The sequence below is a fragment of the Pseudomonas rhizozeae genome (genome assembly GCF_031583775.1).
Lineage (GTDB): Bacteria > Pseudomonadota > Gammaproteobacteria > Pseudomonadales > Pseudomonadaceae > Aquipseudomonas.
The window spans coordinates 1-53,195 of the sequence record NZ_JAVLSB010000034.1 but is presented as its reverse complement, the minus strand read 5'-3'; the positions used below and the strand labels follow the sequence as shown (position 1 = coordinate 53,195).

At 61.4% G+C, this 53,195-nt stretch carries 44 protein-coding genes and 1 other RNA gene; 19 read left to right on the top strand and 26 right to left on the bottom strand.

Features of this window, described 5'->3' with window-relative positions; all coding sequences use genetic code 11:
* Positions 1-145 precede the first annotated feature (145 nt).
* The gene (rmf, locus tag RG836_RS10905; RefSeq protein ID WP_003223300.1) at positions 146-361 is read right to left on the bottom strand and encodes a ribosome modulation factor; all 216 of its coding nucleotides are present in this window, start codon (positions 359-361) and stop codon (positions 146-148) included.
* 532 nt (positions 362-893) lie between these two features.
* Here rmf and rlmKL point away from each other — a divergent pair.
* Entirely contained in the window at positions 894-3,164 is a 2,271-nt protein-coding gene (gene rlmKL / locus RG836_RS10900; RefSeq protein WP_310845350.1) for a bifunctional 23S rRNA (guanine(2069)-N(7))-methyltransferase RlmK/23S rRNA (guanine(2445)-N(2))-methyltransferase RlmL, read from the top strand.
* Between the two features lie 140 nt (positions 3,165-3,304).
* Positions 3,305-5,689, top strand: a complete 2,385-nt coding sequence (locus RG836_RS10895) for a sensor domain-containing diguanylate cyclase (RefSeq protein ID WP_310845349.1) — start codon at positions 3,305-3,307, stop codon at positions 5,687-5,689.
* Between the two features lie 140 nt (positions 5,690-5,829).
* Here the strand turns inward: RG836_RS10895 and dacB are convergent, their stop codons facing one another.
* Positions 5,830-7,290, bottom strand: coding sequence for a D-alanyl-D-alanine carboxypeptidase/D-alanyl-D-alanine endopeptidase (dacB, locus tag RG836_RS10890; protein WP_310845348.1), 1,461 nt, complete (start codon positions 7,288-7,290; stop codon positions 5,830-5,832).
* A 232-nt stretch (positions 7,291-7,522) separates the two neighbouring features.
* Between dacB and RG836_RS10885 the strand changes: the two genes are divergently transcribed.
* Positions 7,523-7,867: a YggL family protein gene (locus tag RG836_RS10885; protein ID WP_310845346.1), complete on the top strand. Its 345-nt coding sequence runs from the start codon at positions 7,523-7,525 to the stop codon at positions 7,865-7,867.
* Between the two features lie 81 nt (positions 7,868-7,948).
* Here RG836_RS10885 and RG836_RS10880 read toward each other — a convergent pair whose 3' ends face one another.
* Positions 7,949-9,145, bottom strand: a complete 1,197-nt coding sequence (locus RG836_RS10880) for a benzoate/H(+) symporter BenE family transporter (RefSeq protein ID WP_310845344.1) — start codon at positions 9,143-9,145, stop codon at positions 7,949-7,951.
* 357 nt (positions 9,146-9,502) lie between these two features.
* Here RG836_RS10880 and RG836_RS10875 point away from each other — a divergent pair, with 357 nt between their 5' ends.
* Positions 9,503-10,267, top strand: a complete 765-nt coding sequence (locus RG836_RS10875) for a GntR family transcriptional regulator (RefSeq protein WP_310845342.1) — start codon at positions 9,503-9,505, stop codon at positions 10,265-10,267.
* A 270-nt stretch (positions 10,268-10,537) separates the two neighbouring features.
* On the opposite strand, the gene guaD is transcribed toward RG836_RS10875, so the two are convergent.
* The 4 genes from guaD to xdhA form a co-directional block, all read right to left on the bottom strand.
* Positions 10,538-11,842 (bottom strand): guanine deaminase, encoded by a 1,305-nt coding sequence (gene guaD, locus RG836_RS10870; RefSeq protein ID WP_310845339.1) that lies wholly within the window; start codon positions 11,840-11,842, stop codon positions 10,538-10,540.
* Between the two features lie 13 nt (positions 11,843-11,855).
* Entirely contained in the window at positions 11,856-12,701 is an 846-nt protein-coding gene (gene xdhC, locus RG836_RS10865) for a xanthine dehydrogenase accessory protein XdhC (RefSeq protein ID WP_310845338.1), read from the bottom strand.
* 142 nt (positions 12,702-12,843) lie between these two features.
* Positions 12,844-15,243 carry a xanthine dehydrogenase molybdopterin binding subunit gene (gene xdhB, locus RG836_RS10860; RefSeq protein WP_310845336.1) on the bottom strand — a complete coding sequence of 800 codons (2,400 nt, stop codon included), beginning with the start codon at positions 15,241-15,243 and terminating at the stop codon, positions 12,844-12,846.
* The gene (xdhA, locus tag RG836_RS10855) at positions 15,236-16,690 is read right to left on the bottom strand and encodes a xanthine dehydrogenase small subunit (protein ID WP_310845335.1); all 1,455 of its coding nucleotides are present in this window, start codon (positions 16,688-16,690) and stop codon (positions 15,236-15,238) included. The genes xdhB and xdhA overlap by 8 nt, the downstream gene beginning before the upstream one ends.
* A gap of 264 nt (positions 16,691-16,954) precedes the next feature.
* Between xdhA and RG836_RS10850 the strand changes: the two genes are divergently transcribed.
* From RG836_RS10850 to RG836_RS10820, 7 genes are all read left to right on the top strand, one after another.
* On the top strand, positions 16,955-17,614 hold the full coding sequence (locus tag RG836_RS10850) for a GntR family transcriptional regulator (protein ID WP_310845334.1): 660 nt from the start codon (positions 16,955-16,957) through the stop codon (positions 17,612-17,614).
* A gap of 2 nt (positions 17,615-17,616) precedes the next feature.
* On the top strand, positions 17,617-21,105 hold the full coding sequence (gene smc / locus RG836_RS10845; protein ID WP_310845333.1) for a chromosome segregation protein SMC: 3,489 nt from the start codon (positions 17,617-17,619) through the stop codon (positions 21,103-21,105).
* Between the two features lie 258 nt (positions 21,106-21,363).
* Positions 21,364-22,272 (top strand): cell division protein ZipA, encoded by a 909-nt coding sequence (gene zipA, locus RG836_RS10840; protein ID WP_310845331.1) that lies wholly within the window; start codon positions 21,364-21,366, stop codon positions 22,270-22,272.
* 47 nt (positions 22,273-22,319) lie between these two features.
* Complete coding sequence (gene ligA / locus RG836_RS10835) at positions 22,320-24,677, top strand: NAD-dependent DNA ligase LigA (protein WP_310845330.1); 2,358 nt, start codon at positions 22,320-22,322, stop codon at positions 24,675-24,677.
* A gap of 323 nt (positions 24,678-25,000) precedes the next feature.
* Complete coding sequence (locus RG836_RS10830; RefSeq protein WP_310845329.1) at positions 25,001-26,167, top strand: zinc-binding metallopeptidase family protein; 1,167 nt, start codon at positions 25,001-25,003, stop codon at positions 26,165-26,167.
* Positions 26,168-26,278: 111 nt separating this feature from the next.
* Positions 26,279-26,375: signal recognition particle sRNA small type (gene ffs / locus RG836_RS10825), an RNA gene on the top strand.
* A gap of 130 nt (positions 26,376-26,505) precedes the next feature.
* The gene (locus RG836_RS10820) at positions 26,506-27,072 is read left to right on the top strand and encodes a hypothetical protein (protein ID WP_310845328.1); all 567 of its coding nucleotides are present in this window, start codon (positions 26,506-26,508) and stop codon (positions 27,070-27,072) included.
* 17 nt (positions 27,073-27,089) lie between these two features.
* Here the strand turns inward: RG836_RS10820 and RG836_RS10815 are convergent, their stop codons facing one another.
* Positions 27,090-27,860, bottom strand: coding sequence for a substrate-binding periplasmic protein (locus tag RG836_RS10815; RefSeq protein ID WP_310845327.1), 771 nt, complete (start codon positions 27,858-27,860; stop codon positions 27,090-27,092).
* Positions 27,861-28,003: 143 nt separating this feature from the next.
* Here RG836_RS10815 and dnaX point away from each other — a divergent pair, with 143 nt between their 5' ends.
* The 5 genes from dnaX to RG836_RS10790 all read left to right on the top strand — a co-directional run bounded on the left by dnaX (position 28,004) and on the right by RG836_RS10790 (position 33,798).
* Positions 28,004-30,097, top strand: coding sequence for a DNA polymerase III subunit gamma/tau (dnaX, locus tag RG836_RS10810; protein ID WP_310845325.1), 2,094 nt, complete (start codon positions 28,004-28,006; stop codon positions 30,095-30,097).
* Between the two features lie 65 nt (positions 30,098-30,162).
* On the top strand, positions 30,163-30,501 hold the full coding sequence (locus RG836_RS10805) for a YbaB/EbfC family nucleoid-associated protein (protein WP_008028561.1): 339 nt from the start codon (positions 30,163-30,165) through the stop codon (positions 30,499-30,501).
* 235 nt (positions 30,502-30,736) lie between these two features.
* Positions 30,737-31,771: an NADP-dependent oxidoreductase gene (locus RG836_RS10800; protein WP_310845321.1), complete on the top strand. Its 1,035-nt coding sequence runs from the start codon at positions 30,737-30,739 to the stop codon at positions 31,769-31,771.
* Positions 31,772-31,836: 65 nt separating this feature from the next.
* On the top strand, positions 31,837-32,439 hold the full coding sequence (recR, locus tag RG836_RS10795; RefSeq protein WP_310845319.1) for a recombination mediator RecR: 603 nt from the start codon (positions 31,837-31,839) through the stop codon (positions 32,437-32,439).
* A gap of 210 nt (positions 32,440-32,649) precedes the next feature.
* On the top strand, positions 32,650-33,798 hold the full coding sequence (locus RG836_RS10790; protein WP_310845317.1) for an acyl-CoA dehydrogenase family protein: 1,149 nt from the start codon (positions 32,650-32,652) through the stop codon (positions 33,796-33,798).
* A 68-nt stretch (positions 33,799-33,866) separates the two neighbouring features.
* On the opposite strand, the gene RG836_RS10785 is transcribed toward RG836_RS10790, so the two are convergent.
* A complete protein-coding gene (locus RG836_RS10785; protein WP_310845315.1) occupies positions 33,867-34,415 on the bottom strand; it encodes an adenine phosphoribosyltransferase in 549 nt (182 codons plus the stop codon).
* A gap of 75 nt (positions 34,416-34,490) precedes the next feature.
* A complete protein-coding gene (gene fnr, locus RG836_RS10780) occupies positions 34,491-35,225 on the bottom strand; it encodes a fumarate/nitrate reduction transcriptional regulator Fnr (RefSeq protein ID WP_310845313.1) in 735 nt (244 codons plus the stop codon).
* Between the two features lie 155 nt (positions 35,226-35,380).
* Between fnr and RG836_RS10775 the strand changes: the two genes are divergently transcribed.
* A complete protein-coding gene (locus RG836_RS10775) occupies positions 35,381-35,857 on the top strand; it encodes a hypothetical protein (RefSeq protein WP_310845312.1) in 477 nt (158 codons plus the stop codon).
* Here the strand turns inward: RG836_RS10775 and hemN are convergent.
* The 6 genes from hemN to ccoG all read right to left on the bottom strand — a co-directional run bounded on the left by hemN (position 35,854) and on the right by ccoG (position 42,972).
* The gene (gene hemN, locus RG836_RS10770) at positions 35,854-37,236 is read right to left on the bottom strand and encodes an oxygen-independent coproporphyrinogen III oxidase (RefSeq protein WP_310845310.1); all 1,383 of its coding nucleotides are present in this window, start codon (positions 37,234-37,236) and stop codon (positions 35,854-35,856) included. The two genes, RG836_RS10775 and hemN, sit on opposite strands and share 4 nt — an antisense overlap.
* A 219-nt stretch (positions 37,237-37,455) precedes the next feature.
* Positions 37,456-38,139, bottom strand: a complete 684-nt coding sequence (locus RG836_RS10765; protein WP_310845308.1) for a sulfite exporter TauE/SafE family protein — start codon at positions 38,137-38,139, stop codon at positions 37,456-37,458.
* Positions 38,132-38,341 carry a cbb3-type cytochrome oxidase assembly protein CcoS gene (gene ccoS / locus RG836_RS10760; RefSeq protein ID WP_310845306.1) on the bottom strand — a complete coding sequence of 70 codons (210 nt, stop codon included), beginning with the start codon at positions 38,339-38,341 and terminating at the stop codon, positions 38,132-38,134. The genes RG836_RS10765 and ccoS overlap by 8 nt, the downstream gene beginning before the upstream one ends.
* A 23-nt stretch (positions 38,342-38,364) precedes the next feature.
* The gene (locus RG836_RS10755) at positions 38,365-40,815 is read right to left on the bottom strand and encodes a heavy metal translocating P-type ATPase (RefSeq protein WP_310845304.1); all 2,451 of its coding nucleotides are present in this window, start codon (positions 40,813-40,815) and stop codon (positions 38,365-38,367) included.
* Positions 40,816-41,005: 190 nt separating this feature from the next.
* Positions 41,006-41,545, bottom strand: coding sequence for a FixH family protein (locus RG836_RS10750; RefSeq protein ID WP_310845302.1), 540 nt, complete (start codon positions 41,543-41,545; stop codon positions 41,006-41,008).
* A gap of 11 nt (positions 41,546-41,556) precedes the next feature.
* On the bottom strand, positions 41,557-42,972 hold the full coding sequence (gene ccoG / locus RG836_RS10745) for a cytochrome c oxidase accessory protein CcoG (RefSeq protein WP_310845300.1): 1,416 nt from the start codon (positions 42,970-42,972) through the stop codon (positions 41,557-41,559).
* 475 nt (positions 42,973-43,447) lie between these two features.
* Here ccoG and RG836_RS10740 point away from each other — a divergent pair, with 475 nt between their 5' ends.
* Entirely contained in the window at positions 43,448-44,455 is a 1,008-nt protein-coding gene (locus RG836_RS10740) for a metallophosphoesterase family protein (protein ID WP_310845298.1), read from the top strand.
* A gap of 75 nt (positions 44,456-44,530) precedes the next feature.
* Here RG836_RS10740 and RG836_RS10735 read toward each other — a convergent pair whose 3' ends face one another.
* The 10 genes from RG836_RS10735 to ccoN (RG836_RS10690) all read right to left on the bottom strand — a co-directional run bounded on the left by RG836_RS10735 (position 44,531) and on the right by ccoN (RG836_RS10690) (position 52,264).
* Positions 44,531-44,941: a type II toxin-antitoxin system VapC family toxin gene (locus tag RG836_RS10735; RefSeq protein WP_310845296.1), complete on the bottom strand. Its 411-nt coding sequence runs from the start codon at positions 44,939-44,941 to the stop codon at positions 44,531-44,533.
* Positions 44,941-45,195 carry a type II toxin-antitoxin system Phd/YefM family antitoxin gene (locus RG836_RS10730; protein WP_310845352.1) on the bottom strand — a complete coding sequence of 85 codons (255 nt, stop codon included), beginning with the start codon at positions 45,193-45,195 and terminating at the stop codon, positions 44,941-44,943. The genes RG836_RS10735 and RG836_RS10730 overlap by 1 nt, the downstream gene beginning before the upstream one ends.
* Positions 45,196-45,366: 171 nt before the next feature.
* Entirely contained in the window at positions 45,367-46,350 is a 984-nt protein-coding gene (gene ccoP, locus RG836_RS10725; protein ID WP_310845294.1) for a cytochrome-c oxidase, cbb3-type subunit III, read from the bottom strand.
* Positions 46,347-46,532 carry a CcoQ/FixQ family Cbb3-type cytochrome c oxidase assembly chaperone gene (locus RG836_RS10720; protein WP_003175465.1) on the bottom strand — a complete coding sequence of 62 codons (186 nt, stop codon included), beginning with the start codon at positions 46,530-46,532 and terminating at the stop codon, positions 46,347-46,349. Before RG836_RS10720 ends, ccoP (RG836_RS10725) begins: the two co-directional genes overlap by 4 nt.
* A gap of 4 nt (positions 46,533-46,536) precedes the next feature.
* Complete coding sequence (gene ccoO / locus RG836_RS10715) at positions 46,537-47,145, bottom strand: cytochrome-c oxidase, cbb3-type subunit II (protein WP_010456412.1); 609 nt, start codon at positions 47,143-47,145, stop codon at positions 46,537-46,539.
* On the bottom strand, positions 47,145-48,587 hold the full coding sequence (ccoN, locus tag RG836_RS10710; protein WP_310845293.1) for a cytochrome-c oxidase, cbb3-type subunit I: 1,443 nt from the start codon (positions 48,585-48,587) through the stop codon (positions 47,145-47,147). Before ccoN (RG836_RS10710) ends, ccoO (RG836_RS10715) begins: the two co-directional genes overlap by 1 nt.
* Before the next feature lie 482 nt (positions 48,588-49,069).
* On the bottom strand, positions 49,070-50,023 hold the full coding sequence (gene ccoP, locus RG836_RS10705) for a cytochrome-c oxidase, cbb3-type subunit III (protein ID WP_310845291.1): 954 nt from the start codon (positions 50,021-50,023) through the stop codon (positions 49,070-49,072).
* Positions 50,020-50,220 carry a cbb3-type cytochrome oxidase subunit 3 gene (locus RG836_RS10700; RefSeq protein WP_310845351.1) on the bottom strand — a complete coding sequence of 67 codons (201 nt, stop codon included), beginning with the start codon at positions 50,218-50,220 and terminating at the stop codon, positions 50,020-50,022. The genes ccoP (RG836_RS10705) and RG836_RS10700 overlap by 4 nt, the downstream gene beginning before the upstream one ends.
* Entirely contained in the window at positions 50,221-50,829 is a 609-nt protein-coding gene (gene ccoO / locus RG836_RS10695) for a cytochrome-c oxidase, cbb3-type subunit II (protein WP_310845290.1), read from the bottom strand.
* A 10-nt stretch (positions 50,830-50,839) separates the two neighbouring features.
* The gene (gene ccoN, locus RG836_RS10690) at positions 50,840-52,264 is read right to left on the bottom strand and encodes a cytochrome-c oxidase, cbb3-type subunit I (RefSeq protein WP_310845289.1); all 1,425 of its coding nucleotides are present in this window, start codon (positions 52,262-52,264) and stop codon (positions 50,840-50,842) included.
* Positions 52,265-52,348: 84 nt separating this feature from the next.
* On the opposite strand from ccoN (RG836_RS10690), the gene RG836_RS10685 reads away from it, so the two are divergent.
* Positions 52,349-53,035: an alpha/beta family hydrolase gene (locus RG836_RS10685; RefSeq protein WP_310845287.1), complete on the top strand. Its 687-nt coding sequence runs from the start codon at positions 52,349-52,351 to the stop codon at positions 53,033-53,035.
* Positions 53,036-53,195: the final 160 nt, after the last annotated feature.

Below are 53,195 nucleotides of genomic sequence, written 5' to 3'. Positions count from 1 at the left end.
TAGCTCTGCATTTGCCTGATAGTTGAGCGCCCATAAAAAAGGGCCCCTCAAAGGAGCCCCTGGGCCGTAGCCCGCCGCCCGGATGGGGCGTGCGTGGTTAATTCGGTGCGTAATCAGATTGTGTGTCGGAGTGTTGTGCCCTGTGTTAGCCGACGGCGTGAAGTTCGTTGAGTCTGTGGATTCCCGCAGTGCCGGTCATACCGTCCCAGTTGTCGCCGCGTCCTTCTCGCCAGCCGTTAATCCAGGCTTGGCGTACTGACGGTAGAGTAAAGGGGCAAAGCTCACGGGATTTTCCACCAACGCCGTATTGGTATCCGCGTAAAAATGCTCTTTCCAACGGATCACGCTTAAGTCTTCTCATAGGGTGTTTCCCTCACTTGTTGACTGTCTTGTAGATTCCTTCGACCTCAATCGAGGTCGGGCAGAAGATTCTGCCGTTGGCGGCTCGCTGCCGGCGTGGCGAGCCAAAGTTGTCGACGTCGTGGCGGCGTCGACCTGTGTTGAGTTCTAACCAATGCGTCACATCGAGGGAATGACCGTTTTGTCATAAGGACGTAACGATAAAGATGCTAAGGCCATAAGTAACTGGATGTTCGGCGCAGGATTATCGGTCAAAGCCCTGTATGATCGGCGTCCCGTCAAACGATGGGATTAATACGCCAGCACTCGCCGTGACTTTTTAAGGTCGATAATTAACCGACGAAGGGTCGGCTTATGACATTTTGTTGCATCAACTTTTTTACCTGTCCTTGCATCTAAGCTCTTTTAACCCGAGCAGCAGGGGTGGAATGGCACACTCCGTGCCACGCGGGCGCTCTTTGAGAAAAGCGCCTGATTGAAAACCGGACCGACAATGCGTTGTCGCGTCACTTCGCCAAAGGCTCTGAAATTCCATGTCCGATCGTTTCGAACTCTTCCTCACTTGCCCCAAAGGCCTCGAAGGCCTGCTGATCGAGGAAGCCGTCGGGCTTGGCCTTGAGGAAGCACGGGAACACACCTCCGCCGTGCGCGGCATGGCCACCATGGAAACCGCGTATCGCCTGTGCCTGTGGTCGCGCCTGGCGAACCGGGTGCTGCTGGTGCTCAAGCGGTTCCCGATGAAAGACGCCGAAGACCTGTACCACGGGGTGCTCGACATCGAGTGGCAAGACCACATGCTCAACGACGGTACCCTGGCCGTCGAATTCAGCGGCCATGGTTCGGGTATCGACAACACCCACTTCGGCGCGCTGAAAGTCAAAGACGCTATCGTCGATAAGTTGCGCACCCCGCAGGGCGATCGTCCGTCCATCGACAAACTCAACCCGGACCTGCGCATCCACCTGCGTCTGGACCGTGGCGAAGCGATCCTGTCCCTCGACCTGTCCGGCCACAGCCTGCACCAGCGCGGTTATCGCTTGCAGCAAGGCGCGGCGCCGCTGAAGGAAAACCTCGCGGCGGCGATCCTGATCCGTTCCGGCTGGCCACGGATTGCCGCCGAGGGCGGCGCACTGGCTGACCCGATGTGCGGCGTGGGGACCTTCCTCGTTGAAGCCGCGATGATCGCTGCCGACATGGCGCCGAACCTGCGCCGCGAGCAATGGGGCTTTACTGCCTGGCTCGGCCACGTGCCGGCGCTGTGGAAAAAACTCCACGAAGAAGCCGTCGAGCGCGCTGCGGCTGGCCTGGCCAAGCCACCGCTGTGGATTCGCGGTTATGAAGCCGACCCACGGCTGATCCAGCCGGGCCGCAACAACGTCGAGCGCGCCGGTCTCAGCGAGTGGATCAAGATCTACCAGGGTGAAGTCGCCACCTTCGAACCGCGCCCGGACCAGAACCAGAAAGGCCTGGTCATCTGCAACCCGCCGTACGGCGAGCGTCTGGGTGACGAAGCGAGCCTGCTCTACCTCTACCAGAACCTCGGCGAACGCCTGCGTCAGGCCTGCCTGAACTGGGAAGCCGCGGTGTTCACCGGCGCCCCGGATCTGGGTAAGCGCATGGGCATCCGCAGCCACAAACAATATTCGTTCTGGAACGGCGCGTTGCCGTGCAAGTTACTGCTGATCAAGGTCTTGCCGGATCAGTTCGTCACCGGCGAGCGCCGCACTCCGGAGCAGCGCCAGGCCGAGCGTGAGCAGGCGGAGTACGACCAGGCCCCGAGCGAGCCGCAAGAGCGCCAGTACAACAAGAACGGCAACCCGATCAAACCGACGCCGGTGCCCGCGCCGGTGGTTGAACAGCCGCGCTTGAGCGAAGGCGGGCAGATGTTCGCCAATCGCCTGCAAAAGAATCTCAAGGCCCTGGGCAAGTGGGTCAAGCGCGAAGGCATCGATTGCTACCGCGTCTACGATGCCGACATGCCGGAATATTCCATGGCCATCGACCTGTACCACGATTGGGTGCACGTTCAGGAATACGCCGCGCCCAAGTCCATCGACCCGGAAAAAGCCTCGGCACGGATGTTCGATGCCTTGGCGGCGATCCCGCAGGCGCTGAACATCGACAAGAGCCGCGTGGTGGTCAAACGCCGCGAGCGCCAGAGTGGCACCAAGCAGTACGAGCGCCAGAGCGCCCAAGGCAAGTTCCAGGAAGTCAGCGAAGGTGGCGTCAAGTTGCTGGTCAACCTCACCGACTACCTCGACACCGGGCTGTTCCTCGATCACCGCGCCATGCGTCTGCGCATTCAGAAAGAGGCCGAGGGCAAGCGCTTCCTCAATCTCTACTGCTATACCGCAACTGCCAGCGTGCACGCAGCCAAGGGCGGCGCGCGCAGCACCACCAGTGTCGACCTGTCGAAAACCTACCTGGACTGGGCGCGGCGCAACCTGTCGCTGAACGGTTTCTCCGACAAGAACCGCTTGGAGCAGGGCGATGTGATGGCCTGGCTGGACACTTGCCGCGATGAGTTCGACCTGATCTTCATTGATCCGCCGACCTTCTCCAACTCCAAGCGCATGGAAGGCATCTTCGATGTGCAGCGCGATCAGGTGCAGCTCATCGACCTGGCCATGGCGCGCCTGGCGCCCGGCGGCGTACTGTACTTCTCGAACAACTTCCGCAAATTCCAGCTCGAAGAAAACCTCACCACGCGCTACTCGGTGGAAGAGATTTCCGCGCAGACCATCGACCCGGATTTTGCGCGCAACGCCAAGATTCACCGCGCCTGGAAAATCACGGCTCGTTGACACTCGCCGGCATTGGATCCACAGAGCCTTGATTTTTAAAGGCTCTTGGATTTTCGCCGGTGCTAGCCAAATTAGTGGCTAATAGCTATAACTCTAGTGACTATTGGGCTTTTCCGGCCTGTGGCTTCTGAGTTATCGCTATGTCGTTGCATGCCGTGCGCCCGAAGATCCTGGGGTTTATCAGCGAAGACGTCTCGGGCTGGCTGGTCGCGGCGTTGGTCCTGTGTGCCGGCTGGATGCTCACCGGATTGCTGGCGTGGGCGGCGACCGAGCGCTTCGAGCAGCAGTTGCGCCAGCGTTTCCAGTTGCTCGCCAGCGAACGCTACAGCCGCATCGAAGAGCGCTTCCAGGATCAGGAACAACGGCTCGACGGCCTTCGGCGGTTTTTCGCCAACTCCCGATCTGTCTCTCGCGAAGAATTCGACGGCTACGCCCGGCCGCTGCTGCGGCGCACCCAGGCCTATTCCTGGGCGCCCCGGGTCAGCGGCAGCGAGCGCCTGGCGTTTGAGGCGGCGGCCCGTGATCAAGGGCTGGACAGTTACAGCATTCGCGAACTCAACCCCGACGGACAGCTGCAACTCGCCGCCGAGCGCGACCATTACGTGCCGGTGCTGTACAGCCAGACTCAAAGCCGCCTCGGCGCACCGCTGGGCTACGACTTGCTGGCCCAGCCATTGCGCCGTTCGACCCTGGAGCGGGCGGACCGCAATGGCACCCTGGCGGTGTCGCAACCCATGCACTTGCTGAGCATCGAACCGGCGTATGCCCGTGGCGTACTGCTGGTGGCGCCGGTCGCCCGTGCCGACAGCAGCGAACCATTTGGCTACGTGATGGCGGTGATCAGCATGCGTCAGTTGCTTGCCGACGGCCTGCCGGACCCGCTGCACGACTACCTGTCGGTGCGCATTCTTGACCTGTCGATCGATGATCAGCATGAAGTGCTGTTCGAGTCCTTTTCCGAAGCGGCGAGCACCGATCTGGCGTCCACCCAACTGCTGCGTCTGGCGGATCACGACTACCAGATAGAGATTCGCCCGAGCGCGGCGTTCTTGTTGGCGAACCATTCCTCGGCGACCAGCGCGGTGGTGCTCGGCGGCTTGCTCAGCCTGTTGCTCAGCGCCTTGCTCTACGTGCTGGTGAGTCAGCGTCAGCGCGCATTGAAACTGGTCGAGCAACGCACCGAAGAACTGCGCGCCCGCGAGCAAGAATTGCGTGGCACTCACGGTCAGTTGCGTGGGGTGCTGAACGCGGCGACCCAAGTGGCAATCATCGCCACCGATTTGCGCGGCGTGATCAGCACCTTCAATGCCGGGGCCGAGGCGATGCTTGGCTATCGCAGTGTCGACACCGTCGGCCACATGACCCTGGAAAACCTGCACCTGCCCCGTGAATTGATGGCCCGTTCACAGGCGTTGAGCGCGCGCTACGGTAAACCGATCCCGACCTGCCAGGCGATGCTGGTAGAGGGCGGCGAAAGCGGCGGCCAGGAGGCTCGTGAATGGACCCTGGTGCGCCAGGACGGCAGCCATTTGCTGGTCAACATGCTGGCGACCCCGGTACTGGATGAACACGGTTTATGGGTCGGGCACCTGGCGATCTGCATCGACATCACCGAACGCAAACGGGTCCACGAAGCGCTGGCGGCGCGCGACCTGCTGCTGAAGAAACTCAGCGCCCACGTGCCCGGTGGCATCTATCAGTTCAAAATGTCGTTCGATGGGCGCTTCAGCGTGATCTACGCCAGTGACGGCATCCGCGAAATCTACGAGCTGGAGCCAGACGTGCTGCTGCTCAATGCCGAAGCCATATTCACCCGCATTCACCCCCAGGACACCAGCCGTGTCCGCGCGTCGATCCGTGCCTCCGCCGACACGCTCAGCCCGTGGCGCGAGGAATACCGCGTGCAACTGCCGCAGCGCGGCCTGCGCTGGGTACGCGGCGAGGCCACGCCGGAAGAACAACCGGGTGGCGGCGTGTTATGGCATGGCTATGTCTCGGACATCACGGATCTGAAGCGGGTCGAGGAAGAACTGCGGGCGCTGTCGGTGACCGATGCCCTGACCGGCATCCACAACCGGCGTTATTTCCAGGAGCGCCTGACCACGGAAATGGCCAGGGTCGAGCGGGGTAGTGGCGAGTTATCAGTGATCATGCTCGACGTCGACCATTTCAAACGGATCAACGACCAGCATGGTCACGCGGTCGGCGACCGGGTGCTGCAGGCGGTGTGCGAGCGCATCGGCCATCGGCTGCGGCGCACCGACGTGTTCTGCCGGCTCGGCGGTGAAGAATTCATGGTGCTGTGCCCGGACATCAGCGGCGAGCACGCGTATGTCTTGGCGCAGGAGTTGTGGAAAGGGTTGCGCAGCGCGCCGATTGAGCCGGTCGGCACTGTCACTGCCAGTTTCGGCATCGCCAGTTGGCGCGAGGGCGAGGGCGCCGACGCCCTGCTGCTGCGCGCGGATTCCGGGGTGTATGCGGCGAAACAGGCCGGGCGGGATCGAGTGCAGGGTGAGTTGAACTAGCCTCTCAGATTGCGCCACCACCCCATGTGGGAGCGAGCCTGCTCGCGAAGGCGGATTACCCGTCGACATGTTCGTCGACTGACAGGAACTCTTCGCGAGCAGGCTCGCTCCCACAGGGGTTCAGTGAGGGCTGAGCCTGATTACAAATCCAGCCCCGCCGTGGCGATCTTCGGCTGGCGATACAGGTCCAGCAGCACCTGGTCGAGCACCGACGAGGCGCCGAACGGGGCTTTGTCGTTGAGGATCGCCACCACCGCCCAGGTGTTGCCGTTGTTATCACGGCTGAACCCGGCGATCGCCCGCACGGTGTTCAAGGTCCCAGTCTTGACGTGGGCCTCACCGCGCATCGCCGTGGTTTTCAGGCGTTTGCGCATGGTGCCGTCGGTGCCGGCAATCGGCATCGAGCTGATGAACTCCGCCGAGTAAGGGCTGCGCCACGCGGCTTGCAGCATCGACGCCATCTCCCGGGCGCTGACCCGTTCGGCGCGGGACAGCCCGGAACCGTTTTCCATCACGAGGTGCGGCGCGGTGATGCCTTTTTTCGCCAGCCACTGGCGCACCACGCGCTGCGCAGCCTTGGCATCGTCGCCATCGGCGTCGTTGCGGAACCGCGCGCCCAGGCTCAGGAACAACTGCTGGGCCATGGTGTTGTTACTGTATTTGTTGATGTCACGGATGATTTCCGCCAAGTCCGGCGAGAAGGCCCGGGCCAGCACCTTGGCATCCTTTGGCACGGCGCCCTGCACGTCGCGGCCCTGGATGCTGCCGCCCAGTTCCTTCCAGATCGCGCGCACGGCGCCGGCGGTGTAGGTGGCGTGGTCGAGCAGCGACAGGTAAGTCTGCGAGCTGCAACCGTCGCTCAATTGACCGCTGACCGTTACCACCACGCTGCCGTCGGCCTGGGCCACCGGGTTGTAGCGCACGTCGCCGCCGCACTGCTTGGTGTTGACCGCTTTGACCAGGTTCTCGACGCGGATGCTGGCGATCGGCGGCTCTACCGATATCAGCACTCGGCCGGCGTCGTTGCGCGCGACAAAACGCAGGGCCTTGAGGTTGACCAGCAAGGCATCGGGCTTGACCAGGAACGGTTTGTTCTCGTCGTTGCCATCGTCATTGAATTCCGGCAACTGCGGCTGCACGAAGAACCCGCGGTCGAGCACCAGGTTGCCGGTGACCTGAGTCACGCCATTGGCCCGCAGGTCGCGCATCAGCAGCCAGAGTTTTTCCATGTTCAGCTTCGGATCGCCGCCACCCTTGAGGTACAGGTTACCGTTGAGGATGCCGCCGCTGAGGGTGCCGTCGGTGTAGAACTCGGTTTTCCACTGGTGATTCGGCCCGAGCATTTCCAGGGCAGCGTAGGTGGTGACCAGTTTCATGGTCGAGGCCGGATTGACCGACACATCGGCGTTGTACACGGTCGGCGTGCCAGGGCCGGTCAACGGGATCATCACCAGCGACAGCGCACTGTCCGGCAGCTTGCTGGCCTTCAGGGCTTTTTCGACATTCGGCGAGAGACTGGTGTTGAGCGGCGCGGCGGAAACGGGGAGGGCCAGGGGCAAAAGAAGACTGGCCAGCAACAGGGGACGCAAAGATTTGATCATGTGCAATAAAACCCTACAGCCGAGGGGGGAAAGACGAGGGCATGAAGATAAATTCCCTCAATGGTCACAAAAGTGTCCGCATTATGCCCCAAGCCAGGGCGGCGTGTGCCTTGCGCGGCCGGTCTAATCGGCTATTTTTTACCGACGGTAGCCGCAGCCCCCCAGAGAGTCGGGCAGACGACGCCTTAAACTGCTAAAGTGCCGCCCGTTATTACTTATGAGGATTGTTCCAATGGCGACTAACCGTTCCCAGCGTCTGCGCAAAAAACTGTGCGTCGATGAATTTCAAGAGCTGGGTTTCGAACTGAACCTGGATTTCAAAGAAGATTTGGCTGATGAAGCCATTGATGCTTTCCTCGACGCGTTCATCAAAGAGGCCATGGAAGCCAATGGCCTCGGCTACGTCGGCGGCGACGACTACGGCCTGGTGTGCCTGCAGAAGCGTGGCTCGGTCTCCGAAGAGCAGCGTGCTGCCGTTGAAGCCTGGCTCAAGGGCCGCAGCGAACTGACCGAAGTGACCGTCAGCCCGCTGATGGACGTCTGGTACCCGGAAAAGCCGATCAATCCGGTAGCCTGACGGGCGCTGCACGTTTCAAGCTTCAAGCGCCGGTTGAATGCGCTTGGAGCTTGAATCTCACGGCTTGCAGCTCGAAACTCGTCACTGCGCCTTCTTCTTCCAGCCCAACACCACCAGCGTTAACACCCCCGCGACAATTCCCCAGAACGCCGAACCGATGGAAAACAGTGTCAGCCCCGACGCCGTGACCATAAAGGTAATCAACGCCGCTTCCCGTTCCTTGACCTCGTTCATCGCCACGCTCAAGCCGTTGATGATCGAACCGAACAGCGCCAGTGCGGCAATCGATAGCACCAGCTCTTTGGGCAACGCCGCGAATAACGCCGCCAGCGTCGCGCCGAACACCCCGGCAAAACCGTAGAAAATCCCGCACCACACCGCCGCGGTGTAGCGCTTGTTGCGATCTTCATGGGCATGCGGCCCGGTGCAGATCGCCGCGCTGATGGCGGCCAGGTTGATGCCGTGGGAGCCAAATGGCGCCAGCAGCAACGAGGCGATGCCGGTGCTGGTGATCAGCGGCGAGGCGGGCACCGTGTAGCCGTCGGCGCGCAAAACGGCGATGCCGGGCATGTTCTGCGAGGTCATGGCCACCACGAACAACGGGATGCCGATGCTGATGGTAGCGCCCAGGGAGAACTGCGGTGTGGTCCAGACTGGCGTTGCCAGCTCCAGGTGAAAATCGCTGAAATTCAGCAAACCCATGGTCGCCGAGAGTGCGGTGCCGACCACCAGCGCCGCAAGCACCGCATAGCGCGGCGACACGCGTTTGATCAGCAGATAGGTGAAGAACATACCCAGGACCAGGCCGGTGCGGTGTTGCGCGGCGACGAAAATCTCGCTGCCGATCTTGAACAGAATCCCTGCCAGCAAAGCCGCCGCCAGCGAGGCCGGGATCTTTTTCACCAGCCGCTCGAAGCTGCCGGTCAGCCCGCAGATCGTCACCAGTACTGCGCAGGTAATAAAGGCGCCGATGGCCTCGCCGTAGCTGACCCCCCCCAGGCTGGTGATCAGCAGCGCCGCGCCGGGGGTCGACCAGGCAATGGTGATCGGCGTGCGGTAACGCAGCGACAAACCGATGGTGCACACCGCCATGCCGATGGAAATCGCCCAGATCCACGAGGAAATCTGCCCACTGCTCAACCCCGCTGCCTGCCCGGCCTGGAACATCAGCACCAGGGAACTGGTGTAGCCGGTCATCATCGCGATAAATCCGGCGACGATGGCAGAAGGCGAAGTGTCCGCCAGGGGGCAGAGGCGGGTGCGGGTGGCGTCGGTCATGACGGTGGTGATCCTTGCTCTGATGAAAATCTCGAAACAGAGTGAAATCCCTGTGGGAGCGGGCTTGCCCGCGAAAGCGTCAGCACATGCACCATTAGTGTTGACTGACACACCGCCTTCGCGGGCAAGCCACGCTCCCACAGGTATTGCGTGAGGGCGGCAGCCCTGGCCATTAAGCCTAAACGCTTTGTGACTGATTCATTGCAATACAGCCGGGCCCGCAAACGACCGTACAGTCGTGTTGCCACTACGTGTTGTGTACAATCGGCGTGTTTTTTACACGATACTTGCCAGCGACCCACTGTGCCGTATTACAGTCACGGTCAATTCGCCGCCGTTCTTCCGACTCGAGTGCCCATGAACGAACAGTTGCAGCCCCTCAAGAAACAACCGCGAGCAGGCAAAGCCGGCCGCAGCGGGACCCAGGACGATATGGTCTACGCGCATATCTTCGAGGCCATCCTCGAACAGCGCCTGGCGCCCGGCACCAAGTTGAGCGAAGAAGCGCTGGGGGAAATTTTCGGGGTCAGCCGCACCATCATTCGCCGCGCCTTGTCGCGGCTGGCGCACGAAGGTGTGGTATTGCTGCGGCCGAACCGTGGCGCCGTGGTGGCCAGCCCGAGTGTCGAGGAAGCCCGCCAAGTGTTCCTGGCGCGGCGTCTGGTTGAACGCGCAATCACTGAACTGGCGGTGCAGCACGCCACCGCCGATCAGCTCGCCGAGTTGCGGCAAATGGTCAGCGACGAACGCGACAGTTTCTCCCGGGGCGATCGCGGTGCGGGCATCCGTCTGTCGGGGGAATTCCACCTCAAACTGGCCGAGGCGGCAAAAAACGCGCCGTTGATCAGCTTTCAGCGCAGCCTGGTGTCGCAAACGTCGCTGATCATCGCCCAGTACGAAAGCGGCAACCGTTCGCACTGTTCCTATGACGAGCACACCCAGCTGATTGACGCCATCGAAGCCCGCGACGCGGTGCTGGCGGTGGACTTGATGATGCATCACATGGATCACATCGACAGCAAACTCAACCTCAACGAGGAAAGCGCGTCGGATGATCTGCATGCGGTGTTCTCGCATTTGTTGTCGACCAAGAAGGCTGGGCGGTCGACTGCCAAGCACTAAGTCAGATTGAGTTGACCCCAATCGCTGGCAAGCCAGCTCCCACAGTGATCCAGGGTGTTCGACAGGTCTGCGGCATACCGAAAACCTGTGGCAGATTGAGTTGACCCCAATCGCTGGCAAGCCATCTCCCACAGTGATCCAGGGTGTTCGACAGGTCTGCGGCATACCCGAAAACCTGTGGCAGCGAGCCTGCTCGCGAAAGCAATCTGAAGGACAAAAAAAATCCCCCAGGCCAAACAGGACTGGGGGATTTTTTTTGCCTGCGAACACTTAGCGCTGATGCACTAAAGCCCCCGCCGCATAGGTCTGGGCCACGGTGCGGTCATCGCCCAGGGTCATCAACACGAACAAGGTTTCGGCGATGTTTTTGGCCTGTTTCAAGCGATAGCTGAGCAGCGGTGTGGCGTTGTAGTCGAGCACCAGGAAATCGGCGTCGCTGCCCGGTTGCAGGCTGCCGATCTTGTCTTCCAGGCGCAGGGCGCGGGCGCCGCCGAGGGTGGCCAGGTACAGCGATTTGAACGGGCTCAGCCGTGCGCCTTGCAACTGCATGACTTTGTAGGCTTCGTTCAGGGTTTGCAGCAGCGAGAAACTGGTGCCGCCGCCAACGTCAGTGCCGAGGCCGACGTTGAGGTTGTGCTTCTCGGCCATCGGCAGGTTGAACAGGCCGCTGCCGAGGAAAAAGTTCGAAGTCGGGCAGAAGGCGATCGCCGAGCCGGTCTCCGCCAGGCGCGCGCATTCGTCGTCGCACAGGTGCACGCCGTGGGCGAACACCGAGCGCTCGCCGAGCAATTGGTAGTGATCGTAAACGTCGAGGTAGCCTTTGCGCTCCGGGAACAGCTCCTTGACCCACTCGACTTCCTGCAGGTTTTCACTGATGTGGGTCTGCATGTACAGGTCCGGGAATTCGCTCAGCAACTGGCCAGCGAGCGCCAGTTGTTCCGGAGTACTGGTGGGGGCGAAACGCGGGGTCACGGCGTAATGCAAACGGCCCTTGCCGTGCCAGCGTTCGATCAGCGCTTTGCTCTCGGCGTAGCTCGATTCCGCGGTATCGGTCAGGTAATCCGGCGCGTTGCGGTCCATCATCACCTTGCCGGCGATCATCCGCAGGTCAAGCTTCTCGGCGGCCTCGAAAAACGAATTCACCGACTGCGGATGCACGCTGCCGAACACCAGCGCGGTGGTGGTGCCGTTGCGCAGCAGTTCCTTGATGAAAATGTCCGCGACTTCCTCGGCGTGAGCCTTGTCGGCGAACTGGCTTTCGCACGGAAAGGTGTAGGTGTTGAGCCAGTCCAGCAATTGCTCGCCATAGGCGCCGACCATGCCGGTTTGCGGCAGGTGGATATGAGTGTCGATGAAGCCGGGGGTGATCAGCGCATCCTGGTAATGGTTGATCTCGATGTCCGCCGGCAGAGTCGGCAGCAATTCACTGGCGTGGCCGAGGGCACTGATCTTGCCGTTATCGACCACCAGCAGGCCGTCCTCGAAATATTCGTAGGAGGCTTCGATCCCAACCACGGCGGGGTCGGCGAGGCTGTGCAGGATAGCGGCGCGGTAGGCTTTGCGAGTCAGAGGCATGTGGGGTTCCGTTTTAATTCGCAGCGTGGCTGCGGCGCGAGGCCGGCAGCAGTTTGGCAATAGAAGATCCGGCGCTGGCGCTGTGCTGGCCAAAGTCGGCGTTGTAGGTAGCGATGATTTCGCCGGCGATGGAGATGGCGATTTCCACTGGCAATTTGCCTTTCACTTCGCCGATGCCCATCGGGCAGCGCATGCGTTGCAGCACCGCGCTGTCGAAGCCGCGATCGCGCAGGCGATGCTCGAACTTGACCCGTTTGGTCTTCGAGCCGATCAGGCCGAAGTAGGCGAAATCGTTGCGCTTGAGGATGGCGGCGGTCAGTTCGAGGTCGAGCTGGTGGTTGTGGGTCATGACGATGCAGTAGCTGCCGGCGGGCAACGCGTCGATTTCATCGACCGGTTCTTCGCTGACGATCTTGCGCACGCCGTGGGGGATCTGCTCGGGGAATTCCGCTTCCCGGGAGTCGATCCAGCGCACGCGGCAGGGCAGGCCGGCGAGCAACGGCACCAGTGCGCGGCCGACATGCCCGGCGCCGAACACCGCGATCTGCGCCTGCACCTGGCCCATGGGTTCAAACAGCAACACGGTCACGCCACCGCAGCACTGGCCCAGGCTGGCGCCGAGGCTGAAGCGCTCCAGATGCGTGGTCTGCTGACCACAGGCGAGCATTTCTCGGGCCAGTTGCATGGCCTTGAATTCCAGGTGCCCGCCACCGATGGTGTCGAAGGTCTGCCGGGCGCTGATGACCATTTTCGAACCGGCATTGCGCGGCGTCGAGCCGAGTTCTTCGATGATCGTCACCAGAACACAGGGTTCGCCCTGGTTCTGCAGGTCGGCGAGGGCGTCGATCCAGTTGTACATATTCACCTCAACATCTTTGGTGTTTGCGCGGGCCCCATCGCTGGCAAGCCAGCTCCCACAGGTTGTGTGGTGTCCCTTAAATCCGAAATCACCACCAATCACTGTGGGAGCTGGCTTGCCGGCGATTAGCCGCACCTCGGTCCTAGAGCGGAGCCAACTCAGCTTCAGCAGCAGCTGCTTTCACAACTTTGAGCTGACGCATCTGCTCACACCCCCACAGCACCCGCTCCGGGGTGGCCGGGGCGTCGATGTTGGGCTGATGCTTGTAGTCGCCGAGGCTGGCCACGGCGTCCTTGATCGCGCACCAGGCGGCGATGCCGAGCATGAACGGCGGCTCGCCCACGGCTTTGGAATGGAACACCGTGTCTTCCGGGTTCTTGCGGTTTTCCACCAGCTTCACCCGCAGGTCCAGCGGCATGTCGGCCACCGCCGGGATCTTGTAACTGGCCGGGCCGTTGGTCATCAGCTTGCCTTTGTTGTTCCAGACCAGCTCTTCCATGGTCAGCCAGCCCATGCCCTGGATGAAGCCGCCCTCGACCTGGCCGATGTCGATGGCCGGGTTCAGCGAGGCGCCGACGTCGTGCAGGATGTCGGTGCGCAGCATCTTGTATTCGCCGGTCAGTGTGTCGACGATCACTTCGCAGCATGCCGCGCCAAACGCGTAGTAGTAGAACGGACGACCTCGGGCCTGGCTGCGGTCGTAGAAGATTTTCGGGGTCTTGTAGAACCCGGTGCTCGACAGCGAGACCTGAGCAAAATACGCCTGCTGGATCAGCGCTTCGAACGTCAGGATCTGGTCGCGCACGCGCACATGGCCGTTGTGGAATTCCACGTCTTCTTCGCTGACCGTGTAGTGCCGAGCGGCGAATTCCACCAGGCGCTTTTTGATGATCTCGGCGGCGTTCTGCGCGGCTTTGCCGTTCAAATCAGCACCGCTGGAAGCGGCGGTCGGCGAGGTGTTGGGCACCTTGTCGGTGTTGGTCGCGGTGATCTGCACGCGGTCCATTTCCACCTGGAACACTTCGGCCACCACTTGTGCGACCTTGGTGTTCAAGCCCTGGCCCATTTCGGTGCCGCCGTGGTTCAAGTGAATACTGCCGTCGGTGTAGATGTGCACCAGCGCACCGGCCTGGTTGAGGAAACTGGCGGTAAAGGAAATGCCGAATTTCACCGGGGTCAGCGCCAGGCCTTTTTTCAGGATCGGGCTATTGGCGTTGTAGCGCCGGATCGCTTCGCGGCGTTCGTAATACTGGCTGCTTTGTTCCAGTTCGGCGGTCATTTCCTCGAGCATGTTGTGCTCGACGGTCTGGTAGTAATGGGTGACGTTGCGCTCGGTCTTGCCGTAGTAGTTGGCCTTGCGCACGGCCAGTGGGTCGAGGCCCAGATGGCGGGCGATGGCGTCCATCACTTCCTCGATGGCGACCATCCCTTGCGGGCCGCCGAAGCCACGGTAAGCGGTGTTCGATGCGGTGTTTGTCTTGCAGCGGTGACCGTTGATGGTCGCGTCACCGAGGTAGTACGAGTTGTCGGAGTGGAACATCGCCCGGTCGACAATTGACGCCGACAAGTCCGGCGAGCAACCGCAGTTGCCGGCCAGGTCCATGGCGATGCCGTGCAGGCGCCCGGTGCTGTCGAAGCCGACGTCGTACTCGACATAGAACGGGTGGCGCTTGCCGGTCATCAGCATGTCTTCGACCCGTGGCAGGCGCATCTTGGTCGGCTGGCCGGTGAGGTGCGCGATCACCGCACACAGGCACGCCGGGCTCGCCGCCTGGGTTTCCTTGCCGCCGAAGCCACCGCCCATGCGGCGCATGTCGACGACGATTTTGTTCATCGACACGTCCAGCACTTCCGCCACCAGTTTCTGCACTTCGGTGGGGTTCTGGGTCGAGCAGTAGACGATCATGCCGCCGTCCTCGGTGGGCATCACCGAGGAAATCTGCGTTTCCAGGTAGAAATGTTCCTGGCCGCCGATGTGCAGCGTGCCTTGCAGGCGATGTTCGGCGGTCGCCAGCGCGGTGGTCGAATCGCCGCGCTGGTGAGTGTGGCTGTCCAGCACGAAGTGGCGTTTGCGCAGGGCTTCAACCACGTCGAGCACCGGCTCCAGGTCTTCGTATTCGATGATCGCCGCCATCGCCGCTTTGCGCGCGGTGTCCAGGTCTTTGGCCGCGACGGCGAGCACCGGTTGCCCGACGAATTGCACATCGTCGATGGCCAGCAGCGGGTCGCCCGGTAGCAGCGGGCCGATGTCTTTCAGGCCCGGCACATCCTTGTGGGTGATGGCGATGCGCACGCCCTCGAAGGCGTAGCAGGGCGCGGTGTCGATGCTGATGATTTTCGCGTGGGCGCGGTCCGACAAGCGCGCGTACACGTGTAACTGGTTGGGGAATACCAGGCGATCGTCGATGTACTGCGCTTCCCCGGACACATGCTTGGCGGCGCTGTCATGCTTGACGCTGCGGCCGACGCCAGTGGTCAGGTCCTGGGCGAACAGTTCGGCCAGTTCAGCCTGGGTCTTCTCTACGGCGTGATGATTAGACATAAGCGGTCACCCGAGTCTCGATGTGCGGCGTTTGCAGTTCGATGAAGTATTTGCGCAGCAGGTTTTGCGCGCTGAGCAGGCGGTATTCCTTGCTCGCGCGGAAATCCGAGAGCGGCGTGAAGTCGTCGGCCAGGGCGGCGCAGGCACGCTCGACCGTGGCGTGGTTGAACGGCGCACCGAGTAACGCGGCTTCGCAGCTTTTGGCGCGTTTCGGCGTGGCGGCCATGCCGCCGAAAGCCACGCGGGCGTCGGCGATCACGCCGTTATCGAGGCGCAGATTGAAGGCGGCGCATACTGCGGAAATGTCATCGTCCAGGCGTTTCGACACTTTATAGGCGCGGAACAACTGCTCGGCCTGGGCGCGGGGCACGATGATCTTCTCGATGAACTCGCTTTCCTGACGCGCGGTGACCCGGTAATCGATGAAGTAGTCTTCCAGCGCCATGGTCCGGCGGGTCTCGCCCTTGCACAGCACGATCTGCGCGCCGAGGGCGATCAGCAGCGGCGGCGAATCACCGATCGGCGAGGCGTTGCCGATGTTGCCGCCGAGGGTGCCCTGGTTGCGGATCTGCAACGAGGCGAAGCGCTGCAGCAATTCGCCGAAGTCCGGGTATTCCGCCTTCAGCGCTTCATAGCAATCGGAGAGGGCGGTGGCGGCGCCGATTTCCAGGCGATCGTCAAAGCGCTCGATGCGCTTCATTTCAGCGACGTTGCCCACATAGATCATCACCGGCAGCGTGCGGTGGAACTGCGTGACTTCCAGCGCCAGGTCAGTGCCGCCGGCCAGTAGCCGGGCTTGCGGATAAGCGTCGTAGAGGTCGGCGAGGTCGGCGACGGTCAGCGGCACCAGGCAGCGTTTGTCGCCACTGTTGAGTTCACCGGTGTCGGTGGGCGCGATGGCTTTGAGGCGGGCGATGGTCTCGGCTTCGCGGGCGTCGAACTGGTCCGGTTGCTTGCCGCAGCAGGCTTGTTCGGCGGCGGCGAGGATTGGCCGGTAGCCGGTGCAGCGGCAGAGGTTGCCGGCCAGGGCTTCGTGAGCCTTGTGCGAATCCGCTTGCTCGGAGTTCTTCTGCAGGGCAAACAGCGACATCACAAAGCCCGGGGTGCAGAAGCCGCATTGCGAGCCGTGGCACTCGACCATCGCCTGCTGCACGCTGTGCAATTGACCCTGGTGCTTGAGGTCTTCGACGCTGATCAGTTGCTTGCCGTGCAGCGACGAAACAAAAGTCAGGCACGAATTGAGGCTGCGGTAGCGAATGTGTTCGCGGCCGGCGTCATCCGTCTGCAACTCGCCGACCACTACGGTGCAAGCGCCGCAATCACCGCTGGCGCAACCTTCTTTGGTGCCGGATTTGCCGACGTGCTCGCGCAGATAATTGAGCACGGTCAGGTTCGGGTCCAGGGCGTGCTCGCTACGGAGTTCCTGGTTGAGTAAAAACTGGATCACGGAAGGCCTCGCAGACTCATTATTGTTGTTAACCGATGGACCGAATTTAGCAGGTCTGACTTTTCGGTCAACGGTTTTCTGACTTAAAGGTCAAGAAAACCGCTTTTGTCGATCAACAGCCGGTTTGATCAGTATTGACCCTTAACGCGCCCAGTGCTTTTTGCTTATATCGTGCCAAAAACCGCTTTGTGGGCACTCCGCCATGACACGGCAAGTGCGCTACACTGCGCCGCTTGTGCAGATCGAAGATTTTCAAGGACCACCATGACGTTCAAGGCGCCGGACAGCCTCGCCGAGCAAATTGCCCACCACCTCGCCGAGCGGATCATCCGTGGCGAAATGAAACCCGGTGAGCGCATCCAGGAACAGAAAGTCACGTTGGCGTTGAACGTCAGCCGTGGGTCGGTGCGCGAAGCCTTGCTGATTCTGGAGCGCCGGCACCTGATCGCGATCCTGCCGCGCCGTGGCGCCCACGTGACTGAGCTCACCGCACACAAGGTGCAAAGCCTTTGCACCCTGATGAGCGAGTTGTACATCCTGCTCGGCAACGCGGTGGCCAATGGCTGGCAAGTGCAGACTGACATGGCGCCGTTCCTGCAAATCCAACAGCGGCTGATCGCCAGCTACGAACGCCAGGACATCCGCACTTTCGTCGACGACAGCTTCAACGTGATGCGCGCCGCGTATCCGTTCGCCAACAACCCGTACCTGCAAGAAACCGTGGAAAACCTGCAACCGGCCATGAGCCGCGCGTATTTCCTGGCCCTGGAACAGCGCAAGGCCGAGATGAGCGAATACCTCGAGCTGTTCGAGCGCCTGCTCGCCGCCGTGCTGGCCCGTGACTTGCCGCAGATTCGCGTGGTGCTGACGGCCTATGCCCAGCGCAGTTGCGATCTGGTGGTGTCTGCGTTGACGGTCGCTTAAGCGTGCGGCTCAAGTGCATCAAACTGGCGGGGTTCAAATCCTTCGTCGACCCGACCACGGTGAACTTCCCCAGCAACATGGCGGCGGTGGTCGGGCCCAATGGCTGCGGCAAGTCGAACATCATCGACGCCGTGCGCTGGGTGATGGGCGAGAGCTCGGCGAAAAACCTGCGCGGCGAGTCGATGACCGACGTCATCTTCAACGGCTCCACCAGTCGCAAACCGGTGAGCCAGGCCAGCATCGAACTGGTATTCGATAACAGCGACGGCACCTTGCTCGGCGCGTACGCCGCTTACGCGGAAATCTCGATTCGGCGCAAAGTCACCCGCGACAGCCAGACCACCTATTACCTCAACGGCACCAAGTGCCGCCGTCGCGACATCACCGATATCTTCCTCGGCACTGGCCTCGGCCCGCGCAGCTATTCGATCATTGAACAGGGGATGATCTCCAAGCTGATCGAGTCCAAGCCCGAAGACCTGCGCAACTTTATTGAAGAAGCCGCCGGCATCTCCAAGTACAAGGAGCGCCGCCGCGAAACCGAAAACCGCATTCGCCGCACCCACGACAACCTCGCGCGCCTGACCGACCTGCGCGAAGAACTCGAACGCCAGCTCGAACGCTTGCATCGTCAGGCCGAGGCGGCGAAGAAGTATCAGGAATACAAAGCCGAGGAGCGTCAGCTCAAGGCACAACTGTCGGCCCTGCGCTGGCAGGCGCTGAACGAGCAAGTCGGGCAGCGTGAAGCGATCATCGGCAACCAGGAAATCAGCTTTGAAGCGCTGGTCGCCGAGCAGCGCAATGCCGATGCCGCGATCGAACGTTTGCGCGACGGCCACCACGAGCTGTCCGAGCGCTTTAACCTGGTGCAGGGCCGCTTCTATTCGGTCGGTGGCGACATCGCTCGGGTCGAGCAAAGCATCCAGCACGGCCAGCAACGCTTGCGTCAATTGCAGGACGATCTGAAAGAAGCCGAACGCGCGCGCCTGGAAACTGAGTCGCACCTGGGCCATGACCGCACCTTGCTGCTGACCCTGGGCGAAGAGCTGGACATGCTCACCCCCGAGCAGGAAATCACCAGCGCCGCCGCCGAAGAAGCCGCCGCCGCGCTGGAAGAATCCGAAACCAGCATGCGCGCCTGGCAGGAGCAGTGGGACGCCTTCAACCTCACCGCCGCCGAACCCCGGCGCCAGTCCGAAGTCCAGCAGTCGCGCATCCAGCAACTGGAAACCAGCCTCGAACGCCTGGCCGAGCGCCAGCGGCGGCTGATCGAAGAGCGCGCCTTGCTCTCGGCCGACCCGGAAGACGAAGCCATTCTCGAACTCAACGAGCAGCTCGCCGCCAGCGAAGCGACCCTCGAAGATTTGCAGGCCAGCGAAGAAGCGCAGGTCGAACGTCTGGAGCAGTTGCGTCAACAGTTGCAGCAAGCGCTGCACAATCAGCAGCAGGCGCAGGGCGATTTACAGCGTCTGAACGGCCGCTTGGCGTCGCTCGAAGCCTTGCAGCAAGCTGCGCTCGACCCTGGCACCGGTGCCGCCGAATGGCTGCGCGATCAGCACTTGGCCGAACGTCCGCGCCTGGCTGAAGGCCTGAAGGTCGAGGCTGGTTGGGAGCTGGCGGTGGAAACCGTGCTCGGTGCCGACCTGCAAGCGGTGCTGGTGGACGATTTCGGCGGCTTCGATTTATCCGGTTTCAGCCAAGGCGATCTGCGCCTGCTCAGCCCCGCCAGCGATGGCGTGCGAGTGGCTGGCAGCTTGCTCGACAAGGTCGAGGCGTCGGTGGATCTGTCGCCCTGGCTGGGCCAGGTCAAACCGGTCGATAGTCTGGAGCAGGCCTTGGCCCAGCGCGGGCAATTGGCGGCGGGTGAGAGCCTGATCAGCCGCGACGGTTATTGGGTCGGCCGGCATTTCCTGCGGGTGCGCCGCGCCAGTGAGGCCGAGAGTGGCATGCTCGCCCGAGGCCAGGAAATCCAGCGTCTGGGCCTGGAGCGCGAAGAGCGCGAAGCGACCGTCGAAACCCTGGAAACCGAACTGCAAAACCTGCGGGCGCAACAGCGCCAGCAGGAAAACGGTCGCGAACATCTGCGCCGCCTGCTGCAAGACGAAGCCCGCCAGCAAGGCGAACTGAAAGCGCAATTGTCCGCCGGCAAAGCCAAGGCCGAGCAATTGATGCTGCGTCGCACGCGCCTCGACGAAGAGGTCGCCGAACTCGGTGAACAACGCGCGCTCGAACACGAAAACATCGGCGAAGCGCGCCTGCAATTGCAGGAAGCCCTCGACAGCATGGCCCTCGACACCGAGCAGCGCGAATTGCTGCTGGCCCAGCGCGACAGCCTGCGCGAGCGACTCGACCGGGTGCGTCAGGAAGCGCGGCAGCATAAGGATCACGCCCATCAATTGGCCGTGCGTCTCGGTTCGCTGAAGGCGCAGCACGATTCCACGCGTCAGGCCTTGGAGCGCCTCGAAATGCAATCCGAGCGCCTGACCGAGAAGCGCGAACAGCTCAGCCTCAACCTGGAGGAGGGCGAGGCACCGCTGGAAGAACTGCGGCTGAAGCTCGAAGAATTGCTCGACCGGCGCATGAGCGTCGACGAAGAATTGAAGACCGCGCAAATCGCCCTGGAAGATGCCGACCGCGAACTGCGCGACGCCGAGAAACGCCGCAACCAGGCCGAGCAGCAGTCGCAACTGATCCGTGGCCAACTCGAACAACAGCGCATGGAATGGCAAGCCCTGACCGTGCGCCGCAAAACCTTGCAGGACCAGTTGCTGGAAGACGGCTACGACCTGCACGGCGTGCTCGCCACCCTGACCGCCGAAGCCAGTGAGCAGTTTGCCGAAGAAGAACTGGAACGCATCGCCGCACGCATTCAACGCCTGGGCGCGATCAACCTCGCGGCCATCGAGGAATACACCCAGCAGTCCGAGCGCAAACGCTATCTGGACGCGCAGAACGACGACCTGGTGGAAGCCCTCGACACCCTGGAAAACGTCATTCGCAAGATCGACAAGGAAACCCGTAACCGTTTCAAAGATACCTTTGATCAGATCAATGGCGGTTTACAGGCACTTTTCCCAAAAGTTTTCGGTGGAGGCCGCGCCTATTTGGAACTGACGGGCGAAGATCTACTCGATACAGGGGTGACGATCATGGCGCAACCGCCCGGCAAGAAGAACAGCACCATCCATTTGCTCTCCGGCGGCGAAAAAGCCCTGACCGCACTGGCCCTGGTATTTGCGATCTTCAAATTGAATCCGGCGCCGTTCTGCATGCTCGACGAAGTTGACGCACCACTGGATGACGCTAACGTTGGACGCTACGCACGGCTCGTGAAAGAAATGTCGCAAACCGTTCAGTTCATCTACATCACCCACAACAAGATCGCCATGGAAATGGCCGATCAACTGATGGGGGTCACCATGCACGAGCCCGGGTGTTCGCGGCTGGTGGCCGTAGATGTCGAAGAAGCGATGGCGCTGGTGGATGCCTGAGGTTCGGTCTGTAGGATTGGTATTTAAGTGCTGTAGGACCTTTTTACCAAGCCCTACTTGCTGGCCAATCGACATATTGACTGAAGCGGATGTGACAGACGGTGTAAAGTTACCTTTGGTCGTGCTAGTTTAATGTCAAATTTTCGTATACGTGGGCAAAACGCCTGTCAGAACATAGAGTTGGCGCCACGTTTTAAAGCGGTTTGCAGCTTGTAAACCCCTTATTTTTCAGCATTTTTTATAGAGGCACGGGATTACATGGAAATCGGTCTGCGCGAGTGGCTGATCGTCATCGGCATCATTGTCATTGCCGGTATTCTTTTTGATGGCTGGCGCCGGATGCGCGGCGGCAAGGGAAAACTGAAGTTCCGCCTGGATCGAAGTCTGTCCAATCTGCCCGACGACGACAGCAGCGCCGAGCTGCTGGGTCCGCCACGGGTGCTGGACACGCATAAAGAGCCGCAACTGGACGAGCACGATTTGCCGTCCGTGAGCATGCCGGCCCGCGAGCCCCGTGAATCGGGCTCCAAGCGCGGCAAGCGCAGCCATGGCGAACCGTCCCAGGGCGACTTGAACCTCAATCTCGACCTGGACGGCGGCCCGAGCTTCAACGCGCGCGACGACGACTTCCCGGACGACAGCAAATCTCCTACGGTTTCGTCCAGCGACAAAGAGCAGCCACAAGCCGAAGAAGTGCTGGTGATCAGCGTGATCTGCCGCGACGCCGCCGGCTTCAAAGGCCCGGCGCTGTTGCAGAACATTCTGGAAAGCGGTTTGCGGTTCGGCGAGATGGACATCTTCCACCGTCACGAAAGCATGGCCGGCAACGGCGAAGTGCTGTTCTCCATGGCCAACGCGGTGAAACCGGGTATTTTCGATCTGGACGACATCGACCATTTCAGCACCCCGGCGGTGAGCTTCTTCCTCGGCCTGCCAGGCCCGCGTCATCCGAAGCAAGCCTTCGATGTGATGGTCGCGGCGGCGCGCAAGTTGTCCCAGGAACTGAACGGTGAATTGAAGGACGACCAGCGCAGCGTGCTGACCGCCCAGACCATCGAACACTACCGCCAGCGCATCGTCGAATTCGAGCGCCGCGCCCTGACCCAGAACGCTGATCCAAAGGTGGGCACCCCCACAGGGTTCCGGCCTTTAAGCTATTGTGATTAGAAGATTGAGCAGCCTCGGCTGCTCTTTTGCTTTATGAGAGAACACCCATGACTGCCGTCAAAACCCGCATTCTAGAGCTGCGCGCCGAGCTGGACGAGCACAACTATCGCTACCACGTCCTCGACGAGCCGAGCATTCCGGACGTCGAATACGATCGCCTGTTCCATGAACTCAAGGCACTGGAAGCGGAAAATCCCGAACTGATCACCAGCGACTCGCCGACCCAGCGCGTCGGCAGCGCCGCGCTCTCGGCCTTCACGCAGGTGCGCCACGAAGTGCCGATGCTCAGCCTCGGCAACGCCTTCGAAGAAAGCGACATGCGCGAGTTCGATCGTCGGGTCACCGAAGGTCTCGACCGGCCGGTGGGCGACTTGTTCGGCAGCGGCGCGGCGGTGGAATACAGTTGCGAACCGAAACTCGATGGCTTGGCCGTCAGCCTGTTGTACCAGGACGGCGTGCTGGTGCGCGGCGCCACTCGCGGCGACGGCACCACCGGCGAAGACATCAGCGTCAACGTGCGCACCGTGCGCAACATCCCGCTCAAGCTCAAGGGCAGCGACTGGCCGGCGACCCTGGAAGTGCGCGGCGAAGTGTTCATGTCCAAGGCCGGTTTCGAACGGCTCAACGCCACGCAACTGGAGGTCGGCGGCAAAACCTTCGCCAACCCGCGTAACGCCGCAGCCGGCAGCCTGCGCCAACTGGACTCGAAGATCACCGCCAACCGTCCGCTGGAATTCTGCTGCTACGGCATCGGCCAGATTTCCCACGACATCGCCGATACCCACATCGGCAACCTGAAGCAACTCAAGGCCTGGGGCATGCCGGTCAGCCGCGAGCTGAAACTGGCCCACGGCATCGACGAATGCCTGGACTACTACCGCGACATCGGCGAGCGCCGCAACAGCCTCACCTATGAAATCGACGGCGTGGTGTTCAAGGTCAACAGCATTGCCTCGCAGCGGGAACTGGGCTTCCGCGCCCGTGAACCGCGTTGGGCGATCGCGCACAAATTCCCGGCGATGGAAGAACTCACCGAGCTGCTCGACGTGGAATTCCAGGTCGGCCGCACCGGTGCCGTCACGCCAGTCGCGCGTTTGAAACCGGTCAAGGTCGCCGGCGTCACCGTGGCCAACGCCACGTTGCACAACATGGATGAAGTGGCGCGCCTGGGCCTGATGATCGGCGACACAGTGATCATCCGCCGCGCTGGCGACGTGATTCCGCAAGTGGTGCAAGTGGTCACCGAGCGCCGCCCGGATAACGCCCGGCCGGTGCAGATTCCGCAAACCTGCCCGGTCTGCGGCTCCCACGTCGAGCGCACGCAACTGGTGAAGCGCAGCAAGGGCCGCGAAACCGTCAGCGAAGGCGCGGTGTATCGCTGCGTCGGCCGTCTGGCCTGCGGCGCGCAACTCAAGCAGGCGATCATTCACTTCGTTTCGCGCCGGGCCATGGACATTGAAGGTCTGGGCGACAAGAGCGTCGAGCAATTGGTCGACGGAGGCCTGGTCAGTTCGCCGGCCGATCTGTACGCCCTGAAGTTCGAAGACATCGTCGACCTCGAAGGCTTCGCCGAGCTGTCGAGCAAAAAATTGCTCGCCGCCATCGATCACAGCAAGACCCCGAGCCTGGCACGCTTCATCTACGCCCTCGGCATCCCCGATGTCGGCGAAGAGACAGCGAAAGTGCTGGCGCGCTCCTTGGGCACGTTACAGCGGGTTCAGCAGGCGTTGCCGCAGGTGTTGACGTACTTGCCGGACGTTGGCCTGGAAGTCGCGCATGAAATCCACAGCTTCTTTGAAGATGCGCACAACCAGGAGGTGATCGCCGACCTGCTCAAGCACGGCTTGCAGATCCAGGATCAGGGCGACCTCAGCGCAGAATTCGCCGCCAGCACCACCCTCGGCGGCCTGCTCGACAAGTTGCACATTCCCTCGGTAGGGCCGGGCGGGGCGCAAAAACTGGCGGACAAGTTCGGCTCGCTGGAAGCGGTGATGACCGCTGACTGGCTGGACATGCGCCAGGCCCTGCCGGAGAAACAGGCCAATGCCGTGCGCGAGTTTTTTGCCGACGACACCAACCGGCAACTGGCTCGCGCCGCTGAACAGCAACTGCGCGAGTTCGGCATGCATTGGCAGAGCGAGAAAAAAGTCGTCGAAGGCCTGCCGGAAGCGGGGCACACCTGGGTCCTGACGGGTTCACTGGAACTGATGAGCCGCGACGTCGCCAAAGACAAACTCGAAAGCCTCGGCGCCAAGGTCGCCGGCTCGGTCTCGGCCAAAACCCACATCGTCGTCGCCGGCCCCGGCGCCGGCTCGAAGCTGACCAAGGCCAATGAGCTGGGGGTCAAAGTGCTGGATGAAGAGGCGTTCGTGAAATTTCTGGCGGGGCATGGAATCGAGGTTTGAGTTTGCTTGCCTGAGGCGAAGCGCTTACCTGGCAAGGCTGCTTTTTGTGGCAACACTGCTTTTGTGGTGAAGGGGCTTGGCTGTGGTGAGGGTGCTTTTGTGGCGAGGGAGCTTGCTCCCGCTGGGCTGCGCAGCAGACCCAAGAATCTAACTGGCAGTGACATTTTTAGGAGTGCTTCGCCCTCCAGCGGGAGCAAGCTCCCTCGCCACAAGGGCCTCGGCACATTTCAAAGCAGCGTCTGCTCATCAACCCCCGCATCAAACAGGGAACGATCCCGCCGGCAGAATGATCTAGTCTTGGCCACCCCCAGGGAGAGATCGCCATGTACCGCTTCTTCGAACAGCTCAGTTCGCGTATCGCCGCGCCGTTTCTCGGCGGGCCGTCGCGCAACAGCAAGGTCTGGCAGTGCCGCTGCGGGCAGTCGTTGTTCTTTGGCAACAGCCAGTGCCTGGCCTGTGCGGCCGCGCTGGGTTATCAGCCGGAGCAAAGTCGCTTGTCCTCCCTGCAACCGGGCCCGTTCACCGACACCTGGCGGCTCGATGCCGATCCCGAGGCCGGGGTGTTCCGCCGCTGCGCCAATCTCGATTCCCCAGCCGCGTGCAACTGGCTGTTGCCCGCCGATACCGTGCATGCCCTGTGCACCGCGTGCAGCCTGAACCGCACCATCCCCGATCTGTCGCTGGTGGAAAATCACGAACGCTGGCTCAAGGTCGAGACCGCGAAGCGGCGCCTGGTGGCGCAACTGATCACCCTCGGCCTGCCCGTGATCCCAAAAACCGAGAATGAAGACACCGGCCTGGCATTCGATTTCATCGGCGTCGACCTCGAAGGCAACGCGCCCACTACCGGCCATGCCAACGGCTTGATCACCCTCGACATCAACGAAGCCGACGACGCCCATCGCGAGCAGGTCAGGGTGCAAATGCACGAACCCTACCGCACCTTGCTCGGGCACTTTCGCCATGAAGTCGGCCACTATTACTGGGATCGGCTGATCGACAACAGCCCCTGGCAGGACGCCTTTCGCGGCCTGTTCGGCGACGAACGCGCCAGCTACGCCGACGCTCTCGACCGTCATTATGAACAAGGCGCACCGCTGAACTGGCAACAGCACTACGTCAGTGCCTACGCGACCATGCACCCGTGGGAAGACTGGGCCGAGACCTGGGCGCATTACTTGCACATGATGGACGCGGTGGACACGGCGCTGGGCTTCGGCATGAGCGCCCGGGACATGGACCTCGACTACCAGCCGTTCCCCCTGAGCACTCTGTACGACCCGCAACATCCCGGCGGCGCGGCGTTTCTGTCGTTCGTCAATGCCTGGATCGAACTGGCCGGCATGCTCAACGAACTGTCGCGCAGCATGGGCCAGCCGGATTTCTACCCGTTCGTGCTGCCGTCGGCTGTGATCGCCAAGCTGCACTTCATCCACCTGGTGATCCAGCAGGCCGGCGGCAAGGCTGACGAGGTGTTGCAAGCGCAATAGCAAGTGCTTGAAGCCCCTCATATTTTTAATCCCGCGCCAACGGTTGTAACTTCTCCTCAGATAGGTACAATGGCGCGGCTCGCCGTCAGGTGAGCGTCGTTATGGTGACCCCATCGGTCCCCCCGCAACGATTACCCGTGAACCTGGTCAGAGCCGGAAGGCAGCAGCCACAGCGGGAACATTGTGTGCCGGGGTGCGGCTGGTGGGGTTGCCTCCATAACGCCCAGGCAATAAATCTCCCTATTTTGAAACTCAAGCGCCGGATTCAGCTCAGCGTTTGGTTTTGTGCTGTCTGTCATTTGTTACCCGCTATGGTTCGCCGTGCCAGGAGGCTGCCCATGAATCTAATGCAACTGTTTTTCAAGCTGATGGCCGTGATCATTGTTGGAGTGGCGGTAGTTGTCGTGGGATATGGCTTCTATTCCGATGCCAGATCGGATAATTCACTCGCCGTCTACATTCTGGATACGCGAGACAGCGTCTCGGTCGCCAGTGAAAGCGCGACAGCACTGGACGGCAGCAAAGTGATGGTGACGCGCGTGAATTCACTCGTTGCGTTGCTGCAGATGATCAACAGCCGTATCGGCAGTGATGAAACCCAGTGCTTGCAGAAAATTTGGGACGCCTCAACAGATTCGGTTGGTTTTCTGATTGAAAACTCGGGTTTGCTCGTGAAGGCTCATCAGATCGAGGTGATCACGAAGAACGCTTTGAAACAGCTCGATGAGGCTGATCTTTCCGATGCCCGAATTGTTGGGGAAATCGGAAATGAACACGGCAAGAAGGTCACCGAAATCCTCAGTGGAATGGCTGTTGCACTCGAACCTATCAATGAATTGGCCGGTTGCAGTCAAAGAGTCAGTGGCTGGCTGATCGTCAAACGGCCGAGCAACCCGGTTCAGTAACCAGAGCCGTCGCAAGCTCAAGGCAACACCGGCACCGAATCCACGGGCGGTTCGCCGGCGCCGGTGTAGAGGCGAATGATGTCGTCGATCTCGCCGGACATTTTCATTCTCAGCAGCGTGCGCAGCACTCGCTGCACCGGCACTTCGGGGGCATTGCGCACGAAGCACCCGACGTTTTGCTCTTGCAGCACCGCCACGCCCTGCAATTGTTGGTCGAGGGACAGGCGCTGGTTGAACCAGTCCAGGGTCCATTGGTTGCTGACGGCGTAGCGGTAGCGGCCGGCGATGAGTTTTTCCAGCACTTGTTCCTGATTGCGTGCGTCTTCGCGTTGCAGGCGATTGTCATCGAACAGCGGTTGCAGGGTCGGGTAGGTGTAGCCGAGGACGGTGCCGATCGATTGGCGCGGCATGCTTTCAGGTACGACAGCTTCGGGATTGCTCGCGGTGCTGATCAGCAGGTCGCGCTGGAAGAACAGCGGGATGCTCCAGATGTAATCACCGGACTGGTTCGGCAGCCAGGATTGCGCCGCGTAACAGCGCACGTCGACTTCGCCGTGTTCCATGGCACTCTGGATGCGCGTGCGCGGCATCACGTTGAACTGCGCCGGCACGCCGGATTGGGTGGCCAGGCTGGTCATCATGTCGTGCAGGATGCCTTGGGTCGGCACGCCGTTCTCCAGTTGTACCAGCGGCATGGCCCAGCCATCGGCGATGGCAAAGCGCAACGGCACCTCGGACGCGTGAGCACCGGCGCACATCAACAACAAAGCCCCCAAGGCTGACCGCATAAACTCTCCAACAGGGTAAGACCGGACTCGCAAAAACACCCCCAACGACCAGCTTAGCCATATTAGACGAGCACACCGGATGCAATTTCGGCGGTGCTCCGCTAGCATTAGCCGCTTCTGCTTCCCAGTGGCGACGGTTTTCGATGAGTTATCAGGTTCTTGCACGTAAATGGCGTCCGCGCTCGTTCCGCGAAATGGTCGGCCAGACCCATGTGCTCAAGGCTCTGATCAATGCCTTGGACAGCCAGCGGCTGCACCATGCGTACCTGTTCACCGGTACGCGCGGGGTTGGCAAGACCACCATCGCGCGGATCATCGCCAAATGCCTGAACTGTGAAACAGGTATCACTTCGACGCCTTGCGGCACCTGCTCGGTGTGCCGGGAAATCGATGAAGGCCGCTTCGTCGACCTGATCGAGATCGACGCCGCCAGCCGCACCAAGGTCGAGGACACCCGCGAACTGCTCGACAACGTGCAGTACGCCCCGAGCCGTGGGCGCTTCAAGGTTTACCTGATCGACGAAGTGCACATGCTCTCCAGCCATTCGTTCAATGCGCTGCTCAAAACCCTTGAAGAACCGCCACCCTACGTCAAGTTCATCCTGGCCACCACTGACCCGCAGAAACTTCCCGCAACTATTCTGTCGCGGTGCCTGCAGTTCTCCCTGAAAAACATGACCCCTGAGCGGGTGGTCGAGCATTTGACCCACGTGCTCGGCGTGGAAAACGTGCCGTTCGAAGACGACGCGCTGTGGCTGTTGGGCCGCGCCGCCGATGGCTCGATGCGTGACGCGATGAGCCTTACCGATCAGGCGATTGCCTTTGGCGAAGGCAAGGTGATGGCAGCGGATGTGCGGGCGATGCTCGGCACCCTCGATCACGGTCAGGTCTACGACGTGCTGCACCGTTTGATCGAAGGTGACGCCAAGGGCTTGCTCGAAGCCGTGCGCCACCTCGCCGAGCAAGGCCCGGACTGGAGCGGCGTGCTCTCGGAGATTCTCAACGTGCTGCACCGCGTGGCGATTGCCCAAGCGTTGCCGGAAGGGGTCGACAACGGCCATGGCGACCGCGACCGCGTGCTGGCGCTGGCCCAGGCCTTGCCGGCCGAAGACGTGCAGTTTTATTACCAGATGGGCCTGATCGGGCGCCGCGATCTGCCGCTGGCGCCGGACCCCCGTGGCGGCTTTGAAATGGTCCTGCTGCGCATGCTCGCATTCAGGCCGGCGGACACGGCCGACGCCCCGAGGCAACCGCTAAAGCCAGTGGGGATCAGCCAGGCCACAGTTGATTCCGCAAACTCAGTGGCTGCCGCGTCGGTAGCGGCTGCGGCATCGGCACCCGTTGCTGCGCCAGCGCCTGTGGCGGCGATTATCGAACCTGAGCCTGAGCCCGAGCCCGTTGCACCAGAGCCATTGCCTGAGCCGGTGATCGAGGCCCAGCTAGAACCAGAGCCAGAACCGGTCGCCGCCGACGTCATCGACCTGCCGTGGAATGACCCGGTCGAGCCCGTCGAAGCGGTCCAGCAACCGGCCGTCGAGCCCGTGCTGGAAACCGCCGCCGAGCAGCCCGAGCTGGCGCCGATGCCACTGCCGACCCCGGACAGCGTGGTGCCGGATGCGCCGGAGTGGGCCGCCGCGCCAATTCCCGAGCCGTCGGTGGCCGAAGTCGATGCCGCCACTCCGGGCGTTGACCTCGATGACGAACCGCCGCTGGACGAAGATTACATCGAGCCGGACATGGATTCGGCCTACAGTTACCTGGACGAGCTGGCCAGCGAACACGCTGCCGAGCCAACGCCGGAGCCCGAGCCGGAACCGGCAGCAATGCCCGCCACCGGCCTGGCCCTGCAATGGCTGGAGCTGTTCCCGAAGCTGCCGATTTCCGGCATGACCGGCAGCATCGCCGCCAACTGCACCTTGATCGCGGTGGATGGCGACAACTGGCTGTTGCACCTGGACCCGGCGCATAGCGCGCTGTTCAACGCCACGCAGCAACGCCGCTTGAACGACGCGCTTAACCAGTATCACGGGCGCACGCTGAGCCTGAGCATGGAGCTGATCAAGCCCGAGCAGGAAACCCCGGCCCAGGCTGCTTCGCGTCGACGGGCGAACCGCCAGCGCGAGGCCGAGGATTCGATCCACGGTGATCCGTTCATCCAGCAAATGATGCAGCAGTTTGGCGCGGTGGTGCGCAACGATACGATTGAACCTGTCGAAGCCCTGGTCGGTCAGGGCTAATAACTGAAGGCGCCTGGCGCAGTGGCCGGACGCTGTTTTTATCCAAGTACTTTGAGGTGATTCCCATGATGAAGGGTGGCATGGCCGGCCTGATGAAGCAGGCGCAGCAGATGCAGGAAAAAATGGCCAAGATGCAGGAAGAACTGGCCAACGCGGAAGTCACCGGCAAGGCCGGCGGCGACATGGTCACCGTGGTGATGACCGGTCGTCACGACGTCAAGCGCGTAACCATCGATCCGAGCCTGGTCGAAGGCCTGAGCGAAGATGACAAGGAAATGCTCGAAGCGGTGTTCGCCGCGGCCGTCAACGACGCCGTGCGCAAAATCGAAGCCAACAGCCAGGACAAAATGTCCGGCATGACGGCTGGGATGCAACTGCCGCCGGGCATGAAACTGCCGTTCTGATTCGCCAACGCGCACAGGATGGGCTACAAGAAAATGCCAGGCATCGCGTCCTGGCATTTTTGTTTGGAATAACCTGTGGCGAGGGAGCTTGCTCCCGGTGGGGCGCGAAGCGGCCCTAAAAATGGGCCTGCTGCGCAGTCCAGCGGGAGCAAGCTCCCTCGCAGCGTCCAGGCAAAAACATCGAACCCCCTGCCAGCCTCAAGGTCTGCTCCCTATACCTTTCAAGGAGACGCACATGCTCACCGAACCCACCCTGAATCAACGCATCGTCCTGGTCTCGCGGCCCGAGGGTGCGCCGACGCCGGAGAACTTTCGCCTGGAGCGCGTCACCTTGCCTGACTTGGCGGACGGCCAACTCCTGCTCAAAACCCTGTTTTTGTCGCTCGATCCCTACATGCGCGGCCGCATGAGCGACGCACCGTCCTACGCCGCGCCGGTAGAAATCGACGAGGTGATGACCGGTGGCGCTGTCAGCCAGGTCGTGCGTTCGCGTAATCCCAAATACCACGAAGGTGATCTGGTGGTCGGTGCCACAGGTTGGCAGAGCCACAGCATCAGTGATGGCCGGGCGTTGATCCCGGTGCCGTCCGGCTTGGCCAGCCCATCGATGGCGCTTGGCGTGCTCGGCATGCCGGGCATGACCGCCTACATGGGCCTGATGGACATCGGCCAGCCGAAGGAGGGCGAAACCCTGGTGGTCGCGGCAGCCTCCGGTGCCGTGGGTTCGGTGGTGGGGCAAGTGGCCAAAATCAAAGGTCTGCGCGTAGTTGGCGTGGCCGGTGGGCCGGAGAAGTGCCGCTATGTGGTCGAGGAACTGGGCTTCGACGCCTGCATCGACCATAAGAGCGAGTCCTTCGCCAGCGATCTGGCACTGGCCTGCTTCAAAGGTGTGGACATCTACTTCGAAAATGTCGGCGGCAAAGTGTTCGAAGCCGTGGTGCCGTTGCTCAATCCCAAGGCGCGGATTCCGTTGTGTGGCTTGATCGCCGGCTACAACGCCAGCGAAGCGCCGAGTGGGCCGGACCGTTTGCCGCAACTGCAACGAGTCTTGCTGACCAAACGCGCGCGGATCCAGGGCTTTATCGTGTTCGATGACTACGGTGACCGCCAGCCGGAATTCCTCAGTGCCATGGCGCCGTGGGTGCGTGACGGCAAAGTGAAATTCCGCGAGGACGTGGTGGATGGCCTGGAGAATGCGCCCGAAGCCTTTATCGGCCTGCTGGAAGGGAAAAACTTCGGCAAGCTGGTGGTGCGGGTCGCCCAGGACTGAGTATTTGACGCTTGCGAGAGGCGCGGGTATAAACCGCGTCTCGTTGTTATGTCGGACGTCTGCCCATGAGCTTCAGCCCCCTGATTCGCCAACTGATCGATGCCCTGCGAACCTTGCCGGGCGTGGGCCAGAAAACCGCCCAGCGCATGGCGTTGCAATTGCTCGAGCGTGATCGCAGCGGCGGCTCGCGGCTGGCCCAGGCCTTGAGTCAGGCCATGGAAGGGGTCGGGCATTGCCGCTTGTGCCGCACGCTGACCGAGGATGACCTCTGCCCGCAATGCGCCGACAACCGCCGCGACGACACCTTGCTGTGCGTGGTGGAAGGGCCGATGGACGTGTATGCCGTGGAGCAGACCGGTTTCCGTGGCCGTTACTTCGTGCTCAAGGGCCATTTGTCGCCGCTCGACGGCCTCGGCCCGGAGGCCATCGGCATTCCGCAGTTGCTGGCGCGGATCGAAGAGGCTGGGACGTTCACTGAAGTCATCCTCGCCACCAACCCCACCGTGGAAGGTGAAGCCACCGCGCACTACATCGCCCAGTTGCTCAACAACAAAGGCCTGATCGCCTCGCGCATCGCCCATGGCGTGCCGTTGGGCGGCGAACTGGAATTGGTGGATGGCGGGACCTTGGCGCACTCGTTTGCGGGGCGTAAGCCGATTGCCCTGTGATCTTTGCGTTGCCTGATCGGGCCTCATCGCTGGCAAGCCAGCTCCCACAGTGATTTGTGCCAAGGCCGAAATGGGGTGAACAGCTCCGAACCTGTGGGAGCTGGCTTGCCAGCGATTGAATACACCTCGGTGCCCCTGACTCACACAATTCTGTTGAAAACCAAGCAAGCGCTCGGTTAACGTCGGCGAACCCCTCAGTGGAGTTCGCCGATGCCTGCTTTCCAGGAATACTTCGATCCCAGCCACCAATTGGTCCGCGACAGCGTCAGACGTTTCGTCGAGCGCGAGATTCTGCCGGACATCGATCAGTGGGAAGAAGCCGAAAGTTTCCCCCGCGAGTTGTACTTGAAGGCCGGGGCGGCGGGCATTCTTGGGATTGGTTATCCGGAGGCGCTGGGCGGCAGTCACGAAGGCGATCTGTTCGCCAAAGTCGCCGCCAGCGAAGAGCTGATGCGCTGCGGGTCGGGCGGGCTGGTGGCCGGCTTGGGCTCGCTGGACATTGGCCTGCCACCGATCGTCAAATGGGCCCGGCCTGAGGTGCGCGATCGCGTGGTGCCGCACGTGCTGGCCGGGGAAAAGATCAGCGCTTTGGCGATTACCGAACCCAGCGGCGGTTCCGACGTCGCCAACCTGCAGACCCGAGCGGTGCGTGACGGCGATGTCTACCGGGTCAGCGGCAGCAAAACCTTCATCACCAGCGGCGTGCGCGCCGACTATTACACCGTGGCGGTGCGCACCGGCGCGCCGGGGTTCGGTGGCATCAGCCTGCTGCTGATTGAGAAGGGCACGCCGGGTTTCAGCGTGGGCCGGCAACTGAAGAAAATGGGCTGGTGGGCGTCAGACACCGCTGAATTGTTCTTCGACGATTGCCGTGTGCCTGTAGGAAATTTGATTGGCGCCGAGAACATGGGCTTCGCCTGCATCATGGGCAACTTCCAGAGCGAACGCCTGGCCCTGGCGCTGATGGCCAACATGACCGCGCAGCTGGCGCTGGAGGAAAGCCTGAAATGGGCTCGTCAGCGCGAAGCCTTCGGCAAACCGATCGGCAAGTTTCAGGTGCTCAAGCACCGCTTGGCCGAAATGGCCACGGCGCTGGAAGTCTCGCGGGAGTTCACTTACCGCCAGGCGGCGAAAATGGCCGCCGGGCAGAGTGTGATCAAGGAGATTTCCATGGCCAAGAATTTCGCCACTGACACCGCCGACCGCATCGTCAACGACGCGGTGCAAATCCTCGGCGGCATGGGCTACATGCGCGACAGCCTGGTGGAGCGGCTGTACCGCGACAACCGCATTCTGTCGATTGGCGGCGGCACGCGGGAAGTGATGAATGAAATCATCAGTAAGCAGATGGGGTTGTAACCGGCTATGAAATCAGAGGTGTCGGCAAGGGCCTCTTCGCGAGCAGGCTCGCGCCCACCGGTGAACCTTTACTGATCCGTCAACGCAAACTGCGTCAGGCAAAAGGTCGGGATGCCCATGTCCTGCAAGCGCTGCGAACCCTGCAATTCCGGCAGATCGATGATCGCCGCGGCTTCATGCACCTTGGCGCCCATGCGGCGGATCAGGTTGGCGGCGGCGATCAAGGTTCCGCCGGTGGCGATCAGGTCGTCGAACATCACCACCGAGTCACCTTCGCACAAGCTGTCGGCGTGCACTTCCAGGAAGGCTTCGCCGTACTCAGTGGCGTAGCCTTCGGACAGCACGTCCGCCGGCAGCTTGCCCTGTTTGCGGAACAGCACCAGCGGCTTGTTCAGTTGATAGGCCAGCACCGAGCCGATCAGGAAGCCACGGGCATCCATGGCACCGATGTGCGTGAAGTCGGCTTCTACGTAGCGGTGGGCAAAGCTGTCCATCACCAGGCGCAACGCGGTGGGCGACTGGAACAGCGGGGTGATGTCGCGAAAGATCACGCCGGGCTTGGGGAAATCCAGCACCGGGCGGATCAGGGATTTGATGTCGAAGGAATCGAAGGCCATCGTCGAAAGTCCTGGCAGGCTGCAAACGCCGCAGTATACCCGCGGCTGAATCGCTTCGCTCAGCCGCAGTGACAATCAGCCTTCGATCGAACCCCCGGCCAGGGCGCACAGCTGGATCGGGTCGAGGATGTGCACTTCCTTGCCCTCGGCTGCGATCAGTTCGTTCTGCTGGAAGCGGGTGAACACCCGCGACACGGTTTCCACCGCCAGGCCCAAGTAGTTGCCGATTTCGTTGCGCGACATGCTCAGGCGGAACTGATTGGCGGAGAAGCCCCGGGCACGGAAGCGCGCCGACAGGTTGACCAGGAAGGTGGCGATGCGTTCGTCAGCGGTTTTTTTCGACAGCAGCAACATCATTTGCTGGTCGTCGCGGATTTCCCGGCTCATCACCCGCATCAGCTGCCGGCGCAGTTGCGGCAGTTGCAGGGCCAGTTCGTCGAGGCGTTCGAAGGGGATTTCGCAGACCGAGGTGGTTTCCAGCGCCTGCGCCGACACCGGGTGTTTTTCTGTGTCCATGCCCGACAGGCCGACCAGTTCACTCGGCAGGTGGAAGCCGGTGAGCTGTTCTTCGCCGCCATCACTGAGGCTGAAGGTCTTCAACGCCCCGGAACGCACCGCATACACCGAATCGAAGGTGTCGCCCTGGCGGAACAGAAATTCGCCTTTCTTCAACGGGCGACCACGTTTGACGATCTCGTCCAGCGCTTCCATGTCTTCCAGATTCAGCGACAGGGGCAGGCAGAGTGGAGCGAGGCTGCAATCCTTGCAGTGGGCCTGGCTGTGAGCACGGAGCTTAACTGGCTCGGACATTTCTTCGATCCTTGTGGGAAAAACACACATAAGACGTAAGGGTACCCCACGGGAGGGCGATCAGGCCAGCGCGTGCCGATTTGTCACATCCCGGTAAAGGCTGAAGGTCGCCGGCCGATAACCTGGCATTCGAACCTGCGCAAGGAATCCCCGTCATGACTTCGATCGGCGCGCTCAGCCCCGGCAGCGGTGGCGTGCAAACACTGCTCGATGTGCCTAAAAGTGCCACGCAGGAAGCGGCGGATGCCGATGCGCGCCAGGCCCCGCCGGTAAATGCGGGCATCCAGGTGTCGCTGTCCGGTGCCGGATTGACCCAGGCGGCGGGCGCCACCGGCAAGAACAGCGACATCGAAGAAAGCGGTCTGCCGCAAAACATTCAGCAAATCCTCAAGATGATTCGCAGCCTGCAACAGCAGATCGCTGAGAAGACCGCGCGGATCAAAGCGGTGCTGGCGGACAAGTTTCTCTCCAACGAGGCGAAGATCGCCAAGCTCGCCGCTCTGCGCGGGGCTATTGCCTCGCTCAACAACGGCCTGATTACCGCCAACCTGTCGCTGTCCAAGGTGATGAACCAATCGGACTTGAGCCCCGAGCAAGTCATGAAAACCGTGTCACTCTTGTTCAAGGACTAAATCACCCGGGAAAAGCGCTGGCGGTCATGCTGCTGCAAGTAGGCGTCGAACACCATGCACACCGAGCGCACCAGCAGGCGTCCGGCGGGCAGCACGGTGATGCGCTGGTTATCCAGCTCGATCAAACCGTCATTGGCCAGCGTTTGCAGTTGCGGCCAGACGTCAGCGAAATAGCCGCGAAAATCGATATTGAATGCTTGTTCGATCTGGCTGAAAGGCAGTTCGAAGTGGCAGATCAATTGCTGGATCACCGCACGCCGCACCCGATCGTCGGCGGTGCACAACAAGCCCCGGCTGGTGGCCAGTTGTCCGGTGGCCAGGGCGTTCTGGTACTGGTTCAAATCACTGCTGTTCTGGCAGTACAGGTCACCAATCTGGCTGATCGCCGACACCCCCAGACCAATCAGATCGCAATGCCCATGGGTGGTGTAGCCCTGGAAATTGCGTTGCAGCGTTAATTCTTCCTGGGCGATCGCCAGTTCGTCGTCCGGCAGTGCGAAGTGGTCCATGCCGATGTAGCGGTAACCGGCGGCGGTCAATTGTTCGATGGTGCGCTGGAGCATTTCGAGTTTCTGCGTCGGCGTCGGCAGTTCGTGGCTGTTAATGCGCCGCTGCGGCATGAAGCGTTCCGGCAGGTGCGCATAGTTGAACACCGACAGGCGATCCGGTTGCAGGTTGATCACCTCGGCCACGGTGCGGGCGAAATGCTCCGGGGTTTGCTTGGGCAAGCCGTAGATCAGGTCGATGTTGATCGAACGAAACTGCAGGGTCCGCGCCGCTTCGATCACCGCGCGGGTTTCCTCTAGGCTTTGCAGACGATTGACCGCCCTTTGTACCGCCGGATCGAGATCTTGCAGGCCGATGCTGACGCGGTTGAAGCCTAATTCCCTCAGCAGGCCCATGGTCGACCAGTCGGCTTCTCGTGGGTCAATCTCGATGCCGTAATCGCCGGAGTCATCGTCCAGCAGATTGAAATGCCGGCGCAGGTGGGCCATCAATTGGCGCAATTCGTCGTGATTGAGAAAGGTCGGCGTGCCGCCACCGAAATGCAGTTGCTCGACTTTTTGCGTCGGGTCGAGGTGGCAGGCGATCAACTGGATTTCCTGTTCCAGGCGCTGCAAATAGGGGAGTGCGCGGCTGCGGTCCTTAGTGATGACTTTGTTGCAGGCGCAGTAGTAGCAAATGTTCGCGCAGAACGGGATGTGCACGTACAGCGAAATCGGCCGCAGCGCTTTGCGGCTGTCGCGCAGGGCGTGGAACAGGTCAAAGGTGCCGACCTGGCCATGAAACTGCGCCGCCGTCGGATACGAGGTATAGCGCGGCCCCGCCAGGTCGTAGCGGCGGATCAGATCGGTGTCCCAACGAATGGCGTCGAGCATGCGGGCATTCCCCGGATAGGCTGGCAGTGATGGCCAGTCTATGGGGCGCGGCGATGGGGCATGTTGATTTGCATCAAGGTTGGGCGGGGCTTTTCTGGCCAAGAGGAGTGGGGCTTGGTGGCAAGGGATATCCGGGCTTTTGACTTTGTGGTGAGGGGGATTGCCCCCTCACACAGCAATTCATTGCCCAGCGAACTCAATCTCCATTGGCGAACAGACTCAATGCCCCATCAACCAATGCTGATGCGGCCCCGGCAAGGTCCAGATGCCGAACAGCATCACCAGCACCCCGCCCGCCACGCGCACGCTGCGCTTGCGCAACAGCGCTGTCACCCGCTCGGCGGCGAGGCCGGTGGCCAGCAACACCGGCCAGGTTCCGAGGCCGAACGCTAGCATCAGCAAAGCACTGTCGAGCGCATTGCCCTGGCTTGCGGCCCACAGCAACGTGCTGTAAACCAGCCCGCACGGCAACCAGCCCCAGAGCGCGCCCAGCAGCAAGGCGCGGGGCAGGCTCGATACCGGCAGCAGTTTGCTGGCAATCGGCTGGATGTGCCGCCAGAGGCCGCGACCGAGGCTTTCGATACGGGTCAGGCCGCTCCACCATCCGGCCAGGTACAAGCCCATGGCAATCAGCAACAACCCGGCGAGCACCCGCATGAACATTGCGGCCGGGCTGTTGGCCACCGCCCAGCCGGCCAGGCCGATCAGCAGCCCGGCGCTGGCGTAGCTGAGAATCCGCCCGAGGTTGTACGCCAGCAATAAACGAAAACGCCGGCTGCGTTGCTCCTTGGGGATCGCCAGGGTCAGCGCGCCCATCAAGCCGCCGCACATGCCCAGGCAATGCCCACCGCCGAGCAGGCCGAGGATCACCGCAGACACCAGCAGTGGCGCCAACTCAAGCATGGGGCGGGGCCTTGTCGTCGGGCTTGGCGCTGGCTTCGTCGACGGCAGCGGTATGGTTAGGGTCCTGATCGTCGAACAGAATGCTGTGGGCCGGACCATCGAGGTCGTCGTACTGACCGCTGTCGACCGCCCAGAAGAAGATGTAGACGGCGATGGCGACAATCAGCAGCGCCGCCGGAATCATCACGTAAAGAGCTGGCATCGGTCACTCCAGGCCCGGCCGGTTCAAACCGGCAGCGGGCGGGTTTCGGGCGTGGCGCGGGTGCCGGGCGAACCCGGCAGGCGAGTCAGGCGCAAGGCGTTGAGCACCACGGTCAACGAGCTGATGGACATGCCCACCGCAGCCCAGATCGGCGTGATCCAGCCGAGGGCGGCGAACGGCAACATGAGGCCATTGTACAGCCCGGCCCAAAGCAAATTCTCGATGATCACCCGGCGGGTCCGCCGCGCCAGGCTGAAAGCTTGCACCAGGGCGTCGAGGCGGTTGGACAACAGCACCGCGTCGGCGCTGGTTTTCGCCAGGTCGGTGGCCGAGCCCATGGCGACACTGATGTCCGCAGCCGCCAGCACCGGCACGTCATTGACCCCGTCGCCGAGCATCAACACCTTGCGGCCTTCTTTGTGCAATTGTTGCAGCACTTGCAGTTTGTCGTCCGGGCGCAGGCCGCCACGGGCCTCGTCGATACCCAGTTCAGCGGCGACACTGGCGACCATCGGCGAACTGTCGCCCGACAACAGCAGTGTGCGCCAGCCCCGGGCCTTGCATGCCGCCAGCAATGCCGGCGCATCGGCGCGCAAACGGTCGTCGAGGACGAACCAGGCCAGTGGCCCCGCCCGATCACCGAGCAACAGCCATTGCCCCGGCTCGTCGGGCGTCGACGGTACGTCGGCGCCGCTGAGTTCGCAAACGAACAGCGGATTGCCAATGCGCAAGCGCTGCGCGCCGACCCGACCTTCGAGCCCAAGCCCCGGCGTGCCATGAACCTCTTCCGCGGCCAGTGGCGCGCGGCCAAAGGCGCGGGCAATCGGGTGCTCAGAACGGTTTTCCAACGCGGCAGCGAGGCCCAGGCATTGATCGCTGTCGAAGGCGCCCAGGACACGAATCGAACGCAGCGCCAAACGGCCCTCGGTCAGGGTGCCGGTCTTGTCGAAAATCACCGTGTCGATCTGGTTCAAGCCTTCCAGCACATGCCCGCGAGTCAGCAACAAGCCGAGTTTGTGCAGGGTGCCGGTGGCGGCGGTGAGCGCGGTGGGTGTCGCCAGCGACAGCGCGCAGGGGCAGGTGGCGACCAGCATCGCCAGCACGATCCAGAACGCCCGCGATGAATCCAGCTGCCACCACAGCAAACCGATGGCGGCCGCGGCGATCAGCGACAGCAGCAAAAACCACTGCGCGGCGCGGTCGGCGATTTCCGCCAGGCGCGGTTTTTCCGCCTGGGCGCGGTCGAGCAGACGGACGATGGCCGATAGCCGCGTGTCTTGACCGAGCGCCAGCACTTCGACGGTCAGCGCGCCTTCGACATTCAGCGTGCCGGCGGTAACCGCATCGCCCAAGGTGCGCGGCTGCGGCAGGTATTCGCCGGTCAGCAGCGATTCATCGACGCTCGACTGGCCGTCGAGGATCTTGCCGTCCGCCGGCAGAATCGCCCCGGGATGCACCAGTACCTGGTCGCCCACGCGCAACTCGCTGAGCAGGATGCGCTCGCTCTGGCCATCGGTGCTCAGGCGCAGGCACGACGCCGGCAGCAGATTGACCAGTTGCGCGGTAGCGGCAGCGGTGCGTTCCCTGGCGCGGCGTTCCAGATAGCGGCCGGCCAGCAGGAACAACGCGAACATGCCCACCGCATCGAAGTACAACTCGCCGACCCCGCTAATGGCGGTCCAGATTCCGGCCAGGTAGGCGCTGCCAATCGCCAGCGATACCGAGACGTCCATGGTCAGGTGCCGGGTGCGCAGGTCTCGCATCGCACCTTTGAAGAACGGCGCGCAGCTGTAGAACACGATGGGTGTGGTCAGGAACAGCGCGACCCAGCGCAGGATGGTGTGCAGTTCGGGGCTGAGGTCAATGTTGAATTCCGGCCAGGTGGCCATGGTCGCCATCATTGCCTGGAACCACAATAGCCCGGCCACGCCGAGTTGGCGCAGCGCCAGGCGGTTTTCGCTGGCCAGTTGTTCACTGGCGCGGTCAGCTTGGTAAGGGTGGGCGGCGTAGCCGATGTGGCGCAGCTCACTGAGCACCTGGCTCAGCGGCAACTGCGCGTCGGCCCAGCGCACGTGCAGGCGATGGTTGGACAGGTTGAGTCGCGCCTCGGCCACCGCCGGCAAGCCGCGCAGGTGTTTTTCGATCAGCCAGCCACAGGCCGCGCAACTGATACCTTCCATCAACAGAGTGGTTTCGGCGAGTTCGCCGTCGTGGCGCACGAAAGGTTTTTGCACGTCGGCGCGGTCATACAGCGCCAGTTCGTCCAGCAACTGCACCGGCAAGGCTTCAGGGTTGGCCGAGGCTTCACTGCGGTGCTGGTAATAACTGTCCAGCCCGCCGGCCACGATGGCTTCGGCCACTGCCTGGCAACCCGGGCAGCAGAACTCGCGGGTGTCCCCGAGCACGACAGCGGTAAAGCGACTGCCTGATGGCACGGGCAGGGCGCAGTGGTAGCAGGGGGTTGGGGTGGTCATGTGTGTCGCCATGGAAACGATGGTGGCTGATTCAACTCAGCCCCTGTGGCGAGGGAGCTTGCTCCCGCTCGGCTGCGCAGCAGTCGAAAGGCTTCGAACTCGCCATGTCTGTAAGCACCGGTTTGCAGGTTTCAGGGGCGCTGCGCACCCCAGCGGGAGCAAGCTCCCTCGCCACAAGGAATCGCAGTAATTATTTTTTCAGGTCTTCCGCACCTTGCAGCGGTTCATCGCCCAGCAGCAAGTCCTTGTTGTGGCTGACCAGTTCTTCCTCGAACATGCGCCAGATGTGGTCGTCCTGAGTGCCGAGCAATTCGACGAAGCGCCGGCCCTCGACCTTGTCGCTCAACTGACCGATATAGCGGCCCTGTTCGGATTCGCTGCGGGCCAGGGTGATCTTGCGATCCTTCTCCGGCTGGGTCGGCGAAATCAGGTTCAGTTCCAGGGTGCCCGGCTGGCTGTTGCCGGTCAGGCGCAGGTCGACTTCGCCGGTCACGTCATCCAGGTGAATGCTGGCGCGCAGCAACAGGGTCTGGGCCAGCAGTTCGCGGTCCAGCGAGCGATTGATGCCTTTGCCGGCCTCGTAGTAGTTGTCGTTGACCAGGTTGTCCGGGTTGTTCACCGCGATGGTCACCATCGACAGGGTCAGCGTCACCGAGCAGGCGAGGATGCCGATGATGATCCAGGGCCAAAGGTGTTTGTACCAAGGGCTGGTGGCGGTGGCTGCGGGCATGTTCAATTCTCTCAACGAATTTGGGGGCCGATGAATCGGCTCTTGGCTTCAACGTGGATGCGCTCGTCATCGGCGTCCTTGAGGATGAATGTCACCTCGTTGGTGCTCGACGGCAATTGCTCCGGCGCGCTCGACAACTCCACCGGCTGGCTGAAAATTTCCCCGGCGGCGACCTTGATCTCGCGCTTGCCTTGCAGCTTGAGGTCCGGCAGCCCGGTGGCGTCCAGCACGTAGGTATGGTCGCGCTGATCCTTGTTCATGATCTTCAGGCTGTAGACGTTTTCGATCCGGCCTTCGGCGTTCTCGCGGTACAGCACGCGGTCCTTGCTGACGTCGAACCCCACCAGCGAGCGCATGAAAAACGCAGCCACCAGCAAACCGATCATCGCCAGCAGCACCACCGCGTAGCCAATCAGGCGCGGCCGCAGTTTATGGGTTTTCTGCCCGGAAAGATTGTGCTCGGTGGTGTAGCTGATCAGCCCGCGCGGGTACTCCATCTTGTCCATGATGCTGTCGCAGGCATCGATGCACGCCGCGCAACCGATGCACTCGATCTGCAAGCCGTCGCGGATATCGATGCCGGTCGGGCAGACCTGGACGCACATGGTGCAGTCGATGCAGTCGCCCAGGCCCTGGGCTTTGTAATCGACGCCTTTCTTGCGCGGGCCACGGCCTTCGCCACGACGTGGGTCGTAGGAGACGATGAGGGTGTCCTTGTCGAACATCACGCTCTGGAAGCGCGCGTACGGGCACATGTAGATGCACACCTGCTCGCGCAACCAGCCGGCATTGCCGTAGGTGGCGAGGGTGAAGAAACCGACCCAGAAGTACGACCAGCCATCGGCTTGACCGGTGAAAAAGTCGATCACCAGTTCGCGGATTGGCGAGAAATAGCCGACGAAGGTGATGCCCGTCACGAAGCCGATCAGCAGCCACATCGTGTGCTTGCTGAATTTGCGCAGGAACTTGTTGGCGCTCATCGGCTGCTTGTCGAGCTTGATGCGCTGGTTGCGGTCGCCTTCGGTGACCTTCTCGCACCACATGAAAATCCAAGTCCACACGCTTTGCGGGCAGGTGTAGCCGCACCACACGCGGCCGGCGTACACCGTGATGAAGAACAGCCCGAACGCACTGATGATCAACAGGCCCGACAGCAGGATGAAATCCTGTGGCCAGAAGGTCGCGCCGAAGATGAAGAACTTGCGCTCCGGCAGGTTCCACCAAACGGCCTGGTGCCCGCCCCAGTTCAGCCACACCGTACCGAAATACAACAGGAACAACCCGGCGCCGCCGACGATCCGCAAGTTACGGAACAGCCCGGTGAAAGCGCGTGTGTAGATCTTTTCGCGAGAAGCATAGAGGTCGACGCTGTTGCCGGCGTTTTTGTCGGGCGGCGTGACGTCGTGTACCGGAATCTGGTTGCTCATCATTACATCCCACGGCAGTGGAAAAATGCCCCGGTCAGTACATGCCGACCGCGGTCAGAAAGAGGTGTCGCAGTGGCGCAATGATACGCCTGTCGCCCAAGCCCAAGGGTGCGACCTTTGGTCGCGTTGGGAGAAAAGTAAACATGGTGTAGCAGATGCAACAAATCGTGACCCAGATCAATTGACTATAGACGACTCACCACGGGCTTCGAGAGCAGCGTTGGCGGCCGCCCTGTATCGGGAAAGGGTCAACGCTCGGGGAGACGACCGCCCGAGCTGCTCCAGACTCCAGCGCCAGATGAATCTGAAAGTGCGGAACTCACGGAGTTGTTCTGTTGTGGTTTGTTTCAGCAATATATTCATCTAATTATCTCGTTTTTGCTGTTTGTGGTTTTTTTGGTTCTCGAATAAGTTGTGGTGAGTGCGCTAATAAATTGCAGTGCACCCATCAACTAAATAATGGAAATGGAATTCTATGAGTATCAAAAAAGGCGCAGGTGTATTGGCGTGCCTGTGGTTATTGTCGTTGGCGACAGCGGCCCATTCGATTGAAAACATGCCTCGCCATATGGTGTTTGCTTCCGATCCGCAATATCCCTGGACGGACAAGACCGACCGTCGTGAGCCGGAACCGCAAGAGGAGTTTGAAAAGCGCGCGAAATGGCTGGTGGAAACTCAGTTCGCCAGCATTGCGGACTTCCGCAAGCAATCCGGTGGGCAGGCAGATGTGCCGTTGATGATTAATGGCGATATGACGGCGTTTGGTCATGGCTGGCAACGTTCATACATCAATTCGACGCTGAAAAAATACTTTGAAAAGGACTACTTGTACGGCTTGGGGAATCACGATTATGCGAACAATGTCGATGACTGTTTCAGTAATAATTGTGCGGCTGGCAGTATCGTTGAATTCAAGGAGCATCATGAAGGGAAGGTCGATAATTTTGACTTGAAAATAACGGGCGGCTTTTTGAATACACTGTATTCCGGCAGCCTGGCTTATTCCAAGAATGTCGGCGAAGTTCATCTGGTTCAGCTCAACTTTGAACCCACTTATGAAGTCAATATTTCCCACGCGCTGAATCCGACAACATTCAACATTACCCATGCGCTGGATTGGCTTGAAAGTGATCTGCAGGTGGCCCGCACTCAGGGTTACGCCATCATCATCATCAACATGCATGCGCCCGATCAATGGAAGGGCTCATGGGAACAAAAACGGCGTTTTGCCGAGATGGTTGCCAAGTATGAGGTGACGGCCATTTTTGCCGGTCATTACCATGAAGAGGGCGGTTGGACGACGCACATAGGCGGGGTGCCTACGTTTCTCAGTGGCAGCGCTTCCCAGGAGACCTATTTGATTGCCAGTTTTTCCGAGGACCGCAAGCAACTGCACGTCAATCTGGTGGAAAACAATCAGTGGCAAAAGCGTGAGCGGGTGCGAACGGTACCGGTGAAATCGATCTTCGCCAGTCGCCCATAAAAAAGGCCCCGCCGGCGCGTCACTGGTGGGGCCTTTATGCGGTGCTTCAAGGGATGCGCGAGTGAGACTGCGAATTCATTCAATCCATGGATTGATCAATGCGACACCGCTGGATTGAAAATCACCGGTGTTACGAGTGACCACCGTCAGACCATGGACCAGGGCAGTCGCAGCGATCAAAGCGTCGCTTTCGTTGGCTTGATCCGGCACATGCAGGCCGGCGCAGCGCAATGCTACGGCAGCGTCGACCGGCAAGATCCTCGCATCAAACGCCGGTATGACGTGGCGCTTCAACCAAGTGCGCAACACCTTTCCCTGAGCGGGGTCACGGCGTTCCATTCGGAGAACGCCGGTCTCCAGTTCTTTCAAAGTGATTGCCGAAATAAAGAGGCGTGGCGCTATGACGCTTTTGGCCCAGGCGACGACGTTCGCATCAGCCTGGGGTTTGCGAAGTTCAGAAATGACATTGGTGTCGAGTAGGTACATCAAGAAAGGTCCACGGGTCGATGTTTGATCACGGCACGCTCGGTTTCGAACTCGATCTCTGCCGCTTCCGGCATCACCAGCAGATCGACAATGTTGGCGTTGATGCCGGTCAGTTTTTGGTACTCCTCAATGCTTAGCAGTACATGGGCCGGCTTGCCACGGTCGGTGATGATGACCGGGCCAAGACGCGTGGCTTTTTTGGCACTACCTGTGTCTTGATTGAATTCACGGCTGGAAATGGTGGTGATGGCCATCATGGGAGACCCCTCACTGAAGATAATGTAGAAACGTTACTACTGACTGATCTGTCGAGCAACCCCTCCGGTCAAATCCACTCAGACCATCGGTCGTTAGACGATCAACGCCAGAAACAAAACGGCCCCGTCAATTGACGGGGCCGTTCGTTATCGCTTCAGGCAGTCGCCTCAGTTGGCATCCGGCGCGGGGGCCTTCTCACCGTGAGACAGGCTGTAGACGTAAGCGGCCAGCAGGTGGACTTTGTCGTTGCCTTGCAGCTGCTCTTGCGCAGGCATCTGGCCCTGACGGCCGTAGCGGATAGTCTGCTGCAATTGCGCGAAGCTCGAGCCGTAGATGAATGCGCCTGGGTGGGTCAGGTCAGGCGCGCCCATGGCGGGGGTGCCTTTGCCCTGCGGCCCGTGACAGGCCACGCAGTTGGCGGCGAACAGTTTCTGCCCGGCTACCGGGTCGGCCTTGGCGCCTTCCGGCAGCTTGCGGCCATCGAGGTTGGTCACGACAAACGCAGCTACGTCGGCCACGCCTTGTTCACCAATGACTTCGGCCCAGGCCGGCATCACCGCGTGGCGACCGCCCATGATGGTGGTCTTGATGGTTTCCGGCTCGCCGCCCCAGCGCCAGTCAGCGTCGGTCAGGTTAGGGAAACCGTAGGCACCCTTGGCGTCGGAACCGTGGCACACCGAGCAGTTGGAGGCGAACAGACGGCCACCCATCTTCAGCGCTTGCGGATCCTTGGCCACTTCTTCGATGGGCATGGAAGCGAATTTGGCGAAGATCGGCCCGAACTTGGCGTCCGACCGGGCCATTTCCTTTTCCCACTCGTGCACGCCGGTCCAGCCAGTCTGGCCGTTGGCGAACGCGGTCTGCTTATCGTTATCGAGGTAGTTGTAACCCGGCAACAGGCCTTTCCAGTTGCCCAGGCCCGGGTACAGCACCAGATAGCCGAGGGCGAAGACGATAGTGCCGACGAACAGCATGAACCACCATTTCGGCAGCGGGTTGTCGTACTCCTCGATCCCGTCGAAGGAGTGGCCCACGGTCTCTTCGGTGGCTTCGCTGCGCTGGCCCTTGCGGGTCGACAGCAGCAGCCAGGTCAAGGCGAAGATCGTACCCAGACTGAGGACTGTGACGTACAGACTCCAGAACGTAGTCATTCTTTGTTACTCCTAGAAGCTTGCTCGACGTGCTTGATGGCTTCGGGATCATCCGCGAAAGGCAGCAAGGTCGCGTCTTCAAACTCCGACTTGCGCTTGGGGCTGAACACCCACAACGCCAGGCCGATAAAGGCCACCATCACGACAACGGTGCCCAGGCCACGAATCATCCCGATATCCATCAGATCACCGTTTGCTTTTGATGATGGTGCCCAGGCCCTGGAGATAGGCCACCAGCGCGTCCATTTCGGTTTTGCCCTTCACAGCATCCTTGGCCCCGGCGATGTCTTCGTCGGTGTAAGGGACGCCGAGCGTGCGCAACACTTCCATTTTCTTGGCGGTGTCTTTGCCGTCGAGCTTGTTTTCCACGAGGAACGGGTAGGCCGGCATTTTCGACTCGGGCACCACGTTGCGCGGGTTGTACAAGTGCGCACGTTGCCAGTCATCGGAGTAACGACCGCCGACACGAGCCAGGTCCGGACCGGTACGCTTGGAACCCCACAGGAACGGGTGGTCCCAGACGCTTTCACCGGCGACCGAGTAGTGGCCGTAGCGTTCGGTTTCAGCACGGAACGGGCGGATCATCTGCGAGTGGCAACCGACACAACCGTTGGCGATGTAGATGTCGCGGCCTTCCAGCTCAAGGGCGGTGCGCGGCTTCATGCCTTCGACCGGCTTATTGGTGACGTCCTGGAAAAACAGCGGAACGATCTGGGTCAGGCCGCCAACACTGACGGCGATGACCATGAAGAAGGCCAGCAGGCCAATGTTCTTCTCGACTGCTTCATGCTTCATCAGTGAGCTCCAACTACAGCAATCTTGGCGGCGGCTTCGGCTTCAACCGGGTCCGAGGCGCGCACGGTACGGAACACGTTGTAAGCCATGAACAGCATGCCGCTGGCGAAGAACGCGCCGCCCAGGGCGCGGACGATGAAACCAGGGTGGCTGGCTTGCAGCGCTTCGACGAACGAGTAAGTGAGGGTGCCGTCGTCGTTGATCGCACGCCACATCAGGCCCTGGGTGATGCCGTTGACCCACATCGAGGCGATGTAGAGCACGGTGCCGATCGTGGCCAGCCAGAAATGCGTGTTGATCAAAGCGATGCTGTGCATCTGATTGCGCCCGAACAGTTTCGGGATCATGTGGTAGATCGCGCCGATCGAGATCATCGCCACCCAACCCAGAGCGCCGGCGTGTACGTGGCCGATGGTCCAGTCGGTGTAGTGCGAGAGCGAGTTGACGGTCTTGATTGCCATCATCGGGCCTTCGAAGGTCGACATGCCGTAGAACGCCAGCGACACCACCAGGAAGCGCAGGATCGGGTCGGTGCGCAGCTTATGCCAGGCGCCCGAGAGGGTCATCATGCCGTTGATCATGCCGCCCCAGCTTGGCGCCAGGAGGATGATCGACATCGCCATGCCCAGCGACTGCGCCCAGTCCGGCAGTGCGGTGTAGTGCAAGTGGTGCGGGCCGGCCCAGATGTACAGGGTGATCAGCGCCCAGAAGTGCACGATCGACAGGCGATAGGAGTAGATCGGACGTTCGGCCTGTTTCGGCACGAAGTAGTACATCATCCCCAGGAAGCCGGTGGTCAGGAAGAAACCCACGGCGTTGTGGCCGTACCACCACTGGATCATCGCGTCCGTCGCGCCGGAGTAGGCCGAGTAGGACTTGAAGAAACTGACCGGCAGCGAGGCGTGGTTGACGATGTGCAGCATCGCGGTCACGACGATGAACGCGCCGTAGAACCAGTTGCCGACGTAGATGTGCTTGGTGTTGCGCTTGACGATGGTGCCGAAGAACACCAGACCGTAAGTGACCCAGACAATGGCCAGCAGGATAGCCAGCGGCCATTCCAGCTCAGCGTATTCCTTGGTGGTGGTGTAACCCAGCGGCAAGGTCACGATGGCGCCGACGATCACCGCTTGCCAGCCCCAGAAGGTGAAGGCCGCGAGGCTGTCGGAAATCAGTCGCGTTTGGCAGGTTCGCTGCACGACGTAGTAAGAAGTGGCAAACAGTGCACATCCACCGAAGGCGAAAATCACCAGGTTGGTGTGCAACGGGCGTAAGCGTCCAAACGTCGTCCACGGCAGACCGAAGTTCAATTCCGGCCAGACCAGTTGAGAGGCGATGAAGACACCAAGCCCCATGCCAAGGATCCCCCAGACCACCGTCATGATGGCGAACTGGCGGACTACCTTATAGTTATAAGCAGTCGGACTGATTGCTGTGCTCATTCTAAGGTTCCACGGTTTGGGTGTTTTATTAGGATAAAAATCGGCCGCAAGTATGGAGAAAGCGGGGGGTCATTGCAACGCGCCATGACCTCGGTCAATGCTTTCAAAAGCTGATTCTGCGGCCTTTCCATGCGCCGCGTAAGGTCAAAATTACCCATGGACAAATTGACCAAACGAGCGAATCAGGTGAGGGGGTCGGGTCGGTTGTTACGGGGTATGTTCGAACACTTCGTTCCGGTGACTGCAGGCATTGGCCGTGACAGCCGGTATCTACCGGCCCTGGAGGCCTGTCACCGGGGAAAATGTTTCGGACATAACGGGTAAGGTCGACCTGAAACCGGCTGTGGCCGGGTCGCGTTCGAGCAAGCTTAGACCCGAATCCGGGGAACCGAAAGGAAGACAAATGGCAGTGCGACAATGCGTCGCAAAGGGGCAGGGAACTGCCGCATTCGAGGAAAATGCGGCAGTGTGGTGCGGGCGATTTATTCCCGATTGGTTTCAGCCTGCAAGGGCTGGCTGTCCGAACCCTTCGACAGGCTGTACACGTAAGCCGCGAGCAGTTGCACCTTGTCATTGCCCAGCAGCTCATTTTGCGCGGGCATATGGCCCTGGCGCCCGTGGCGAATGGTCTGCTGCAACTGCGCGAGGCTGGTGCCATAGATGAAACCGGCCGGGTGCGTCAGGTTAGGCGCGCCCATCGCCTCGGTGCCCTGGCCGTTGCCGCCATGGCAGGCGACGCACATCGTGCTGAACGTCTGCTGCCCGGCTTGCAGATCGGCATCACTGTCGGCGGGCAGCGGTAGGCCGGCCAGGTCGTGGCGCACATACGCGGCGACGTTTTTCACCCCGGCATCACCGAGCATTTCGCCCCAGGCCGGCATGGCCGCGACCCGACCACCGAGAATGGTGGTCTTGATCGTCTCGGCACTGCCGCCCCAGCGCCAGTCAGCGTCGGCGAGGTTAGGGAAGCCGAATGCGCCCTTGGCGTCCGAACCGTGGCACACCGCGCAGTTGGAGGCAAACAGGCGTCCACCCATTTTCAGCGCTTGCGGGTCCTTGGCGACTTCTTCTACGGGCATGGCCGCGAATTTGGCGAAGATCGGCCCGAAGCGGGCGTCGGCCTTGTCCATTTCCTTTTCCCATTCGTGCACCCCGGTCCAGCCGTCCTGGTAACCCGGCAGCACGCCTTTCCAGTTACCCAGGCCGGGATAAAGGATCAAGTAGCCAACGGCAAACACCAGGGTCCCGGCGAACAGCATGAACCACCATTGCGGCAGCGGGTTGTCGTATTCCTCGATGCCATCGAAGCTGTGCCCCATGGTCTGGTCGACGCTGCCTTTGGTTTCACCCTTGCGGGTGCCGATCAACAGCCAGGTCAGGCCGATCAGGCTGCCGAGGGTCAGGACGCAGATCCAGGCACTCCAGAAAGTGGTCATGGCCGGGTACTCCTTGCTTCAAGTTCCAGGGGGGCGTCATCGCGAAGCGGTTCATCGGCGAACGGCAGCAAGCGCGCTTCGGCGAACGCCGGGCTGCGCTTGCCGTTGAAAACCCACAGCGCGAGGCCGACGAAGGCCACGAACACCACCACCGTGCCCAGGCCGCGGATCATTCCACTGCTCATCTCAAACATGATTCACCTCTTGCTCTTGATGGCAGTGCCGAGCACTTGCAGGTAGGCGACCAGCGCATCCATTTCGGTCTTGCCCTTGAGGCTGGCGACCGCGCCGGTGATGTCTTCGTCGCTGTACGGCACGCCCAGGGTGCGCATGGCGCGCAACTTGGTCTCGGTGTGGCTGCTGTCCAGCGCATTGGCCACCAGCCAGGGGTAGGCGGGCATTTTCGATTCCGGCACCACGTTGCGCGGGTTGTACAAGTGCGCGCGGTGCCAGTCTTCCGAATAGCGCCCGCCGACCCGCGCCAGATCCGGCCCGGTGCGTTTGGAGCCCCACAGGAAGGGGTGATCCCAAACGCTTTCGCCGGCCACCGAATAGTGGCCGTAGCGTTCGGTCTCGGCGCGGAACGGGCGGATCATCTGCGAATGGCAACCGACGCAGCCTTCGCGGATATAAATGTCGCGACCTTCCAGTTGCAGCGCGGTGTAGGGCTTCATGCCTTCCACCGGTTTGTTCGTTACGTCCTGGAAGAACAGCGGCACGATCTGCGTCAGGCCGCCGATGCTGACGGAGAGGATCATCAGCAGCATCAGCAGGCCGACGTTTTTCTCGATAGTTTCGTGTTTCATGCTCAGCTCCTCACGCCATCTGCGCGGCGGCGGCAACGTCGACAGGCTGCGAGGCCCGCACGGTGCGCCAGGTGTTGTAGGCCATCAGGAACATGCCGCTGAGGAAAATCGCCCCGCCCACCAGCCGCACCACGAAACCGGGATGGCTGGCCACCAGGGTTTCGACGAACGAATAGGTCAAGGTGCCGTCCTCGTTGACTGCACGCCACATCAGGCCCTGGGCGATGCCGTTGACCCACATCGAGGCGATGTAGAGCACGGTGCCGATGGTCGCGAGCCAGAAGTGCGCGTTGATCAGACCCAGGCTATGCATCTGCGGACGGCCGAAGATTTTCGGGATCATGTGGTACAGCGCGCCGATGGAAATCATTGCCACCCAGCCGAGCGCGCCGGCATGGACGTGGCCGATGGTCCAGTCGGTGTAGTGGGAGAGGGCGTTGACGGTCTTGATCGCCATCATCGGCCCTTCGAAGGTCGACATGCCGTAGAAGGCCAGCGATACCACCAGGAAGCGCAGCACCGGGTCGCTGCGCAACTTATGCCAGGCCCCCGAGAGCGTCATCATGCCGTTGATCATCCCGCCCCAGCTTGGCGCCAGCAGGATCAGCGACATCACCATGCCCAGCGACTGCGCCCAGTCCGGCAGCGCGGTGTAGTGCAAATGGTGCGGGCCGGCCCAGATGTACAGGGTAATCAACGCCCAGAAGTGCACGATCGACAGGCGATAGGAGTACACCGGGCGCTCGGCCTGTTTCGGCACGAAGTAATACATCATCCCGAGGAAGCCGGCGGTGAGGAAAAAGCCCACCGCGTTGTGGCCGTACCACCACTGCACCATGGCATCGGTCGCGCCGGAGTACAGCGAGTAGGATTTGGTGAAACTCACCGGCAGTTCGAGGTTGTTGACGATGTGCAGGATCGCCACGGTGATGATGAACGCACCGAAGAACCAGTTGCCGACGTAGATGTGTTTGGTCTTGCGCTGCATGATCGTGCCGAAAAACACCACGGCGTAGGCCACCCAGACAATGGTGATCAGGATATCGATCGGCCATTCCAGCTCGGCGTATTCCTTGGAACTGGTGTAGCCCAGCGGCAGGCTGATGGCCGCCAGCAGAATCACCAACTGCCAGCCCCAGAAGCAGAACGCGGCAATTGCGGGTGCAAATAAGCGGGTCTGGCAAGTACGCTGCACCGAGTAAAAAGAACTGGCAAACAGCGCGCAGCCACCGAAGGCGAAAATCACCGCGTTGGTGTGCAGCGGGCGCAAGCGGCCGAAACTGGTCCAGGGCAAATTGAAATTGAGTTCGGGCCAGACCAATTGCGCCGCGAGAAAAACCCCGAGGCCCATGCCGACGATGCCCCATACCACCGTCATAATGGCGAATTGGCGGACCACCTTGTAGTTGTAGGCGGTACTGATAGAAGTGTTCATGGTTCCCCATCCACGGTTCAGCCGAAGCGCGCCGGTTACGCGCGCTTCGCCTGGAGTTATAGGCAGACTGATAGCGAGGCAAGCATGGGCAAACAGCACAAGGCCAGTATTGACGGGGATCAATGGGCGCAGCGTGTGAAGGAAAATGGTTGGTTGTGGAACGCGGCGGCTGCGCCGGCCACAGCCACCCTGATCCTCGCCCATGGGGCCGGCGCGCCGATGGACAGCACCTGGATGAACGACATGGCCGCACGCCTGGCCGCGAACGGCGTCAACGTGTTGCGATTTGAGTTCCCCTACATGGCACAGCGCCGCATCGACGGCGGCAAACGCCCGCCGAACCCGGCGCCAAAACTGCTGGAATGCTGGCGCGAGGTGTATGCGCAGGTGCGCCGCCATGTCGCCGGGCTGCTGGCCATCGGCGGTAAATCCATGGGCGGGCGCATGGCCAGCCTGCTGTCGGACGAACTCGGCGCCGACGCGTTGGTGTGCCTTGGGTATCCGTTCTATGCCGTCGGCAAACCGCAGAAACCGCGGACAGAACACCTTTCCGGTCTGAAGACACCGACTCTGATTGTGCAGGGCGAACGGGATGCTTTGGGCAGTCGTGAAGCGGTTGAAGGTTATGCGTTGTCGTCGAATATTGAGGTGTTGTGGTTGGCGGCGGGGGATCACGATCTGAAGCCGCTGAAGGCGTCGGGGTTTACGCATGATCAGCATTTAGGGGTGGCGGCGGGGGCTGTGGCGGGGTTTTTGGGGGGAGCTCGGTAGCTGGGTGTTGTTGACCGGGTACATATCCGTTGCTGCGGTAACGGCTGCTTATGGTTTCGCCCTTACGGCGAGTTACCTTTTTCAAACGCCGGTGTGCCGGCCCAGCAAAAAGGTAACCCAAAAGGCTGCCCCTGACGTACGGCCCCTCGCTGAGGCTCGG

Excerpts from the sequence above, each read along its gene's own strand:
- rmf (WP_003223300.1), bottom strand. The coding sequence starts at position 361 with ATGAGAAGACTTAAGCGTGATCCGTTGGAAAGAGCATTTTTACGCGGA.
- rlmKL (WP_310845350.1), top strand. The coding sequence starts at position 894 with ATGTCCGATCGTTTCGAACTCTTCCTCACTTGCCCCAAAGGCCTCGAA.
- RG836_RS10895 (WP_310845349.1), top strand. The coding sequence starts at position 3,305 with ATGTCGTTGCATGCCGTGCGCCCGAAGATCCTGGGGTTTATCAGCGAA.
- dacB (WP_310845348.1), bottom strand. The coding sequence starts at position 7,290 with ATGATCAAATCTTTGCGTCCCCTGTTGCTGGCCAGTCTTCTTTTGCCC.
- RG836_RS10885 (WP_310845346.1), top strand. The coding sequence starts at position 7,523 with ATGGCGACTAACCGTTCCCAGCGTCTGCGCAAAAAACTGTGCGTCGAT.
- RG836_RS10880 (WP_310845344.1), bottom strand. The coding sequence starts at position 9,145 with ATGACCGACGCCACCCGCACCCGCCTCTGCCCCCTGGCGGACACTTCG.
- RG836_RS10875 (WP_310845342.1), top strand. The coding sequence starts at position 9,503 with ATGAACGAACAGTTGCAGCCCCTCAAGAAACAACCGCGAGCAGGCAAA.
- guaD (WP_310845339.1), bottom strand. The coding sequence starts at position 11,842 with ATGCCTCTGACTCGCAAAGCCTACCGCGCCGCTATCCTGCACAGCCTC.
- xdhC (WP_310845338.1), bottom strand. The coding sequence starts at position 12,701 with ATGTACAACTGGATCGACGCCCTCGCCGACCTGCAGAACCAGGGCGAA.
- xdhB (WP_310845336.1), bottom strand. The coding sequence starts at position 15,243 with ATGTCTAATCATCACGCCGTAGAGAAGACCCAGGCTGAACTGGCCGAA.
- RG836_RS10850 (WP_310845334.1), top strand. The coding sequence starts at position 16,955 with ATGACGTTCAAGGCGCCGGACAGCCTCGCCGAGCAAATTGCCCACCAC.
- zipA (WP_310845331.1), top strand. The coding sequence starts at position 21,364 with ATGGAAATCGGTCTGCGCGAGTGGCTGATCGTCATCGGCATCATTGTC.
- ligA (WP_310845330.1), top strand. The coding sequence starts at position 22,320 with ATGACTGCCGTCAAAACCCGCATTCTAGAGCTGCGCGCCGAGCTGGAC.
- RG836_RS10830 (WP_310845329.1), top strand. The coding sequence starts at position 25,001 with ATGTACCGCTTCTTCGAACAGCTCAGTTCGCGTATCGCCGCGCCGTTT.
- RG836_RS10820 (WP_310845328.1), top strand. The coding sequence starts at position 26,506 with ATGAATCTAATGCAACTGTTTTTCAAGCTGATGGCCGTGATCATTGTT.
- RG836_RS10815 (WP_310845327.1), bottom strand. The coding sequence starts at position 27,860 with ATGCGGTCAGCCTTGGGGGCTTTGTTGTTGATGTGCGCCGGTGCTCAC.
- dnaX (WP_310845325.1), top strand. The coding sequence starts at position 28,004 with ATGAGTTATCAGGTTCTTGCACGTAAATGGCGTCCGCGCTCGTTCCGC.
- RG836_RS10805 (WP_008028561.1), top strand. The coding sequence starts at position 30,163 with ATGATGAAGGGTGGCATGGCCGGCCTGATGAAGCAGGCGCAGCAGATG.
- RG836_RS10800 (WP_310845321.1), top strand. The coding sequence starts at position 30,737 with ATGCTCACCGAACCCACCCTGAATCAACGCATCGTCCTGGTCTCGCGG.
- recR (WP_310845319.1), top strand. The coding sequence starts at position 31,837 with ATGAGCTTCAGCCCCCTGATTCGCCAACTGATCGATGCCCTGCGAACC.
- RG836_RS10790 (WP_310845317.1), top strand. The coding sequence starts at position 32,650 with ATGCCTGCTTTCCAGGAATACTTCGATCCCAGCCACCAATTGGTCCGC.
- RG836_RS10785 (WP_310845315.1), bottom strand. The coding sequence starts at position 34,415 with ATGGCCTTCGATTCCTTCGACATCAAATCCCTGATCCGCCCGGTGCTG.
- fnr (WP_310845313.1), bottom strand. The coding sequence starts at position 35,225 with ATGTCCGAGCCAGTTAAGCTCCGTGCTCACAGCCAGGCCCACTGCAAG.
- RG836_RS10775 (WP_310845312.1), top strand. The coding sequence starts at position 35,381 with ATGACTTCGATCGGCGCGCTCAGCCCCGGCAGCGGTGGCGTGCAAACA.
- hemN (WP_310845310.1), bottom strand. The coding sequence starts at position 37,236 with ATGCTCGACGCCATTCGTTGGGACACCGATCTGATCCGCCGCTACGAC.
- RG836_RS10765 (WP_310845308.1), bottom strand. The coding sequence starts at position 38,139 with ATGCTTGAGTTGGCGCCACTGCTGGTGTCTGCGGTGATCCTCGGCCTG.
- ccoS (WP_310845306.1), bottom strand. The coding sequence starts at position 38,341 with ATGCCAGCTCTTTACGTGATGATTCCGGCGGCGCTGCTGATTGTCGCC.
- RG836_RS10755 (WP_310845304.1), bottom strand. The coding sequence starts at position 40,815 with ATGACCACCCCAACCCCCTGCTACCACTGCGCCCTGCCCGTGCCATCA.
- RG836_RS10750 (WP_310845302.1), bottom strand. The coding sequence starts at position 41,545 with ATGCCCGCAGCCACCGCCACCAGCCCTTGGTACAAACACCTTTGGCCC.
- ccoG (WP_310845300.1), bottom strand. The coding sequence starts at position 42,972 with ATGAGCAACCAGATTCCGGTACACGACGTCACGCCGCCCGACAAAAAC.
- RG836_RS10740 (WP_310845298.1), top strand. The coding sequence starts at position 43,448 with ATGAGTATCAAAAAAGGCGCAGGTGTATTGGCGTGCCTGTGGTTATTG.
- RG836_RS10735 (WP_310845296.1), bottom strand. The coding sequence starts at position 44,941 with ATGTACCTACTCGACACCAATGTCATTTCTGAACTTCGCAAACCCCAG.
- RG836_RS10730 (WP_310845352.1), bottom strand. The coding sequence starts at position 45,195 with ATGGCCATCACCACCATTTCCAGCCGTGAATTCAATCAAGACACAGGT.
- ccoP (WP_310845294.1), bottom strand. The coding sequence starts at position 46,350 with ATGACTACGTTCTGGAGTCTGTACGTCACAGTCCTCAGTCTGGGTACG.
- RG836_RS10720 (WP_003175465.1), bottom strand. The coding sequence starts at position 46,532 with ATGGATATCGGGATGATTCGTGGCCTGGGCACCGTTGTCGTGATGGTG.
- ccoO (WP_010456412.1), bottom strand. The coding sequence starts at position 47,145 with ATGAAGCATGAAGCAGTCGAGAAGAACATTGGCCTGCTGGCCTTCTTC.
- ccoN (WP_310845293.1), bottom strand. The coding sequence starts at position 48,587 with ATGAGCACAGCAATCAGTCCGACTGCTTATAACTATAAGGTAGTCCGC.
- ccoP (WP_310845291.1), bottom strand. The coding sequence starts at position 50,023 with ATGACCACTTTCTGGAGTGCCTGGATCTGCGTCCTGACCCTCGGCAGC.
- ccoO (WP_310845290.1), bottom strand. The coding sequence starts at position 50,829 with ATGAAACACGAAACTATCGAGAAAAACGTCGGCCTGCTGATGCTGCTG.
- ccoN (WP_310845289.1), bottom strand. The coding sequence starts at position 52,264 with ATGAACACTTCTATCAGTACCGCCTACAACTACAAGGTGGTCCGCCAA.
- RG836_RS10685 (WP_310845287.1), top strand. The coding sequence starts at position 52,349 with ATGGGCAAACAGCACAAGGCCAGTATTGACGGGGATCAATGGGCGCAG.